The organism is Ensifer sp. 22521, from assembly GCF_052044795.1.
In the GTDB taxonomy this organism is placed as follows: Bacteria; Pseudomonadota; Alphaproteobacteria; order Rhizobiales; family Rhizobiaceae; genus Ensifer.
Window position 1 is genome coordinate 57,672 of record NZ_JBQENM010000020.1, and the last position, 56,556, is coordinate 114,227.

The following is a 56,556-nucleotide window of genomic DNA, read 5'->3' on the forward strand; positions in this document are numbered from 1 at the left end:
GGCTCGAAAACCACCCTGCCGATCTACGTCTTCGCCTCGATCCGCCGCGGCGTGACGCCCGAGATCAACGCGATCGCGACGCTGGTGCTTGTCGCCTCGCTGCTTCTGATCCTGACCGCCCGCATCCTGATGCGAGAGAAGAAAACAAAATCCGGGGAGTGAAACCATGATCCTGAAAGACCGGGTCGCGATCGTGACCGGAGCCGGCTCCGGGATCGGTCAGGCGGGTGCGGCCATCATGGCGCGCGAGGGCGCCCATGTCGTCGTCGTCGATCGCAGCCTTGTGGCAGCCAGCACCGCCGTCGAGGCGATCGCCAGCAAGGGCGGCAGCGCCGAGGCGCTGGCGATCGACGTCACCGACGACGCCGCGCTCAGCGATGGCATCGCCGATATCCTCTATCGCCACGGCCGCATCGACATCCTGCACAACCATGCCGGCGCTCAAGTGGCGGGCGATCTCGAAGAAGTCGAGATTTCGGGCTTCGACCGCTCCTGGAACCTCAACGTCCGCGCCCATTTCATGGCCGCACGCCTCGTCATGCCGTCGATGAGGGCGGCCGGCCGCGGCGTCATCGTCAATACCTCGTCCTCCTCAGGCGTGCTCTATGATCGCGAGATGATCGCCTACACCACCACCAAACACGCCGTCATCGCCATGACCAAGCAGATGGCCGGCGACTACGCACGCCACGGCATCCGGGTCAACGCGCTCTGCCCCGGCTGGGTCGACACGCCCTTCAACGAGCCCTTCATCGCCCAGATGGGCGGGCGCGGCGCGATCGAATCCTATATCCGCGAAAAGGTGCCGCTCGGCCGCTGGGCAAGTGTCGACGAGATCGCCGAGTCGATCCTCTTCCTCGTCTCCGACCGCTCCTCCTACATGACCGGCCAGATCCTGGTGGTCGACGGTGGCGAGACGGTGGTGTGAAGATGCTGACGTAGCATCCTCCCGATGTCGCGAGGTGCGGCAATCGCGCGTTCCCCTCATGCAGTTGGGCTTGGAGCGTCTCCTCCCCTCCCTCATTTCTGTGCCTGTCACAGAAATCCAGCCATGGCGCGTCCGCGCCGTGAATGACTCTTTAGAACGCCGGATCGAAGGTGCCTTTCGCACCACCGACGCGGCACCGCTGGATCTCTGTGACAAGCACAGAGATGAGGGAGGCGACCTTATCAAGCCTCCGGAACCGTCCCGCGCCACGCCTTGCACCAAGGCGTAGATAGTACGTGCCCGTCCGGTTCCTGATGATGGATGGAGGCGAGATGGCCGTTTAGTGCGGGGCTCAACGCGTCTCGCCATAAATCCGTCAGCCGGACCATTGACGGAACTAATTTTGAAGTGCTCATTAGGAACATCAAGAAAAGGGGAAATAAGCGCCTCTTAACGTCCTTTCTGATAATTGGAGCCGCCTCCATTCTCGCGATAATCATTTAAGTCGGACACGACTGTACTTCTGCAGATGGTGACTGGCGAATGGCAGGCGGTATTTCTGAGGCTCGGGCACCCCTGAAATAAAGTGAAAAAACTCGCATTATGAGCGTAGTTTCCACCTGGATGGAATATGCAGCGCACCTCAACTATCTTATTCATCAGATTTCTATGCATAATATTTGTACTATTTATGGCATTTATCATTGACGCTGGTATTGTTTATTTTTCTCAACACATGGCAATGCCAATTATATTTGGAATATTCTTGAGGTCCGCACTTCTCACCGCTTGGCTAGCGATAATATTTGCCATAGTTGAACTTATTAACAACATCTCTGGTTCAATATCTAATTATACTCTTTTTAGATCATTGATGATCTCAGACATGATATTCATAAATTCTATTATAGCATTTGTTTTCTATATATATTATTTTGGATCCGGATCGCCGGCGGTATCTATTACAGACTCTGACGGAATTCTTGTTGACAAAGGCCAGTTTACTATGCTCGGCCTTCACAAGACAGTTTCAAATATCGCTACATCTACTTTTTCCGCACTATTTCTACATTTCATGTTTTTGCTTCATGCACTCGCAATCACCAGGCGCACAGATTAAAACGGCTCGAATCAAGGATTTATTGAGGCTCCACTCGGGAAACCTCTCACGCCTCGTCTCACACCTTCACATGCCCGATGCCCTTGGCAGCAATCTCCTCGAAACTCTCGTCGTAGCCGGCATCGGCATAGCGGATGACACCGAGAGCGGTATCATTGGTGAGCGCATGGTCGAGCCGCTCGTCGGCCTCAGCCGTGCCGTCGGCAACGACGGTCACGCCGCAGCTGGTCATATAGCCGGCATAGCCGCCGCCGCCGGAATGCACGACGACGAGATCGGCCATCGACGAGCAGAGCAGCATGGCGTCGAGCAAGGGCCAGTCGGCGATCGCGTCCGATCCGTCCTTCATCCGCTCGGTCATGATGTTCGGGTGCGCCATGGCGCCGGCATCGAGATGGTCGCGCGAGAACGCGATCGGTCCCTTGAGTTCGCCGGATGCGACCAGCTCGTTGACGCGCCGCGCCAGTGCCGTGCGCTCGCCATGGCCGAGCCAGGCGATGCGGGCCGGCAGGCCCTCGAAGGGGATATGCTGACGTGCGAGCTTGATCCAGTTGGTGATGATCTTGTTGTCCGGGAACATCTCCAGCAAAAGGTCGTCGATGCGGGCGATGTCGCTCTCCTCGCCTGACAGCGCCATCCAGCGGAACGGCCCGATGGCGCGGGCAAAAAGCGGCCTGAGATAGGCTTCGGTGAAGATCGGAATGTCGAAGGCATTGGCAACGCCGCCCTCGCGGGCCTGGGTGCGGATCAGGTTGCCGTTGTCGAAGACTTCCGAGCCCTTTTTCTGGAAGTCGAGCATCGCCTTGACGTGTTCGACGATCGAGGCACGGCTTGCCGCCATCAATTGCCCCTGGCCGTCATCGCGCAGCGACTTCACCTGGTCGAGGCTCATGCCCTTCGGCACGTAGCCGTAGACGAGATCATGCGCCGAGGTCTGGTCGGTCACCACGTCGGGCACGATGCCGCGCCGTGCGATTTCCGGGTAGATTTCCGCCGCATTGCCGACGAGGCCGACGGAAAGCGCGCGCTTCTCCTTCACGGCCGCGTCGATCATCGCCAGCGCCGCATCGAGATCCGGCGCGATCTCCTGGAGATAGCCGATCTCCCGGCGCTTCTTCGCCCGCTCCGCATCAATGTCAACGCAGAGGATCGCAGCCCCCGCCATGCGGCCGGCTAGCGGCTGCGCCCCGCCCATGCCGCCGAGACCCGCCGTCAGCACGAAACGACCGAAGAGATCGCCGCCGAATCGGCGCTCGGCGATGCGCATGAAAATCTCGTAGGTGCCCTGGATCACCCCCTGGCTGCCGATATATTGCCAGGCGCCGGCCGTCAGCCCGCCCCAGCAGATCAGCCCCTTGCGCTGCAATTCGTAGAACACCTCGGCCTTCGCCCATTGGCCGACGATGTTGCAGTTGGCCATGATGACGAGCGGCGCCTTGGCATGGGTCTTCAACAGCCCCACCGGCTTGCCCGACTGGATGATGAGCGTCTGGTCTTCGTCCATCTCGGTGAGCGCCTTGACGATGGCGCGATGCGCCGGCCAGTTGCGCGCCGCCTTGCCGAGGGCGGCATAGACGACGAGATTGTCCGGATCCTCGCCGACGGAGAGCACATTTTCGAGCAGCCGCAGCAGCGCCTCCTGCCGCCAGCCCTTGGCGCGCAGCTCCGGCCCGCCGGGGATCGGGAAACCAGGGTGACGGGGGTTGGCCTTGGGCATTGTCCTGTTCCTCATTGTTGTCTCGGCGGGGTGATTGCCCCTCTCACTCATGTCGGCAGAAGGTCGCTGCCCCCATTTACGTCGGCGGGAGTCGCTGCCCCTCACCCTAGCCCTCTCCCCGCTTGCGGGGAGAGGGGATGGCGTTGCGTTTGCCTCGGTTGCCGAATGCGAACCGCGGCCGTTTCCCCTTCCACGATCGGCCGGTGAATGGCGCACCGCGTGCCACACGCACTGCGGAGAATGGCGGCCACGTCCCCTCTCCCCGCCTGCGGGGAGAGGGTTAGGGTGAGGGGCAACCCCGCCAACACTTATTGGCGGGCAGACCACCAACCTTCACTTCGGCGGCAGCGTCTCGACGAAGGCAATCGCCCCATCGAGCAGCCGCCGGCGCAAGGCATCGTCGCCATAGGCATCCGCACCCGCGCGCACCCAGCCATGCATCGCGCGTCCGTTCATCACCATCAGCTCGATATCGGGCAGCGCAAGCGCCCAGCCGTCATTGCCCTTGCCGAGCCGCACCAGCAGCGAACCCTCGCGTGCGCCAAGGAGCAGGTTGCCATGCAGCAGATAGGCCCAGCCACCGAACATCGCCTTCTCCGAGAGCCCGGCGCGATCGCCGAGCTCCTCGCGGATCAGCTCTTCCAACCCGGCATCGCGCGCCATGGCTCTCTCCCGTCAGCTCCGACCCGAAAGCGCGTAGCGGGCAAGCTCGATGCCCATCGCCTTTTCGACAGACGGATAAACCGTCGGGTCGAGCACGCTGGACGAAAGCGGGATCACCGTCTTTGCCACATGCAGCACGAAGATCCTCATGCCCACCTGAAGCTGGCCTACGCTCAAGGGCTCGCCCTCCGGTGACAGCGTGGTGATGACGTCGGGGAAGGTCGCAAGCCGCCGACCTTCCGCAGAGTCAACCGCCATATACTCGTTCATCACGTGCAGTACCGTCGAGTCAGCGCCCTTCCCCAGCGTGACCGTGCCGATATCGAAGGCTTCCTTGGTATAGACGACCGATTTGTCGGTAATCGTACCTTCGGCGAGGATCGCGCCATTGGTTGCTTTGACGATCGCGTCGATGATGGCGCTGCCGCCCCTGGCCTCCGCCGCGATGATCGCCTCACCCAGAGCCAGCGCCAGCGAAATGCCGCCGAGCGCCGCATTGGCTTTCACATAGGACGCGCGCACCGGATTGCGGCACGACGCGATGAAGCCGCCCGACATGTCCGACGCGGTGCGCAGGACCGGCGAGACCTTGGCGGTGGCGCCGCGCACCACCAGTTCGATGTAGCGATCCTCGTCGCGATTTCCGCCGACGGCCGTCTGGATCATCGGTTCGGGCGAGCCGGCAAGGCCGATCGAGCCCATGTCGCCGGTCGGATGCGCGCGGATATCGCCGACCGCGTCGACCACCTTGGTGCCGAGGATTGCCGAAGGCAGCCAACCGTTGAGCGTCGAGGACTTGCCGTTCTGGCCGATGATGAGCCCGGAGAGCTTCTCGCCGAGCGCCTCCTGCAACAGTTGCACGGCCTTGACGTAGTCGACGCCGCGCATTTCCCAGGGCGTGGTCGAGGCCGGCGCGCCGATCGCGGCTGCCGTCGCCACCCAGTCGTTGGCGTCGAGCTCGTCGATCGACACCAGCTCCGGCTTGCCGATCGAGACCGCGGCATAGCCAAGCATGCGCCCGTGGTCGGCCCAGCCGCCACCGCCCGCCGCATAGACGGAGCCGCCCTTGACCGCCGCCTCGACGTCCTTTTCCTTCAGTATCCGGCCCATCTCACACCTTCTCCTGCAATTTTTTGTCGAGCCTCTTCACCGCATCGAAGAGAACGGCGGCGCCAAGCGCGATGTCGTCATTGTCAGCCCATTCCTCAGGCGCATGCGAGCGGCCCCCGAGGCACGGAATGAAGATCATCGCCGAGCGGGTGATGCGGCCCATCCAGGCGGTGTCGTGGCCGGCACCGGACGCCATGCGCCGATGCTTCGCGCCGATCGCGTCGCAGCTTTCTTCGAGCGTTGAGAGCAGCAGCGCATCGCCGGGTGTCGGGTGGTTGTCGGAAATCACATTGGCAGGCGCGATCGTCACACCGGCAGCGTCAGTAATGCCTTGGCACAACGGTCCGAGTTCGGTCAGGAACCGCTCCATCTGCGGCCTGAGCTCGGCACGCGCGTCGATCAGCAGTCGCACGCGCGAAGGCACCACATTCGCCGCATTCGGTTCGATCGAGAACTCACCGACCGTCGCGGTGAAATGCCCCTCGCCTTGCGAGAATTCCGTCGCCAGCCGCTCGATCTCCAGCACCAGCCGCGAGGCGGCAACCAGCGCATCGCGCCGGTGCCCCATCGGCGTCGTGCCGGCGTGATCCGCCTGCCCCTCGACGATGACCTCGATGCGGGTGATGCCGGAGATGGCGGTAACGACCGCAACATCGAGCCGCCCGGTTTCCAGCACCGGCCCCTGCTCGATGTGCAGTTCCAGAAAGGCCCTGATGTCCGAGCGCTTGGAACCCGAAAGCCGCGACGGGTCGCCGCCGACTTCGACGATTCCCTGCCGCAGACTGAGTTCGCCCTGGGTACGGCTCAGCCAGCCATCCGGCAGCACGCCCGCCATGCCGCGGCTGCCGATGCAGGAGACGCCGAAGATCGACACTTCCTCGGCGAGAAAGTCAACGACCTCCAGATCATGGTCGAGCTCGATGCCATTGTCCGTCAGCGCCCGTGCCACTTCGAGCGCTGCCGCGACGCCAGCGATGCCATCGAAACGGCCGCCATCGGGCACCGTGTCGGAATGGGAGCCGAGCATGATGGTGCCGAGCGCCGATTTGCGCCCCTTGCGCCGGCCGATCAGATTTCCGGCGGCGTCGATCCGGGTTTCGAGACCGGCTGCGCGGAAGCGCCGGTCGAGAAAGGCGCGGCCTTCGAGGAACAGCGGCGTAAAGGCGCGCCGCGTATAGGGCCGATCCGGCTCGGTTATGCCGGCGAGACCGTTGATGATCCCGGCGATCCGGCCGGCATTGACCGGCAGGTTGGCCGGGACCTTGTTGTGGGCGGTCTTGCTCATCACGCCTCCTGCAGCGCCAACGTGGCCAGCGGCCGGACGAATTGCCCAACACCGGGCTCGGCCAGCACCTCGCGACCATCGAAGGCGAGCCTGCCGCGCAGATACGTGGCAGATACCCGCCAGGGCAGCCTGATACCGTTATAGGGCGACCAACCGACGACGTTGTGACCGCTTGCCGCCGCGTCATAGACATAGGGCTCGGGCGTCATGACGATGATATCGGCATCCTTGCCGGCTTCGAGCGCGCCCTTCTGATGGTCGAGGCGGAAATGCCGGGCCGGGTTCAGCGTCATCAGTTCGGCTGCTCGCGTCAACGGAATGCCCCGTTCGAGCGCGCCCTTGACGAAGAGCGGCACCATGACTTCCAGCCCCGGCACGCCGGAGGCATTGGCCAGCATGTCCGGATTGGTCTTGCGGTCCTCCGACCAGCTCACATGATCGGTCGAGACCATCGTCACCGTACCATCGGCCACATGCCGCCAGAGTTTCTCGACCTCGGCGCGCGGGCGGATCGGCGGATTGATCTTCGCCTTGCCGCCGAGGCGCCGGACGTCGTTTTCCTCGTCGAGCGTCAGATAGTGGATGCAGCACTCGATCGTCGCCGCATGTCCTTGCGCGCGGTAGGCGGCGGCAATCTCGTAGCCACGGCCGAGCGAGCAGTGCACCACATGCGCGGGGCAGCCCGTGGCAGCGCCGGTCTCATAAATCTGGTTGGTGGCAAGCAGTTCCGTCAGCGGCGGGCGCGACAGCCCGTGGGCGCGGTAGTCGGTGATGCCCGCCCCCTTGACCTTATCGATCGCGGCGCGCACCGCCTCGTCGTCCTCGTTGTGGACGCCGGCGGCAAGCCCGGTTGGCGCGATCGCGCGGAAGCAATCTTCAAGGAGCGCCGCCGGAATGCGCGGAAAGCGCTTGGGATCGGTGCCGAAGGTCGAGAACTTGAAGGCGGCGACACCCGCCTCCACCATTTCGCCGATGCGTGCCGGCCCCTCCTCTGGGTCGACGGTGCCATAAAGCGCGAAGTCGACACGCGCCTGCGGACCGGCATGGTCGATCTTGCGGCGAAGGGCTTCAGCCGAGCAGACGAGATTGCCCTCGTCATAGGGCATGTCGACGATGGTGGTGACGCCGCCGGCAGCCGCCGAACGCGTCGACCAGATGAAATCCTCCTGGTTCTTCTGCGACAGCGAATGCACCTGCGAATCCACGGCGCCGGGCAGGATCAGCGCATTCCCGAGATCATGCCGCTCGCGTGCCGCCGGTGCCGCTCCCTGGCCGACATGCACCACCTTGCCGTCGCGAACCGCCACGTGCCCGCCCTCGACGATCCGGTGAGGGAGAACAACGGTGCCTTTCAGAACGAGATCGAAATCGGACATGCTGTACTCCCGATGGGTCAGGTGTGGGTCACTTGCCGAGCGCGAAGAAGTCGTCGAACTCCGGCATCGGTGCGGTGGCGACGAAGGAGCGCAGCAGATCGTGGCAGGTGAAGGCATCCTGCAGCGCCTCGATCTCCTTCGAGAGCGGCCGGTCCTTGAGATACATAGGGCTGACGGAACGGGTCTGGTCGTAGGCGCGCTTGACGACGCCCTGCGGCTGGTCACCGACGAGATCGATCGCCTGCGACGACAGCATCGCCTCGATGGCGGCAAGCTGGCGCAGGTCCCGCACCTGCGTTTCCATGCGCTCGACGATCAGCGGCAGGAAGGTCGCTTCTTCTTCGAGACCGCCGGCAACGACGATCGATTGCGCCGAGAGCGGCACGGCCAGCGACTGCACCCGCATGTAAAGTTCGACGGCGAGCTTCATCAGCGGGCCGAGCCCGGTCGCCACCTCTCCCGGCGCCACGAGATTGACCGAGAGATTGCGACGTCCGCCGTTCGATAGAAGAATGCAGCGGTTCAGCACGTTGCGCGCCGCATGGGAAAAGGCGATCTGTGCCGCCTCGATATAGAGCGTTGTGGTCAGCGGCAGCGACGCGCCGGAAGAATGGACCTGCCCGCCAAGCACCACCGGGTTGTCGTCGGAGAGATAGGTCGCCTCCACCAGCCGCCCAGCGGCAACCATCAGCGTGTCGACTACGGCCCCGAAGACCTGGGCGGTCATGCGCAGGCTGAGCGGATCGTGGATGGCCGTCGGCACCGGCCAGTCTGCAACACCGGATTGACCGTAGAGCCAGGAGCCGACCAGCGCCTCGCCGCGGGTCGAGAGCGTTGCCGCCACCCGCCACGGATCGGCCGACGCGCCAAGCGCTAAGGATGACATAACGCCAGTGACGAGCAGCACGCGGATCGCGGCCGCCGCCTCGCGCAGCACGTTGGCCGCCGCGGCGAAGGAGATGGCATTGACGCTGAGCGCCGCCAGCGCGTCGCGCGGCTGCATGACGAATGGCTTCAGGCCCGCTTCGGCAAGCGCCGTCTCGGCCGAAACGAGGCGCCCTTGATAGTAGGCCTCGCCGACGCCTGTCAGCACCGAGGCGATCTGCCCCATCAGGCCGATATCGGCGCAGCCCATCGAGCCGTGCCGGCGCACGGCCGGAATGATGTCGGACGCAAGAAGGGACAGAAACGCCCGGATCAGATCCGGGCTGCAGCCGGTGTGGCCGCGCATGGCGGTGTTGACGCGGATGGCGATCGCCATGCGCACGATCGCCGGCGCGAAGAACTCGCCGGTGCCGAAATGGTGGGCTCTGACCAGCGAATTGTTGAATTCAGCCAGATCGTCGGCCGTCCAGAGACGGTCCTTCATCGAGCCGACGCCGGTGTTGGAACCATAGACGGGAAGCCCCATCGCGACACGCTCGGCAACCACCTTGTGGGCCGCGGCCACCCGCTCCATGCCGCCGTCATCGGCCACCGGCCGAACCCTTCCCGCCCCGATGTCCTCGAGCGTCGCGAAGTCCAGCGGTTTCCCGCAGAGAACGATGGATTTGACCTGATGCAGCATGCCGATGGATACCTTCCCGCGCAGGAGCCGCTTCGGTTTCGAAACGGTGCGCGGATGCTCTGATGTCTCGCAACCGCCGCTCGCAAGGCCTTGGTTGCTTTGTGCATGCTATGCGCTTATCGCCCGCTCGTGCTATATCCCAAATCTGGAACGGGCAATGCGTAATCATGGACATGCCATCGGCGCATGGTACCGCTCGTCTGGCAGAAGGATCGCCGAATGGACTTAGCAACGATCGTGATCGTCGATGCGGTGCTCCGCGAAGGCGGCATCCGCCGCGCCGCCACGCTCAGCGGACGCGCCCCCTCAAGTGTCAGCGCCGCCATCAAGCGCTTTGAACAGGCGATCTCCATGTCGCTGTTCCGGCGAGAAGAAACCGCACTCGTCCTGACGCTCGAAGCGCGCGCCCGCACAACTGAAATCAGGGAGGCAACGACCAAGATTGCTGCCATCATGGAGGCGGCAGGCAAGGAGGCGATCGATCCCACGCCGCCGATCGGCCTCGTCGCGCTCGACCGCTTCGTCCGGATCGCCCGCTCCGGCAGCATCCGCGCCACCGCCAAGGCGCTCGGCCTCGGCCAGCCGCAGCTGACACGGCAGATGGCCGACCTTGAACGCCATCTCGGCAGCCGCCTGTTCGAGCGCTCTCATGGCGGTGTCCTCGGCACGGCAACCGCAGAGCGGATCATTCCATTTGTCGACGCCCTGCTCGACATCTGGGCGCGGCTGACACACGCATCCGCCGATCGCTTCCGCCGCGACGCCGCCACCTGGCGCCTGGGCGCCGTCATGCCACTCGGTCCTGAAAGCGAGATCGCCCGCATGCTGGCAGCGCTGACGGCGAACTGGCAACGTACCCGCCCGCGCCAGCCGCTATACATATCCAGCACCACGGCGGATGAACTTTTGGCTGGCCTTAGAAGCAGGCGGTTCGACGCCGCCCTTCTCGATGTCGCCGAGATCCCCTTGGATTGCGACGGCAGGCTGGTGTCGCAGATGCCACTGGCGCTGGCAGGCCCCGCCTCCGTCCTTTCCGCGTTCGCAGGCGACCTGCCAAGGCTGCTCGCCGCCTGCCCGATCGCAGTGCCAAGCGTCAGGAGCGGATTGCGCCGCGAGACCGCCCGCTTCCTCGACGACACGCTTGATGAGACCGAGCGTCGCCGCATCGCCCTCGTCGAAGTCGATTCCATTCCTGTTATCATCAACCTCGTCGCTCAGCACGGCTACCTCTCGGTGCTGCCGGAATCCTCGCTCGCAAGGATGCACCGGCCTCCGGCGATGATCCGGCTTGGCCCTGCTTACCGGCAATCCCTAACGCTTGTCTGGCCGCGCGGCGCTTTCGCCGGCGAGATCGGCGAACTGATGATTTCGATGATGAAGGCGAGCCCACGGGCCTGATGGCAACGGTGCCGCCGGCGGAATCAAACTTTGATCCCCTGCGGCCAACCGCCTGAAACGACTCGGAAAACTTCCTTCTGAATCAACACATGAAGTGGGTGTTCAAGTCTTGAGCTTCAGTCGTCGCCGGGTCTCGCTCGGGCTCTCGCGATAATGCGCCCGGTAGCTTCGCGAGAAGGACGACGACGAGTTGAAGCCGGAGATCGCCGCGATGTCGGCAAATTCCAGACGTGTCTCGATCACCTTGCGCCGCGCCGCATTGAGGCGAAGCGCAAGGTAATGCTCGTGCGGCGCGACGCCCATCGTGTCGCGAAAGAGATCCTGCAGGTGGCGCGTGCTGACACCGATGCGGCGGGCAAGCCGCGCCAGCGTCAACGGCGCTTCCACGGTTTCCTCCATCAGCTTGACGGCGGCGCCGACGCGCGGATCGAGGATGCGCATGTTGCCGATCGCCGGCATCTGCAGGAGGTCGCCGCGGGTGCGCTCCTGCTCGTAGATGAAGAGGCGCGACACTTCGAGCGCCAGCGAGTAGCCGTGCGCACGGCGGATCAGTTCCAGCATCAGATCGAGCGTCGGCAGCGAGCCGCCGGTCGTGATGCGCTTGCCGTCGATGACGAAGCGCTCGCGAACCATGATCACCTGCGGATAGGTGGTGGTGAAATCCTCGAAATCCTCCCAGTGGGTGGTCGCCTTGAAATTGTCGAGCAGGCTGGTTTCGGCAAGCAGCCATGAGCCGGATTCGATGCCCGCCATCATCTCGCGGTGCCGTGCGGTCTGCGAAAGCAGCATCTTCAGTTGCGAGGTGGCGCTACGCTGCCAGTTGTAGCTCGACAGGATGAAGAGCGGCGACGTTTCACGCTGCGGCCGGAAGATGCCCGAGACGGGGATGGGTATGCCGCTCTTCGTCTCGATCGGTTCTCCATCCGGGCTGTAGATCGTCCAGTCGTAGAGCGGCCGCCCGGCGATGCGGTTGGCCGCACGCATCGGCTCGATCACCGAGGCAACGAGGATCAGATTGGTCTCCGGCAGCACCAGGATATCGACGTGCTGCACCTGCGAAACGTTCTGATCCATATCTAAACTTCTCCGCGCCATCGCCGATAATGTATAGGATGAAGCCGATTATGAAAAGCAGCGCGCCCTTTCTTGGCTCGTAATGGGGTCAATAAAAGGGAGACAGCAATGCCGCTCAGCATGAACCGCGAGGTATTCATCACCTGTGCCGTCACCGGCTCGGGAGACACCGTTTCGAAGTCCAGCCATGTTCCGATCACGCCGAAACAGATCGCCGAAGCGGCGGTCGAGGCGGCAAAGGCCGGGGCCGCCGTGATCCACTGCCATGTTCGCGATCCGGAAACCGGCGCGCCCTCCCGCAGGCTCGATCTCTACCGGGAAGTGACCGACCGCATCCGCTCCGCCGATATCGATATCGTGTTGAACCTGACGGCCGGCATGGGCGGCGACCTGGTATTCGGCAATGTCGAGAGCCCCTTGCCCGTCAATGAGAAGGGCACCGACATGGCCGGCGCCACCGAGCGCGTCGCCCACGTGGCCGAATGTCTGCCGGAAATCTGCACGCTCGACTGTGGCACCATGAACTTCTCGCTCGGCGACTACGTCATGACCAACACGCCGTCGATGCTGCGCGAAATGGCGCGGCAGATGACGGCACTTGGCGTCCGCCCCGAGATCGAGGCCTTCGACACCGGCCATCTCTGGTTCGCCAAGCAACTCGCCGAGGAAGGCCTGATCGAGGATCCGGTGCTGATCCAGCTCTGCATGGGCATTCCGTGGGGTGCGCCTGACGACCTCAACACCTTCATGGCGATGGTCAACAACGTGCCTGATAACTGGACCTTCTCGGCTTTCTCCATCGGCCGCAACGCGCTTGCCTACCCGGCAGCGGCGGTCCTTGCCGGCGGCAACGTCCGCGTCGGCCTCGAAGACAACCTTTATATCGGCAAGGGCCAGCTCGCCACCAACGGCCAGCTCGTCGAAAAGGCGGTCGGCGTCATCGAAGGCATGGGCGCCAAGATCATCGGGCCGAAGGAAGTCCGCGAGAAACTGAAGCTGACGAAGCGCTGAGCAAGGGCAGAACACCATGAGCTTTATCACCAAAGCAGCCTGTGTCGGCGGCGGCGTTATCGGCGGCGCCTGGGTTGCGCGTTTCGCGCTTGCCGGCATCGACGTGAAGATCTTCGACCCGCATCCGGAAGCCGAGCGCATCATTGGCGAAGTCATGGCCAATGCTGAGCGCGCCTACGCCATGCTGACCATGGCGCCACTGCCGCCGAAGGGGAAACTCACCTTCTGCAAGAGCATCGAGGAAGCGGTCGAAGGTGCTGACTGGATTCAGGAAAGCGTGCCGGAACGGCTGGACCTGAAGCGCGGCGTTATCACCAAGATCGATGCGGCCGCAAAGGCCGATGCGCTGATCGGCTCGTCCACCTCGGGTCTTTTGCCCTCCGATCTACAAGCCGAGATGCACCATCCCGAGCGCATGTTCGTGGCGCACCCCTATAACCCAGTCTACCTGCTGCCGCTCGTCGAACTCGTCGGCGGCAAGAAGACGTCGAAGGCGACGATCGAGCGCGCCATGCAGGGCGTCGAGCAGATCGGCATGAAGGGCGTCGTCATCGCCAAGGAGATCGAGGCTTTCGTCGGCGACCGCCTGCTCGAGGCGCTCTGGCGCGAGGCGCTCTGGCTGATCCAGGACGACATCTGCGATACCGAAACGCTCGACAACGTCATGCGCTATTCCTTCGGCATGCGCTGGGCGCAGATGGGCCTGTTCGAGACCTATCGCATCGCCGGCGGCGAAGCCGGCATGCGCCACTTCCTCGCCCAGTTCGGTCCCTGCCTGAAATGGCCCTGGACGAAGTTCACCGATGTCGTCGATCTCGACGATGCGCTCGTCGAAAAGATCGGCGCCCAGTCGGACGCACAGGCCGCCGGCCGCTCGATCCGCGAACTCGAGCGCATCCGCGACGAAAACCTCGTCGGCATCATGCATGCGCTGAAATCGGGCAATGGTGGCGAAGGCTGGGGTGCCGGCAAGCTGCTCGCCGATTTCGAGGCCAAGCTCTGGGCCAAGGCCAAGAAGCCGGAAGCAAACCTCGGCGACGTCAAGCCGCTGCGCATCGTCGACACCAAGGTCAGTGCTGCCTGGGTCGACTACAACGGCCACATGACCGAGCATCGCTATCTCCAGGTCTTCGGCGATACGACCGATGGCCTGCTGCGTCTGATCGGCGTCGATCTCGACTATGTGCGCGACGGCCACAGCTACTACACCGTCGAGACCCACATCCGGAACCTTGGCGAAGCCAAGCTCGGCGACGCGCTCTACTCGACCTGCCAGGTGCTCTCATCCGACGAGAAGCGCCTGCACATCTTCTCGACGATCTACAACGCCGAGACCAACGAAGCAGTGGCGACCGCCGAGCAGATGGCACTCCATGTCGACAGCAAGGCCGGCAAGGCGGTTCCGGCGCCGGAGCAGGTGCTGAGCAAGCTTGCCGCCATTGCCGAAGCGCATTCAAAGCTGCCGGCACCGGAAGGCGTCGGACGCTTCGTCGGCCAGAAGCGCTGAGATTGGCCCTCCGCCTTCGGAGGGATCGCGGGTAACGTCGGGTCAAGCCCCTCATCCCGCTGCCGCGACCTTCTCCCCGTACACGGGGAGAAGGGACATGCCGCAACCGCTCGCTCCTTGATGTGGAGTGCGAGCGGCAAACGCGTCCCCTCTCCCCGCAGGCGGGGAGAGGGTTAGGGTGAGGGCAGGACAAGCACGCCCGGGGTCGATGGGGAGATTGATCGCAGGGCAGGCAGACAGAATTGCGAGGGAGAACGCATGAATTTCGCACTGACCGAAGAACAGCAGATGATCGTCGATACGGTCAGGAGCTTCGTCGAAACGGAAATCTATCCGCATGAGGACGAGGTCGAGCGCACCGGCGTGGTGCCGCGCGAGCTTGGCCAGGAGATCGCCCGCAAGTGCAAGGAGATCGGTTTCTTCGGCTGCAATTTTCCGGAAGAAGTCGGCGGCGCCGGCCTCGACCACACCTCCTTCACGCTGGTCGAGCGCGAGCTTGGCCGCGGCTCCATGGGCCTGACCGTCTTCTTCGGCCGCCCCTCGGGTATCCTGATGGCCTGCAATGCCGAGCAGCGCGAGAAATACCTGCTGCCCGCGGTCAAGGGCGACAAGTTCGACGCGCTGGCCATGACCGAGCCGGACGCCGGCTCCGACGTGCGCGGCATGAAGTGTTTTGCCCGCAAGGATGGCGACGACTGGATCGTCAACGGCACCAAGCACTTCATCAGCCATGCCGACATCGCCGATTTCGTCATCGTCTTCATCGCCACCGGCGAAGAGGACACGCCGCGCGGCCCGAAGAAGAAGATCACCTGTTTCCTCGTCGACCGCAGCACGCCCGGTTTCGAGATCCGCAAGGGCTACAACTCCGTCTCCCATCGCGGCTACAACAACTGCATCCTGACCTTCGACGATTGCCGCCTGCCCTCCGCCCAGATCCTCGGCGAAGTGCACAAGGGCTTCGACGTCGCCAACGACTGGCTGTTTGCCACCCGGCTGACGGTGGCGGCGACCTCGGTCGGCCGAGCGCGCCGCGCCTTCGACTATGCGCTGAACTACGCAGCCGACCGCAAGCAGTTCGGCAAGCCGATCGGTGCCAACCAGGGCGTCTCCTTCAAGCTCGCCGACATGATCACCGAGATCGACGCTGCCGACCTCCTGACGCTGTCTGCCGCCTGGCGGCTCGACAACGGCCTGCCGTCGAACCGCGAGATCGCATCCGCCAAGGTCTTCGCCACCGAGATGCTTGCCCGCGTCACCGACGAGGCGATCCAGATCTTCGGCGGCATGGGCCTGATGGACGACCTGCCGCTCGCCCGCTTCTGGCGCGACGCCCGCGTCGAACGCATCTGGGACGGCACGTCTGAAATCCAGCGCCACATCATCAGCCGCGACCTGCTCCGGCCGCTGGGAGCGTGACGGGATGACGACCACCCTCTCTCCCTCCCTCATTCCTGTGCTTGTCACAGGAATCCAGCAGCGGCACGTCCGTGCCGCCCATGACCAAAGCAACAAGCGCATGCGCTTCGAGATGGAAAGAGTTCCTATCGGCTTGCCGACGCAAACCGGCTGGATTCCTGTGACAAGCACAGGAATGAGGGAGAGCAAGACGGCATGACCCCCGCCCCCCGCTCCCTCGACCGCCTGATCCGCCCGCGCACCATCGCCGTCTTCGGCGGCAAGGAAGCCCGGCGCGTCATCGAACAATGCGACAAGATGGGCTTTTCCGGCGAAATCTGGCCGGTGCATCCGCGCGAGGCGGAAATCCTCGGCCGCAAGTGCTACCGCTCGGTGGCGGAACTGCCTGGCGCCCCGGATGCTTCCTTCGTCGGCGTCAACCGGCAGCTGACGATCGACATCATCCGCGATCTCTCTGCGCGCGGGGCCGGCGGCGCCGTCTGCTATGCCTCGGGTTTTCGCGAGGCCGCTAGCGAACTCGATGATGGCAACGACATGCAGGAGGCGCTGGTCGCGGCTGCCGGCGCCATGCCGATCGTCGGGCCGAATTGCTACGGCTTCATCAACATGCTCGACGGCGCCCTGCTCTGGCCGGACCAGCACGGCATGCAGCGCGTCGAAAAGGGCGTTGCGATCCTGACGCAGTCCTCCAACATCGCCTGCAACATCTCGATGCAGACGCGCGGCCTGCCGCTCGCCTATATCATGACCGCCGGCAACCAGGCGCAGACGGGGCTTTCCGACATCGCCTGCGCCGTGCTCGAAGATCCGCGCGTCACTGCCGTCGGCCTGCATATCGAAGGCTTCGACAGCGTGGCAGCCCTCGAACGGCTGGCAACGCGAGCGCGCGAACTCGGCAAGCCGGTCGTGACGCTCAAGGTCGGCAAGTCGGAGGCCGCGCAGCTTGCGACCGTCTCGCACACCGCTTCACTTGCCGGCAACGACCGCGTCTCCTCCGCGCTTCTTGCCCGCCTTGGCATCGGCCGCGTCGATACGCTGCCAGCGCTTCTCGAAACGCTGAAGCTCCTGCATGTGGCCGGCCCGCTCGACAGCAACGACATCTCCTCGATGAGCTGTTCCGGCGGCGAGGCCTCGCTGATGGCGGACGCCGGCGAGCGCTACCGGGTGAACTACCGGGCACTGCGTGAAGAGCAGAAGAAACCGCTCAAGGATGCGCTCGGCGAGATGGTGACGATCGCCAACCCGCTCGACTACCACACCTTCGTCTGGGGCAACCGCGAGAAGCAGACCACCGCGTTTACCGCCATGATGAAGGGCGGCTATGCGATCAATCTCCTCGTGCTCGATTTCCCGCGGCTTGACCGCTGCGACGCGACCGACTGGGAGACGACCTGCCACGCGGTGATCGACGCGGCACGGGCGACCGGCGCCCGCGCCGGCATCGTCGCGAGCCTTGGCGAGAACATGCCGGAGGCGACGGCGCTCTTCCTGATGAAGGCGGGTGTCGTCCCCTTCTTCGGCATCGAGGAGGCGCTGGCCGCGATCGAGACGGCCGCCGACATCGGCGCCGCCTGGATGAAACCGGTCCCGCCCCGCCTGCTCGACGGCAGCGGCAGCGCCGCTGGCGAGGCGATCACGCTCAGCGAACATGAGGCGAAGGTGGAGCTTGCCGCTTCGGGCCTCAAGGTGCCTGAAGGCAGAACGGCGGCGACCGCCGAAGAGGCCGCAAACGCTGCCGAGGCCCTCGGTTTCCCCGTCGTGCTCAAGGGTCTGGGCGTCGCCCACAAGACCGAAGCGGGCGCCGTGAAGCTCAACCTTGCAAACCGCGATGACGTCTATGCCGCAGCAAAGGCAATGGCCGCCGTCGCCTCGGGTTACCTGGTCGAGAAGATGGTGGCAAAACCCGTCGCCGAACTGATCATCGGCGCCATGCGCGACCCCGTGGCAGGTCCGGTACTGACGATCGGCGCCGGCGGCATCCTGGTGGAACTGCTCGACGATTCCGCCATCCTGACGCTGCCGACGACACCGGAAGCGATAAACGAGGCAATCGCCGGCCTGAAGATCCGTAAGCTCATCGATGGCTATCGCGGCGGCCCGGCAGGCGATTTCGCGGCATTGGTCGAGGCTGTCGCCGCAGCGGCATCCTATGTCGTTTCAAACGCCTCGAAGCTCGAAGAACTCGATATCAATCCTTTGATGGTGTTGCCGAACGGCCAGGGTGCCGTTGCCGCCGACGCCCTCATCCGCCGGAGGAACTGACCCTGATGACCGGACCGATCCTCACGCGCCGCGAAGGCGGCATTCTCGAAGTCACGATCGACCGGCCGAAGGCCAATGCCATCGACCTGAAGACCAGCCGGGTGATGGGCGAGATCTTCCGTGATTTCCGCGACGACGACAGCTTACGCGTCGCGATCATCACCGGCGCCGGTGAAAAATTCTTCTGTCCGGGATGGGACCTGAAGGCGGCCGCCGATGGCGACGCGGTCGACGGCGACTATGGCGTCGGCGGTTTCGGCGGCATGCAGGAGCTGCGCGACCTCAACAAGCCGATCATCGCGGCGATCAACGGCATCTGCTGCGGTGGCGGTCTCGAAATCGCGCTGTCGACCGATCTGATCCTTGCCGCCGAACACGCGACCTTCGCGCTACCTGAAATCCGCTCCGGCACAGTTGCGGACGCCGCCTCGATCAAGCTTCCGAAGCGCATCCCCTATCACATCGCCATGGACATGCTCCTGACCGGTCGCTGGCTCGACGTGGCGGAAGCCCACCGCTGGGGCTTCGTCAACGAGATCCTGCCGGCAAACAGGCTGATGGAGCGCGCCAGGGAACTCGCCCGCCTGCTCGAAAGCGGACCGCCGCTCGTCTATGCCGCGATCAAGGAAGTGGTGCGCGCCGCCGAAGGCGAGGCCTTCCAGACGACCATGAACAAGATCACCCAACGGCAGTTCAAGACGGTCGACATTCTCTATTCTAGCGAAGACCAGCTGGAGGGCGCACGCGCCTTCGCCGAGAAGCGCGACCCCGTCTGGAAGGGCCGCTGACAGACCCCGCCATCCTTGGTGGCGCAGGGAACCGAGCCGGGCGACCGGCATTGAGACGTGACGAGACGCGCGGGCAAAGCCGCGCGCCATAAACCACGCGTCCATAAGCCAAACTTATGGAAATAAATTGTAATTTAGGGCGTTACAAGATCGGTTCCAGCGACTACGCTTATCGATCTGAAGCTAATGCGCCCGGTCGACGAAAGGAGAACGAAACCCGACGAAACAAGAAGCGGCCGCCCGGGCCGATCCGAAATGCCATCGATACAATGGCTGTACGCAGCAATCTCTAACAACCACAACGAACGGCGAATGCCGACAAAGAAGGGAACAGGGGAATGAGCGATTACAAGGATTACCTCACACAACAGGTCATGCTCGGCAAGATGAACCGGCGCGAGTTTCTCGGCCGCGCAGCCGCTGCCGGCATTCTCGCCTCGACGGCCGGCACGCTGTTTGCGACCAGCGCGGCGGCGCAGGAGCCGAAGCGCGGCGGCCATCTGAAGCTCGGCCTCGAAGGTGCCGCCGCCACCGACTCGAAGGACCCGGCCAAGGCGCTTTCGCAATTCATGTTCGTCGTCGGACGCAACTGGGGCGACATGCTGGTCGAAAGCCATCCGACGACAGGCGCACCGGTGCCGGCACTTGCCGAATCCTGGGAGCCCTCGGCCGACGCATCGACCTGGACCTTCAACATCCGCAAGGGCGTGAAGTTCCACGACGGCAAGGAGTTGACGCTCGACGACGTCATCAAGACGTTGCAGCGCCACACCGATGACAAGTCGGAATCGGGCGCACTCGGCGTGATGAAGTCGATCAAGGAAATCAAGGCCGACGGCGGCAAGCTCGTGCTGACACTCACGGAAGGCAATGCCGACCTGCCGCTGCTGCTGTCCGACTACCACCTTATCATCCAGCCGAACGGCGGTCTCGACAGTCCCGACGCGATGATCGGCACCGGCCCCTACAAGGTGACGAGCTTCGAACCCGGCGTTCGCGCCACCTTCGAAAAGAATGCCGACGACTGGCGCACGGATCGTGGCTATGTCGATTCCGTCGAACTGATCGCCATGAACGATGCGACGGCCCGCATCGCCGCCCTCTCCTCCGGCCAGGTGCACTTCATCAACCGAGTCGATCCGAAGACGGTCAACCTGTTGAAGAGGGCGCCCACTGTCGAGATCCTGAACACGTCGGGCCGCGGCCACTACGTGTTCATCATGCATTGCAACACGGCGCCGTTCGACAACAACGACCTGCGGCTGGCGCTGAAATACGCGATGGATCGCGAAACCATGGTCGAGCGCATCCTCGGCGGCTATGGCAAGGTCGGCAACGACTTCCCGATCAACGACACCTATGCCCTCTTCCCTGAGGGCATCGAGCAGCGCGCCTATGACCCGGACAAGGCGGCCTTCCACTACAAGAAGTCCGGCCATAGCGGCTCGGTGCTGCTGCGCACCTCCGACGTCGCCTTCCCAGGCGCGGTCGACGCGGCGGTGCTCTACCAGGAAAGCGCCAAGAAGGCCGGCATCGAAATCGAGGTCAAGCGCGAACCGGGCGACGGCTACTGGACAAACGTCTGGAACGTCCAGCCCTTCTCGACGTCCTACTGGGGCGGCCGCCCGACCCAGGACCAGATGTATTCCACCGCCTATCTCTCGAACGCCGACTGGAACGATACCCGCTTCCAGCGCGCCGATTTCGACAAGATCCTGCTCGAGGCCCGCTCCGAGCTGGACGAAGCGAAGCGTAAGGAGATGTACCGGACCATGGCGATGATGGTGCGTGACGAAGGCGGCCTGATCCTGCCGATGTTCAACGACTTCGTGAATGCCGCCGGCAAGCAGGTGAAGGGCTACGTGCATGACATCGGCAACGACATGTCGAACGGCTATGTCGCAACCCGGGTGTGGCTGGACGCATGATGATGGAAAGCGGACCGCTCACTGGTCCGGTTCCGACGGACGGGAGCGCGGATGGAACCCATCCGCGCCCTGCCGAACTTTCCGGAGTACCAGCAAAACCCAACCCTGCGGATGGTGAAATCGGCGGCACCTTCTGGCGCCGCTTCACCTTCCGCCGCCCGCTCGCGGCGCTGATCCTGCAGCGCCTGGGCCTGAGTGTCGGCCTGCTCTTTGCCGTGTCGCTGATGATATCAGGCGGCATCGAGGCGCTTCCCGGCGACTTCGCCACCACCTATCTCGGCCAGTCCGCAACGCCGCAGGCGGTTGAAAACATCCGCAAGGATCTCGGCCTCGACAAGCCCTGGACCGAACGCTACCTGTCCTGGCTCGGCGGTGCCGTCAAAGGCGATTTCGGCACCTCCTGGGCCAGCAAGAATTCGGTCGGCGAGCAGATCGGCAAGCGCCTCGGCAATTCGCTGTTTCTCGCCTTCTTCGCAGCGCTCGTTTCCGTGCCGCTCGCCGTCGGCCTCGGCATGCTGGCGGTTCAGTTCCGCAACAGGCTGCCGGACAAGATCATCAACGTCGTGTCGCTCGCAGCCATCTCGCTGCCCGAGTTCTTCGTCGGCTATCTCCTGATCATGTTCTTCGCCGTCAAATATGGCATCGCGACCTTCCCCGCGACCGTCTATGACAGCATGAGCTTCACTGAACGTCTCTCGGCGATAGCACTTCCGGTCGCGACGCTGGTTCTCGTCGTGCTCGCCCATATGATGCGCATGACCCGTGCGGCCATCCTCAACGTGATGTCTTCGGCCTATGTCGAGACAGCGGAGCTGAAGGGCCTCAGCATGTTCCGCATCATCGCGCGCCATGCGGCTCCCAATGCGGTGGCACCCGTCATCAACGTCATCGCCCTCAACCTCGCCTATCTCGTCGTCGGCGTCGTCGTGGTCGAGGTGGTCTTCGTCTATCCCGGCATGGGGCAATACATGGTGGATGCGGTGACCGTGCGCGACATGCCGGTCGTCCAGGCCTGTGGCCTGATCTTTGCCGCCTTCTACATCTTCCTCAACATGGCGGCCGACATTCTCGCAATCATCGCCAACCCGAGACTGAGGCATCCGCGATGAACCTGAGATCCATTCCCTTCAGCGCCTGGGTCGGCATCGCCGGCATCACCCTTGCGATCTTCTGTGCCGTCTTCGCGCCCGTCATCGCCCCCTTCGGCGAACGCGACGTCGTCGGCGACATCTGGCTTCCGGCCGGCGGCGACTTCCTGCTCGGCACCGACAATCTCGGCCGCGATCTGCTGTCGCGTCTGGTCTATGGCGCCCGCACCACCATCTTCGTGGCGCTGGCGGCAACCGTGCTCTCCTTCTCGCTGGGCATGTTCTTAAGCTTCACGGCGGCCGTCGTCGGCGGCTTCACCGACCAGTTCTTCTCCCGCTTCAACGACCTGATGATGGCGATCCCGACGCTGATCTTCGCCCTCGTCGTTCTCGCCGTCTTGCCGCAGCATCTGTGGATCCTGATCCTGGTCATGGCAGTGCTCGATTCCACCCGCGTCTTCCGCATCGGCCGCGCCGTGGCACTCGATGTCGCGGTCATGGAATTCGTCGAAGCCGCAAGGCTGCGCGGCGAAGGCTCGCTCTGGATCATCTTCCGCGAAATCCTGCCGAACACGCTGTCGCCGCTGCTCGCCGAATTCGGCCTGCGCTTCGCCTTCTCGATCCTGTTCCTCTCCACCCTCTCCTTCCTCGGCCTCGGCATCCAGCCGCCGGCCGCCGACTGGGGCGGCATGGTCAAGGACAACAAGGATGGCATCATCTTCGGCATTTCGGCGGCCCTGATCCCGGGCGCGGCAATCGCCACGCTGGCGATCTGCGTCAACCTCGTGGTCGACTGGCTGATGAAAAGAACCTCGAGCCTCAAGGGAGGACGCGGCGATGCCTGAGATGCTTTCCGTCAAGAACCTCAAGATCGAAGCGACCAGCTATCCGCCGGGCGAACCGCCCAAGGTCGTGACCCTCGTCGAGGGCGTCTCCTTCGACGTTGAGAAGGGCAAGGTGCTCGGCCTCATCGGCGAATCTGGCGCCGGCAAGTCGACCATCGGGCTTTCGGCGCTCGCCTATGGCCGCGGCGGCGTGCGCATCACCGGCGGCCAGGTCCTGCTCGATGGCAAGGACATCCTGACGCTCGACAAGAACGGTATCCGCTCGATCCGCGGCGCCCGGGTCTGCTACGTCGCGCAATCCGCGGCCGCCGCTTTCAACCCGGCCCACCGGCTTGGTGACCAGGTAATCGAGGCGTCGCTCCGCCACGGCATCATGAACCGTGAGGAGGCGAAGAAGCGGGCGCTCTATCTGTTCCGGGTGCTGGGCCTCCCCAATCCGGAAACCTTTGGCGACCGCTATCCGCACCAGGTCTCCGGCGGCCAGCTCCAGCGCGCCATGACCGCCATGGCGCTTTGCCCCAATCCGGAGTTGATCGTCTTCGACGAGCCGACGACCGCGCTCGACGTGACGACCCAGATCGACGTGCTCGCCGCGATCAAGCATGCGATCGAAGAGACGCATACGGCAGCGCTCTACATCACCCATGATCTCGCGGTTGTCGCCCAGATCTCCGACGACATCATGGTGCTGCGCCATGGCAAGACCGTGGAATACGGCACCACCAAGCAGGTGATCGAGGCACCGCGGGAGGATTACACCCGCGCACTCGTCAGCGTCCGCCAGACCAAACGCGACGAGGCGCCTGATCAGACCGGGGCGCAGTTGAAGATCGAGCATATCAGCGCCGGCTACGCCAACGGCTTCAAGGTGCTGCACGACGTCTCGATGCATCTGCCGAAGGGCCAGACGCTGGCGATCGTCGGCGAAAGCGGCTCGGGCAAATCGACGCTCGCCCGGGTCATCACCGGGCTGCTGCCGCCGACCGAGGGCCGCATCAGCTTCGAGGGCAAGGAACTGCCGCGGGCCTTGAAGGGCCGCAGCAATGACGAGCTTCGCCGCATCCAGATGATCTACCAGATGGCCGACACGGCGATGAACCCGCGCCAGACGGTGCGCGACATCGTCGGCCGGCCGCTCTCCTTCTATTTCGGCATGCACGGCCAGAAGAAGTCGGAGCGGGTCAAGGAACTCTTGGACCAGATCGAGATGGGCAGCCGCTTCCTCGATCGGTATCCGGCCGAGCTGTCCGGCGGGCAGAAACAGCGCGTGGCGATCGCACGCGCCTTGGCTGCCAAGCCGGAGCTGATCCTCTGCGACGAGCCGACCTCGGCGCTCGACCCGCTGGTGGCCGAAGGCATCCTGAATCTGCTTTTGAAGCTTCAGGAGGAAACCGCTGTTTCCTATGTCTTTATCACCCACGACATCGCCATCGTCCGGGCGATCGCCGACAGCGTCGCGGTCATGCATCGCGGCCGCCTCGTGCGCTTCGGGCCGAAATCGAAGGTGCTGTCGCCACCCTTCGACGACTATACCGACCTGCTTTTGAAATCGGTTCCGGAAATGGAGATCGGCTGGCTGGAGCGCGTGCTGAAGACGCGAAGGATGGAAAGCGCCGGAAACTAAGGCAATTCCAGGAAAAGTGTGAAACGGTTTTCCGTCCGGAATTGCGCAATTTCAAACAGTTGGAGCAATTCGCTGTTTCAATGAAACAGTGAATTGCTCTAGGGCCATCGCGGAAAATGCGCGTTGCCTGTTGTGGGACGCAATCTGAAGGGAAGCCGGCTGCACATAGGCGATCGGCTTCCCTGCCCCCAATACTCGGTTTCCGGGATCCGCCGTGTCACGACGCGACGGCGCAGTCACGGTTCGCGTGAGCTCGCGTCAATGCTCCCAGAAATGCTTCTTGACCTCGCTATCGACCTGCTTTTCGGTCAGGCCGATATCATCGATCAACTCCGGCGAATCGGCCGCCATATGGGCAAGCTGATCGCGGTAGTGCTGACGATCGTCCCACATGGCAAAGAGACGCTTCGGGTGAAACCACTTGGTGATGCGGCCATCGCCGGGCTCGGACGTCTGCTCTACGTCCTCGGATACGGAGTGGTAGAAGTCGGACATGCCTGACAGAAGCTTGCTCATGGTCGTCCTCCCGCGTGATGTTCAGCGCAAACTCTAGCCTCATAGGACTATGCGGCAATCGCACATGTGCAGTGTTTTGCTTCCAGCATTTGTAGTATTTTGCTGGAGCCGCAGCAGAACCGAACCGGTGAAACGACAAGGAGGCAGGTATGACCCGCATCCTGAGGCGTCGCTTTGTGCCTGCGATCCTGTCGGATCGCGAGCGTGCAGTCGCCGAACGCTTTGCTGCCGGCCTGACCTACCGCCAGATCGGCGAAGCGCTCTGCATCGCGCCATCGACCGTGCGCAGCCATCTCGCGACGATCTATGGCAAGCTTGGCGTTCGCAACAAGATCGCGCTGGCGTCAGAGATAGCCGGACCAAGGGAGTTAACGACCGCGGCACCGGCAGAGCAAGGGCCACCGGTCCTCGCCCTGTTCCCGATCGAAAGCCTGAACGAAGAGCAGCGCTGGCGCCGGTTTGCCGACGGCCTTTCGTCGGATATCTGCGTCGATCTCGCGCGCTACGCGGATCTGCCCGTTGTCGCCTTTCACACCATGAAACTGCTCGGCAATCGTTCGGACAGCTACGACGACCATGTCCAGGCCATCGGCGCGACCTATGCGGTGACCGGCCAAGTTCGCGCCGACGACCGGCAGGTGCGGCTGACGATCCAGCTCTCGGAAACGCGCTCCGGCATGACGCTATGGAGCGAACGCTACGACCGGCCGATCGGAGACATACTCGCGCTTCAGGACGATTTGACGGAGAGCGTCGTCAACGCGCTGGCAGGCTGCTTCGGCAAGCTGGCCGCCCTCAGGCGCAATGCCAGTCGCAAGAAGGCCCCCTCGAACCTGCATTCCTACGATTACTATCTTCTCGGCGTCGAAGAGCTCAACCGGTTCAGCGCGGAAGGAAACGCTGCGGCAATCCACCTCCTCACGCGGTCGCTCGAATTGGACCCCGCACGCGTGAGGGCCTGGACCGAACTGGCCTATGCCTACTCCGTCCAGGCGTGCAACGGCTATGGCATCGACTTTGATACGACCATCGGGAACTGGCGATCGGCTATCGAGGAGGCCTTGCGCCTCGATCCGGCAAACCCGTTCGCCCATACCTGCCTTGGCGATCTCAAGGCGTGCCTCGGCGACCTCAAAGGTGCCGCCGACGCCCAGGCGCACGCGTTCGAGCACGGCAAGCACAATGCCGATACCCTGGCGCTCTTGGCCGGCAGCAAGGCTCTGGTGGCCGGAGATCCGGACGAAGCGATATCGCTGATCGAGAAGGCGCTGTCCCTCAATCCCTTGGCTCCCCCCTGGTACTACGGCATGCTCGGTCGCGTCCTCTTCGTCATCGGCCGTCATGCGGAGAGCCTTTCGGCGCTGGGACGCAGTTCACAAGAATCGCCCAATACGCTGATGTTTCAGGCCATGGGACACGCCCGTATCGGAGAGACCGAAGAAGCGGCAAGCGCCGCATCACGGTTACGCACCGAGTTCCCGGACTTCTCCGTCGAGCGCTTCATCGCCGGTTACCCGGTCACCAACCCGCCGGCGCTCAAAGCCGTTCAGGAAGGAGCCCGGCTGGCGATGCTCGACTGACGGCGCAATCTCACTTCTGCCGGCAGTCGACGTCGCCCACGCGCTGGGCGGCTTCGCCTTCAAAAGTCACAGAAGGTTCTGCCTTCGCCGAGCAATCGCCCTTGGCACCGGTGCCGGCGCGAAAATGCACGACCGGCTGGCCCTCGATCATGATGCTCGGCACCACCTCGTAGAGTTCCGGCGGGCAATTGGCGACGTCCGAGAGCCTGAGCGCCGGCTGGCCGCCGATCATCACGCTGGAGGCACCCGAAAGCGCGCAGGATGGGATCGGCGCCCGCGCCTCCTCGGCCATTGCCGACGGAGCCGGCAAGGCGATCCAAAGGCAGGCGATGGCGGCGATGACAGATTTCATGACCCTCTCCTCCAATTGTCCCTTGCCGGCACAAGCTATCACACGGCCCCGCCCGCACCTCAATATTCGGTCAGCACGGTCAAAGGCTCGGCATCGGGCGTATCGAGGAAGGCGCGGACCGTCTGCGGCAGGTGTCGCGAACCGAAGGAAAGCACGCCGCAGCGCGAGAGCATCTGGCGCAGATCCGGCTGAGCCCCAAGAGATCGCCAGATCATCCGAGACGCATAAGGCAGGTTCTCCTTGCGCCAGGAGACCCCCATGGTGGTACCGCGCAGATAGACGCGCTGGTGCACTTCGAAGGGTAGAAGGATCGTCTGCGCCAGCATCGGCTCCCGCCCGATGCTGCGTTCGGCGATGAAGATCCGGTTTCGCCAGAAGGTGATGAGGCCGACATATTTCGAGAACTGCTGGATCTCGTTTTTCGGGTCGCGGATGCGCTCGATCGATTTGACCCGGATCGAGCCCGCCTCCTCGTAGATCCGGGCGCAGGAGCACACAACCAGCCCCGGCCAGGAGAGCGAAACATGGTAGGTCTGATAGTAGCCGATATGGCGCCTCAAGCCCGCGATGTCGCCGGGAAAGCCTTCGAGCAGCAGACTGGCATCCGAGCGATCGCGGTCCGGTCGCGTCATGCGCGCCTCGAACTGTTTTGCCGGCAGCGCGAAGTCCTCGGCCGCCAGTCCGAAGAAGCGGGCGATGCGCGCCACATTGTGCGGTGACGGCCGCGCTTCGCCACCGATGTAGCGATTGAACTGCTGCCGGTTGATGCCGATCTCGCGGCAGATCTGCGAGATCGACCGCCGCGTCGCGCAGGCAAACCGCAGATTGGCCGAGAAGATGTCGATGTCCTGCACTGCGCTACCCGCCCTCACCTTGGCGCCAGCTGCCTTGGTAGAGGCCGGCGGCGAAAGGATAGCGTAAAAGCGCGCAAAAAAGCGTCAAGTCGCGAAATTGTGCACGTTCCTGCAGCCGTTAGGTTTTCCCGATAAACATCTCACCAAAGGGAACCTGGAAATGACCGACTTCACGAAGCGACCCGACGGCCTTCTCGTCCCCGCCGGCATCAGCCGGCGCGGCTTCCTGGCGGGTACCGCAGCGCTCGGACTCGCGGCCGGCCTTGGCGGCACGCTGACCGCCAAGGACGCGCAGGCCCAGGAGCCGAAGCGCGGCGGCCATCTGAAGCTCGGTCTCAAGGGCGGTGCCACCACCGATTCGCTCGACCCCGCCGCCTATAGCGGTTCCGTTTCCTTCGTCATCGGTCACCTCTGGGGCGATACGCTGGTCGAATCCGACCCGAAGACCGGCGCGCCGCTGCCGGCCCTTGCCGAATCCTGGGAGCCTTCGGCCGATGCGTCGCAGTGGACCTTCAAGATCCGCAGCGACGTCAGTTTCCATGACGGCAGCAAGCTGACGGTCGCCGATGTCGTTGCGACCTTGAAGCGCCATGCCGACGAAGGCTCCAAGTCCGGCGCGCTCGGGCTGATGCGGTCGATCAAGACGATCGAGGAAAAGGGCGGCGCGCTGGTGCTGACCTTGACCGAAGGCAATGCCGACCTGCCGCTGCTTCTGACCGATTATCACCTGATCATCCAGCCGCGCGGCGGTGTCGACAACCCGGCCTCGCCCATCGGCACCGGCCCCTACAAGCTTGCAAGCTACGAGGCGGGCCTGCGCGCCACTTTCGAGAAGAACGCCGCTGACTGGCGCTCCGACCGCGGTTTCGTCGACTCGGTCGAGATCATCGTGATGAACGACACGACGGCGCGGATCGCAGCACTCTCGTCCGGCCAGGTCCACTTCATCAACAACATCGACCCGAAGACCGTGCCGCTTTTGAAGCGCGCGCCGCGCGTCGAGATCCTCCGGACCGCCGGCAAGGGCTTCTACAGCTTCCTGATGCATTGCGACACCGCGCCCTTCGACAACAACGACCTCCGGCTGGCGCTGAAATATGCGGTCGACCGCCAGGCGATCCTCGACCGGGTGCTCGGCGGTTTCGGCACGCTCGGCAACGACTATCCCGTCAACGGCAACTACGCGCTGGCGCCTGAGGGCATCGAGCAGCGGGCCTATGATCCGGACAAGGCCGCCTTCCACTTCAAGAAGTCCGGCCACGACCGGCCGATCCTCTTGCGCACCTCCGACGCCGCCTTCCCGGGTGCGGCGGACGCTGCCGTGCTCTTCCAGGAAAGCGCCAGGAAGGCCGGCATCGAGCTGGAAGTGCGGCGCGAGCCGGAGGATGGCTACTGGACCAATGTCTGGAACGTGCAGCCCTTCTGCGCTTCCTACTGGGGCGGTCGGCCGACGCAGGATTCGCGCTACTCGACCTCCTACCTTTCGACCGCCGAATGGAACGACACGCGCTTCAAGCGCGAGGATTTCGACAAGCTGCTGCTCCAGGCCCGCTCCGAGCTTGACGATGCCAAGCGCAAGGAGATGTACCACAGCATGGCGTTGACGGTGCGCGACGAAGGCGGCCTGATCCTGCCGGTCTTCAACGACTACGTGAACGCCGCTTCGGCCTCGCTCAAGGGCTTCGTCGACGACATCGGCAACGACCTTTCCAACGGCTATGTCGCAAGCCGTGTCTGGTTCGACAGCTAAGCAATTCCAGCGAAAGTGCAACGCGGCTTCGCGTCCGGAATTGCGAAAAGCGATGGAGCAATTCCAGCGAAAGCGGGACACTGTTTCGCGTCCCGAATTGCCCGAGAGAACAAAGAGATAGTTAGAACGACATGTCAGAACGTGAATTCACTGTGATCGAAAACGAATGGATCCGGCTGAAGGACGGTACCCGGCTTGCCGCCCGCATCTGGATGCCCACCGGCGCGGGAGCCGCGCCGGTTCCGGCCGTGCTCGAATACCTGCCCTACCGCAAGCAGGGCGGTACGAGCCTGCGTGACGAATCCACCTATCCCGTCTTTGCCGCCGCCGGCATTGCCGGCGTGCGCGTTGACATCAGAGGCTCCGGCGAAAGCGATGGCGTCATCGATGGTGAGTACACGCCGCGCGAACTTTCGGACGGGTGCGAAATCATCGAATGGATCGCGGCGCAGCCCTGGTCCAACGGCAAGGTCGGCATGATGGGCATCTCCTGGGGCGGCTTCAACTGCCTGCAGGTCGCAGCCCTGAAGCCGCCGGCGCTGAAAGCCGTCATCTCCATCGCCTCGACAGTCGACCGCTACAACGACGACATCCACTACAAGAATGGCTGCCACCTTTCCGCCCAGCTTTCCTGGGCGGCGACCATGCTCGGCTACCAGTCGCGCTCGCCCGACCCCGCAATCGTCGGCGACCGCTGGAAGGAAATGTGGATGGAGCGGCTGGAGAACGAGCCCTATTTCATGGAGGAATGGCTGAAGCACCAGCGCCGCGACGCCTTCTGGCAGCACGGCTCGATCGCGGAGGATTTCGGAAGCGTCGAGGTGCCGGCACTCGTCATCGCCGGCTGGGCCGACGGTTACCGCAACACGCCCTTGAAGGCCGTCGAAGGTCTCGGCGACAAGGCGAAGGCCCTGATCGGCCCCTGGGTGCACAAGTACCCGCATTTCGCCTTCCCGAAGCCGCGCGCCGATTTTCATGGCGAGGCGATCCGCTGGTGGAACCGCTGGCTGCGCGACGAGAAGAACGGCGCCGAAGACGGGCCGCAGGTGCGCGCCTACATTCTCGATGGCCCGCGCCCGTCGCTCCGGCGCGACAGCGATCCCGGCCGCTGGGTGGCGAAGGACGCGTGGGCATCGCCGGAGATGCAGCTTTTCGGCGTTTCCCATGACGCGCGGCTGACGCCTTCGGCCGGCGGCACCGGCATCGGCGAGATCTACTTGAAATCGCCGCTCGATACCGGAACGGCAGCCGGCGAGTATTTCACCCTGAAGCCCGACGCCGAAATGGCCGGTGATCAGCGCCTCGACGATGCAGGCTCGCTTGTGTTCGAGACGGCGCCACTGCTCGCCGCCGCCGACTATCTCGGCCAGCCGACGCTGACCGTCGATGTCAGCTGCCAGGCGGCAACGGCCAATCTCGCCGTCCGCCTCGTCGACGTGCATCCGGATGGCACCGCGACCCGCGTCGCCTTCGGCGTCCTGAACCTTGCGCATCGCGACGGCAACGCCCAGCCGCGGCCAATGGAACCGGGTCGCAAGACGCGGGTGACGCTCGTGCTCGACGCCTGTGGCTATCGCTTCCGCGCGGGCAACCGCATTCGCGTGTCGCTCTCCACCTCCTACTGGCCGCTGATCCTGCCATCACCCACGGAGCCGGGCCTCACGATCGACACATCAAGCCTGTCGCTGGCGCTTCCGCTGCTTGGCGCTCACCGCGAAATCGCCGTGCCCGCGCCGGAAAACCCCGATCCGCTGCCGAAATACCGCGAACTGACACGCGGTACATCGAGCCGCACCGTCGAGCGCGACATGACCCATGGCATGACCCACTACCGGATCTACGAGGACACCGGCCTCTCCGAACATCCTGAGACCGGCCTTGCCACCCAGGACATCCGCGACGAAACCTGGTCGATCGCGCCCGACGATCCGCTCTCGATGATCGGAACCTCGACCTGGACCTGTGTCGCCAAGCGCGACGGCTGGTCGGTGCGCACGGTGTCGACCTCGACGCTCCACTGCACCGAAAGCGAGTGGATCACCGAGGCTGAAGTCGTCGCCTATGAGGGTGACAAGCAGATCTTCGAGAAGCACTTCAAGAAGCGCATCCCTCGCGATTTCATGTGAGGTGCGCGCCAGGACCGGGCGGGCCGTTGGCCGCCGCCACACCCGGTCCGGCAGCACTCTCTTGACTTCATCGGTAAGGAGTTGTACCAATCGGTAAACACTTGACCGATTGGTACACAAATGCGCCACTTCTTTTCGCGTCACCAGCCTCCCGTTCATATCAACCGCGGCCTCATCGCCGGCATCGGTGGCCTTGTCGCCATTGCCGCCGTAGGCGCGCTCACCAATCTTGTCGGCCATCCCATGCTGATGGCGCCCTTCGGCGCCAGCTGCGTGCTGATCTTCTCGGTCGCATCAAGCCCATTGTCGCAGCCGGCCAATGTCGTCGGCGGCCATGTCGTCGCCACGCTCGTCGGCCTGATCCTGAGAGCCTTTTTCCCCAACGAATGGTGGGCGGTGGCGATCGCCGTCGGTGCAGCGATCGCGCTGATGGCGGCGCTGCGCATCACCCATCCGCCGGCGGGCGCCAATCCGCTCGTCGTCTTTGCCGCCGATCCCGGTTTCGAGTTCCTGCTCTTCCCGGTGCTGACCGGTTCGCTCATCCTCGTCGCCGTCGGCGCGCTGTTCCACCGTTTTGCCCGGGTCGAGTATCCGCTTGTGAGGAAACCGGCATGAGCCGCATCGTCGCCGAACGTCAGGACGTCATCGCCACGCTGGCGGAAATCTTCCGCGAGCATGGCTATGACGGCACCAGCCTCAGCCTGATCACCGAAAAGACCGGCCTTGGCAAAGGCAGCCTCTACCATTTCTTCCCCGGCGGTAAGGAGGAGATGGCCGAGGCCGTGCTCGGCGATATCGCCGCGTGGTTCCGCACGCACATCTTCGACGCGCTGCGCAACACGGAAAATTCTGAGCAAGCGTTAGAGACGATGTTTGCCGGCGTCGACAGCTATTTCCGCCAGGGCCGCAGACTCTGCCTGATGGGGGTGATCGCCGCAAGCGGCGCCCACGACCGTTTCGCCCGCGAACTCAACGGTTACTTCTCCGACTGGCGCGCCGATCTCGCTGCGACGCTTGAACGCGCCGGCACGCCAAAGGCGGAATGCAACGCGCTCGCCGAGGAAATCGTCGGCGGTATTCAGGGGGCATTGATCCTCGCCCGCAGCCTTGACGACCCCGGCGCCTTCGGCCGGGTGCTCGCCCGGCTGAAGACGCGGTGCCTGCCCGCATCATCGTGAAATGCGAGGGACGGCAAGGACGCCGCCGCGCTACCTGTCCCCCCCCCCCGCCAAATTGACATAAATCAGATCACCGCTTGAGCCTGCCTTGACAAGCGCCTCCGCACGCAGATATTAACCGACAAGTTAAATAACTCTACGGTTAAAGACTGGGCGCGTTGGGGCGCCGAGCGAGGAGGCTTCATGACAGCGGCGACCGCGAACGCAACGCGCAAGGATATCGAACTGGAAATCGTGCGCGACTTCGAAGCGCCGGTGAGCCTCGTCTTCAAGGTCTGGTCGACGCCCGAGCACATGCTGCGCTGGTGGGGACCGCGGGATTTCACGCCGCATTCGGTGACCATGGACTTCCGTCCGGGCGGCGCTTGGCGCGCCTGCATCCGCTCGCCCGAAGGCCAGGACTACTGGATGAGCGGCGTCTATCGCGAAGTGCGCGAGCCCGAAAAGCTCGTCTTCACCTTCGCCTGGGATGAAGACGGCGAGCCCGGCGCCGACACGCTGGTCACGGTTTCCTTTGCCGATATCGGCGGCCGGACACGGCTGACCTTCCAGCAAACACCATTCGAGACCGTCGAGGAGCGCGACTCGCACCAGGAAGGCTGGGGCGAGTGCCTCGAGCGGCTCAAGGATTACGTCGAACATGTCTGAGATCGCAAACCTGCAAAGCGCTGCTACGCCCGCCCCTAGGGCGAGCCGGCGCGAATGGATCGGGCTCGCCGTGCTGGCCCTGCCCTGCATGCTCTATTCCATGGACCTGACCGTGCTGAACCTCGCGGTCCCGCAGCTGACCGAGGAGCTGAAGCCCTCCGCCGCCCAGCTTCTCTGGATCATCGACATCTACGGCTTCATGGTCGCCGGTTCACTGATAACAATGGGAACGCTCGGCGACCGCATCGGCCGCCGGCGGCTGCTGATGATCGGTTCGATCGCCTTCGGCCTCGCCTCGATCTTCGCCGCATTTGCCTGGAACGCCGAAACCTTGATCCTCGCACGTGCCGTGCTCGGCGTCGCGGCCGCAACCCTTGCGCCCTCCACTCTCTCGCTGATCCGCAACATGTTCCTCGACGACAGGCAGCGCACCTTCGCGATCGGCGTCTGGCTTGCCAGCTTCTCGGCCGGCGGCGCCATCGGCCCGGTCGTCGGCGGCCTCATGCTGTCGCAGTTCTGGTGGGGCTCGGTCTTCCTGCTCGCTGTGCCCGTGATGGCGCTCATCCTGGTCCTCGGGCCGATCCTGCTGCCCGAGTTCCGCGATCCCGAGGCCGGCCGGATCGATCTGGTCAGCGCTGCCCAGTCGCTGATATCAGTGCTTTCGGCAATCTACGGCGTGAAGCATATCGCCGAGGCCGGGCTCGACACGACGGCGATCTTCTTCATCCTTCTCGGCATCGCCGTTGCAATCCTGTTTGCACGGCGCCAGCTCCGGCTTGCCGATCCCTTGATCGATCTGAGGCTGTTCAAGACACCCACCTTCAGCGCGGCGCTCGGCGTCAACATCCTCGGCATGTTCGTAGGCTTCGGCGCGTTCCTGTTCGTGGCGCAGTATCTGCAGCTCGTCCTCGGGCTTTCGCCTTTCGTTGCCGGGCTCTGGTCGGTGCCGACAGGCGTCGCGATGATCGTCGCCTCGATGGGGGTGCCGGTGCTTGCCACACGCGTCGCCGCCTCCAATCTGATCGCCTCTGGTTTCGTGCTGGCGGCCGTCGGTTTCGCGATCTGCACCCAGGTCGGCACATCGAGCAGCCCGCTGCTCGTCACGACAGGTCTCGTCGTCCTCTGCCTCGGCTTCGCCTCGATCGGGACGCTGACGACAGACATGATCGTCGGCTCGGCACCGCCGGAACGTGCGGGTGCGGCCTCGGCGATCTCGGAAACCAGCTTTGAATTCGGCGGCGCGCTCGGCATCGCCGTGCTCGGCAGCCTGCTGACCTCGGCCTATCGCGGCCGCATGGACGGGCTGGTGGTAACCGGCCTGCCGGAAGAGACGATCGCCGCGGCCCGGCAGACGCTCGGCGGCGCGGTGGCCGTCGCCGCCGATCTACCGTCGGCTGAAGCCGAGCGTCTATTGACGGCGGCACGTGACGTCTTCACCCAGTCCTTCGCCTTCACCGCCTCGATCTGCGTATTCCTGTCGCTCGCCACCGCGCTCATGGCCTTCCTGCTCCTGCGCAAGGCGAGCGATGACGGCGACGGCAAGGCCACGGCGCTGGTCCACGAGGCAGCGCCCTCGGGCAACGTCGGATAACACCCGCGGCGCAAGTCGCCGCGGCATCAGAACGCAATCAACGCTGCACCCAGCAACGTGGGCCATCGGCCGGCGAACGGTGACATGCGCCCGAAGGGAGGAAACCGATGAAAAAGCTCTATCGCGGTAGCTGCCACTGCCGTGCCGTCACCTTCGAATGCCAGCTCGATCTCGCCCAGGGCGTTCGCCGCTGCAACTGTTCCTTCTGCGCAAAGACACGGATGCAGAAAGCCTTTGCCCTGCGAGAAGAATTCGGGATCACCACCGGCAAGGACAAGCTCACGAGCTATCGGGCCGATAACTCGAGCTGGATCGAGGGCGACGTCGACCACTATTTCTGCAGCCGCTGCGGCGTCCGCCCCTTCTCGCGCGGCTACCACAAGGATTTTCTTGGCCACTTCTACGCAGTCAACGCCGCCTGCCTCGATGGCGTCAGCGACGCGGAACTGGGCGAAGCGCCCATTATCTATGAGAACGGCCGCGCTGACGACCATTTCAACCCACCGGAAGACACGCGCTTCATGTGAGGCGCGGTCCGCCGGGAGTTGTACCGCGTCAGGCGACGGTCAAGGCCCGCAGCGCGTCCAGCGCCCGTTCGGCATCCGCTTCCTGCACGAAGATGTGGTCGTGATAATAGGCCGCGATCACATTGGCGCTGATGCCCTCGCGCGTCAGCGCCGCCGAGACAGCCGCAGTCAGACCAACGGCTTCCAGCGCCGAATGCACGTTGAGCGTGATACGCCGAAGCAGCGGGCCATAGTCTAGCCCCGCATCGTCCGCAGCGCTGCGGCTAAGGACCAGCGTCAGCCCCTCATCCTCGCGATAGGTGGCAAGCGGCTCCAGCGCCTGGTAGCGCGCCTGATCGCGGTAGGCGGCGGTGCAGTAGACATAGGTCTGCGGAAACAGCACCGGGTTCATCGTCGCCAGCAGTTTTGCGAGATCCGTTTCGCCAGCCATGACATCTTCCCCGTTTGCGCATCTGATCGGCTGAAGTGGTAGCGGATCGTCACGTTGGCGTGAAGCACGCGAACGCGATTTGACCATTGTCATTCCCGTGAAAACATGAGGTCATCAAGCGCCCGGAGTGGAAACCGGGCGGTGGAGGAAATGATGGCGTTGAGCAGCAAGTCGGCACATGCCTCTTACACCCCCCTCGGAATGCTGACGGCTACCTTCGCCGCGCTGCTGGCGGCGGTACCGCTCGCCGCCGCCCAGGAACCGGCCGTCGTCATCCCACCGCCCTCGCTCGACGAGAAAGTGTCCGGCACGACGGAGATCGCCGTCTTTGCCGGCGGCTGCTTCTGGGGCGTTCAGGGCGTTTTCCAGCATGTCAAAGGCGTGAAAAAAGCCGTTTCGGGCTATTCCGGCGGCAGCGCCGCGACCGCCGACTACGAGACGGTCAGCGGCGGCAAGACCGGCCACGCGGAATCAGTGGAGATCATCTACGATCCGCGCGAGGTGACCTATGGAGGACTGTTGCAGGTCTTCTTCTCCGTCGCCCACAACCCGACACAGCTCAATTACCAGGGCCCTGACCATGGCACCCAATACCGGTCGGCGCTCTTTGCCGTCACGGATGAGCAGAAGCGCATCGCCGACGCCTATATCGCCGAACTCGGCAAGTCACGCGCCTTCCCCGCGGCGATCGTTACGGAAGTCTCACCCTTTAGGGGATTCTACGCCGCCGAGGACTATCATCAGGATTTCCTGACGCGAAATCCGACGCACCCCTATATCGTCTACAACGACATGCCGAAGATCGAGAACTTGCGGGCGCTCTTCCCGCAGGCCTTCCGGGCAAACCCCGTGCTGGTGTTCAAGGCGAAGAGCTAGCACTGATAGAAATAGCGTGACGCAGCTTTCCTCCCGGAACGGCAACGCACCAATTGTCAGCGGGTTCCTGCAAGTACCGCCACGCCCTCGGCCAGCCGCCGAAACCCTTCCCGCGCGCCGTCGCTCATGTGCCGCGCCCGCAGCCAGGCGTGGATCATCTGCGGCTCTTCGCGGAAGGTGACGTTGACGCCGACCGTGGCAAGGCGCGCGGCATAGAAGCGCGCGTCATCGCGCAGGGGATCGAAGAAGGCGCCGGTGATATAGGTCGGCGGCAAGCCCGAGAGATCCTTTTCCGCCAAGGGCGCTGCGAAGGGATTGTCGGCAGGCGCCTGCAGGATCTTGCGATAATAACTGGTATCGGCGGTCGTCAGCCCTGGCGCCTCGGCCATCTCCACATAGGAGCCGGACACGAGGTCGCCACCGAGACCCGGATAGATCAGCACCTGGCCGACGATGCCGGCGAGCCCCTCCGCTCGCGCCTTGAGCACGATGCCGGCCGTGAGATTGCCACCGGCGCTGTCGCCGGCAACGACGACCGGGCGACCATCGGCGAGCAACTCCTGCAGCACCGCATAACAATCCTCGAAGGCCGCTGGCCAGACATGCTCGGGCGCCAGGCGATAATCGACCGATACCAGCTCTGCCCCAGCAAAATCCGCCAGCTCGGCGCAGATCGCATCATGGCTGTTAAGCGAACCGACGACGAAGCCGCCGCCATGGATGTAGTAGATGCGGGTCTTCGTCGAAACGGTTGCCGGCCAATAGCGCCGGATCGGGATGCGGCCATCGACGAGCCTATCCTCGCGGGTGAGACCGGCCGGGCTCGGCGCATCGAATTCGGCGCAAAGCGCGTCGTACCATTGGCGCTGCTGCTCGATCGAGGCATCGACCGCATCGGCCGGATAGAACGCCTCGCAGCGGCGGTGAAAGGCGAGGATCCCCTCCTCCGTCGGCATCGGCCGCTTCGTCATCTGGTCCACATCGTCCTCCTCTCATCCCGCTTTCGCGCCAGCTTAGCATCGGCACGCCCGCTCCCTGTTCGAAAACCGACATGACAGGAAAAAATCACCGACCGATCCGCTTGCGTTTCGGCGCTTGCCAGCCCTGCCCCGCACCTATTAACTCGCGCCATGGCCTTCACATTTCGACAGTTGCAGTATTTCGTCGCCGTCGCCGAGCAGGGTTCGATCACCCGTGCGGCGCAGAACCTTTCGATCTCGCAATCCTCGATCACCGAGGCGATCAAGGAGCTCGAAGGCGATCTCGGCGTCGAGCTCTTCGACCGCCATCCGCGCGGCCTGTCGATCACCCATAACGGCCACCAGTTCCTGCGCCACGCCACCAAGATCCTCTCCAATGTCTCCGACGCCCGACGCAGCTTTTCCGACAGCCGCGAGGAAACCGGCGGCAAGCTCAATCTTGGGGTCACCTCGCTTGTTGCCGGCTACGTGCTCTCCGATCTCTTGGCCCGCTATCGCCGCGCCTGCCCCGGCGTCGAGGTCAGCGCCATCGAGGACAACGGCTCCTATCTCGAACATCTGTTGATCGGCGGCGAGCTCGACGTCGCCGTCATGGTCATCTCCAACCTGCGCGATCGCATGGCGCTGCAGGCCGAAATCCTCGAGACATCGCCCTATCGTCTCTGGCTGCCGATCGGCCACCCTCTGGTCAGCGCCGACATCATCTCCGTCAGCGATATCGCCAAGGAACCGCTGATCATGCTGACGGTGGATGAAATCGAGGAGAACACCGGCAAATTGCTGTCGGCACTCGGCGCACGCCCGCATGTCGCCTTCCGCACCCGCTCGGTGGAAGCGGTGCGCAGCCTGGTGGCGACAGGCGCCGGCATCGCGCTCCTGCCCGATCTCGTCTACCGCCCCTGGTCGCTCGAAGGTGACCGCATCGAAAGCCGCGACGTCTCGGGCGCGCTGCCCGTCGTGCAGGTCGGCATGGTCTGGCGCAAAGGCTCCGGCCTGCCGCAATCGGCACGCGATTTCGTCGGCATCGCCGAGGCGCTCAGAAGCGCCCGCCCACGTTAACCCGCTGGATTTGTTTGCTTTCAGGCCGCTTCGGAGCGTTGATATCGGAAAAACCGAAAGCGACATTCTGTTTAATGAATTTGCGAATGCGGAGAAATCAAGGCACGCTTCATTCTGGGAACGAAGCCGTAAAATGCGGCTCAAAACTGGGAGAATTCAGATGAAGCAGATGCTTAAATCCTGCACGGCATTGACCCTGTCGCTTGGCCTTGTTGCCCCGGCATTCGCGCAGGAGCCGCTGAAGGAACTCGGCAAGGGTGAAGGCGAACTCTCCATCGTTGCCTGGGCCGGCTACATCGAGCGCGGCGACACCGACAAGAACTACGACTGGGTCACGGATTTCGAAAAGCAGACCGGATGCAAGGTCTCGGTCAAGACGGCGGCGACCTCGGACGAAATGGTCGCGCTGATGAACGAAGGCGGCTTCGACCTCGTCACCGCCTCCGGCGACGCGTCGCTGCGCCTCGTTGCCGGCAAGCGCGTCCAGCCTGTTAACACCGACCTGATCCCGAGCTGGAAGACGATCGACGAGCGCATGCAGAACGCGCCGTGGTTCACGGTCAACGGCGTTCATTACGGCGTACCCTATGTCTGGGGCCCGAACGTGCTGATGTACAACAAGGATGCCTTCAAGGGCGAAGCGCCGAAGAGCTGGAGTGTCGTCTTCGAGGAAATGAACCTGCCCGACGGCAAGTCCAACAAGGGCCGCGTCCAGGCCTATGACGGCCCGATCCATGTGGCCGACGCCGCCAACTACCTGATGGCCCACAAGCCCGAGCTCGGCATCAAGAATCCCTACGAACTCAACGAAGACCAGTACAAGGCGGCCCTCGATCTGCTTCGCGGCCAGCGTAAGCTGGTCGGCCGCTACTGGCACGACGCGATGATCCAGATCGACGACTTCAAGAACGAAGGCGTCGTCGCCTCCGGCTCCTGGCCGTTCCAGGTCAACCTGATGGAAGCCGAAAAGCTGCCGATCTCTTCGACCATTCCGGAAGAAGGCGTCACCGGATGGGCGGATACGACCATGCTGCATGCCGAAAGCGCCCATCCGAACTGCGCCTATATGTGGATGGAGCACTCGCTGTCGCCGAAGGTGCAGGGCGACGTCTCCGCCTGGTTCGGCGCAAACCCGTCCGTCGGTGCCGCCTGCAAGGGCAACGACCTTTTGACCGACGCCGGCTGCAAGACCAATGGCTATGAGGACTTCGACAAGGTCAAGTTCTGGAAGACGCCGGTTACGAAGTGCGAAAGCCAGGGCGAATGCGTGCCCTATCACCGCTGGGTCTCCGACTACATCGGCGTGATCGGCGGTCGCTGAGCCGCAACCGCATAGCAAGCATTTGCCCCTCACCCTGGCCCTCTCCCCGCACGCGGGGAGAGGGAACGCCCCCGGCCAAGCCTCGGGCGTGACCTTTGAGGCAAGACGCCCGCCACGAGTCCCCTTCGCCCCGCCTGCGGGGAGAAGGTGCCCGGCAGGGCGGATGAGGGACGCTTCCCCTCACCGCGGGGATGAGGGGCCACACTTTCCGGAGTACTTCAATGACCACCGCCGTTCTCTTCGACAATGTTTCCCGCCACTTCGGCGCCGTGCGCGCCGTCGATGGCGTGAACCTCGAAATCGCCGAGGGCGAATTCTTCGCCATGCTCGGTCCCTCCGGCTCGGGCAAGACCACGTGTCTTCGCCTGATGGCCGGCTTCGAGCAGCCGACCGGCGGCCATATCGAGATCTTCGGCGAGACGGCCGAGGGCGTGCCGCCCTATCGGCGCAGCGTCAACACGGTGTTTCAGGACTACGCCCTCTTTCCGCATCTCTCGATCCTCGACAACGTCGCCTACGGGCTGATGGTCAAGGGCGTCGGCCGCGAGGAACGCCGCAAGGCTGCCGAGGACGCGCTCGCCATGGTCAAGCTGCCCGGCTACGGCACCCGCCGCCCCGGACAACTCTCCGGCGGCCAGCGCCAGCGTGTGGCGCTCGCCCGCGCGCTCGTCAACAAGCCCAAGGTGCTTTTGCTCGACGAACCGCTCGGCGCGCTTGATCTGAAGCTGCGCGAGCAGATGCAAGAGGAACTGAAGAGCCTGCAGAAATCACTCGGCATCACCTTCGTCTTCGTCACCCACGACCAGGGCGAAGCACTGTCGATGGCCGACCGCATCGCCGTCTTCAACGATGGCCGCATCCAGCAGCTCGGCAGCCCGGAAGACGTCTACAAGCAGCCGAAGACCCGCTTCGTCGCCGATTTCGTCGGTTCGTCCAACGTACTGCCGGCGAAACTCTGCCAGCGGCTCGGCCTGAAGGCGCCCGCAGCCAGCCTGCGCCCGGAGGCGATCTCCATCTCCACCCCGTGGACCGGCGCGCTCAGCCTTTCGGGCACCGTCTCGGCCCATAGTTTCCTCGGCGCCGTCAACCGCGTCGTCGTCGATGTCGACGGCGCCCGCGTCGCCGTCGCCAGCCCCGCAGCGCTCACGGTGCCTGCGGTCGGCAGCCCCGTCACCATCAGCTTCGCCGCCGACGAGCTGCACCCGATGGAGGACGCATGACCGCCTTTGCCGAACCCCTCGTCCTACCTGAGCGCCGCGGTCCCGCCGGCCGCCTGTCGGACTTTTTCTGGAAGCACCCGCATCTGCTTCTGACGGTGATGCTTGCGCCGCCGCTGCTCTGGCTCGGCGTCGTCTATCTGGGCTCGCTCTTTGCGCTGTTGCTGCAGAGCTTCTTCTCGATCGACGATTTCTCCGGCCTGATCAATTACGAGTTCACGCTGGCGACCTATCGCCAGCTTTTGAGCGAAACCAATCTCGACATCATCCTGCGCACGGTGACGATGGCGGCCACCGTCACGCTCGCTTCCGCCGTCATCGCCTTCCCGATCGCCTATTACGCGGCGCGCTACGCGCAGGGAAAATGGAAGGTGCTCTTCTATCTCGGCGTCATGCTGCCGCTCTGGTCGAGCTATCTGGTCAAGATCTACGCCTGGAAGCTGATCCTCGCCAAGGAAGGCATCCTCACCTGGATCTTCGAAAAGCTGCACCTGCTCTGGCTGCTCGACGGTTGGCTGTCGCTTCCCGTCGTCGGCGGCAACTCGCTCTCGGTCAGCTATACCGGCACCTTCATCGTCTTCGTCTATGTCTGGCTGCCCTTCATGATCCTGCCGATCCAGGCAGCGCTCGAGCGCGTACCGGGCAACCTGATTGAGGCTTCCTCGGATCTCGGCGGCACGCCGGCGCAGACCTTCCGTCACGTGCTCTTTCCCTTAGCGCTGCCGGGCATCGTCGCCGGCTCGATCTTCACCTTCTCGCTGACGCTCGGCGACTACATCATCCCGCAGATCGTCGGCTCGTCCCGGCTGTTCATCGGCCAGGCGGTCTATGCTCAGCAGGGCACCGCCGGCAACATCCCGCTCGCCGCCGCCTTCACGGTGGTGCCGATCGTCATCATGGGCGCCTACCTGTTTGTGGCCAAACGCATGGGGGCTTTCGATGCGCTCTGATCGCTTGAACCGCTCGCCAATGGGCTTGAAGATGGCGGCCGCCGCCGGCCTCGCCTTCCTGCACCTGCCGATCCTGTTGATCTTCCTCTACGCCTTCACGACGGAGGAGAAGAGCTACCAGTTCCCGCCGCCGGGGCTGACCGCGCAATGGTTCGCCGTTGCCTGGAACCGGCCCGACGTCTGGGCGGCGCTGACGCTCTCGGTCAAGGTCGCCGCGATCGCCACGTCGGTGGCGCTGGTGCTCGGCACGCTCTGTGCGGCCGCCGTCAGCCAGACGCGCTTCTTCGGCCGCGAGACGATCTCGCTGCTTGTCATCCTGCCGATCGCGCTGCCCGGCATCATCACCGGCATTGCGCTTCGCTCCGCCTTCTCGATGGCCGATATCCCCTTCTCCTTCTGGACCATCGTTCTCGGCCACGCGACGTTCTGCATCGTCGTCGTCTACAACAATGCGGTCGCCCGCTTCCGGCGGATATCGGGCTCGCTGATCGAAGCCTCGATGGATCTCGGCGCCGACGGCTTCCAGACCTTCCGCCACATCATCCTGCCGAACATCGGCACGGCGCTGCTCGCCGGCGGCATGCTCGCCTTCGCGCTGTCCTTCGACGAGGTGATCGTCACCACCTTTACCGCCGGCCAGCAATCCACCCTGCCGATCTGGATGCTCGAAGAGCTGATCCGCCCGCGCCAGCGGCCGGTGACCAACGTCGTCGCCATGGTCGTGGTGCTCGTCACCTTCCTGCCGATCCTCGGCGCCTACTACCTCACCCGCGACGGCGACCAGATCGCCGGCGCCGGCAAATAACTCGACTATCAAGGGAGAACAGACATGGACACCCAACTGCTGATCGGATCGCGCTTCGAGGCCGGCACCGAGGCCGACGAACACATCCTGAACCCGCGGACGGGCGGCAAGATCGTCGACCTGCCGGAAGCCTCGCATACCCAGGTCGAGGCGGCCGTGGACGCGGCCGAAAGCGCCTTCACCACCTGGTCGCAGACCACACCCGCCGAACGCTCCAACTATCTGCTCAAGATCGCCGACGCGATCGAGAAGGATGCCGACGGCTTTGCAGCCCTTGAGGCGCTGAACTGCGGCAAGCCGATCAATGCGGTGAAGAACGACGAACTGCCGGCGATCGTCGACTGCTGGCGCTTCTTCGCCGGCGCCGTGCGCAACCTTCATGCGCCGACGGCTGGCGAATATCTGCCCGGCCACACCTCGATGATCCGACGCGACCCAATCGGCATCGTCGGCTCGATCGCCCCCTGGAACTATCCGCTGATGATGATGGCCTGGAAGCTGGCGCCAGCGATCGCCGGCGGCAACACCGTCGTCTTCAAGCCCTCCGAGCAGACTCCGCTAACGGCGCTGAAGCTTGCCCGTGTGCTCGCCGACATCCTGCCGGAAGGCGTCGTCAACGTCATTTCCGGCCGTGGCGAAACCGTCGGCAATGCGCTGATCAACCATCCGAAGATCTCGATGGTCTCGATCACCGGCGACATTGCCACCGGCAAGAAGGTGCTGGCGGCCGCCGCCAAGACCGTCAAGCGCACGCATCTGGAGCTCGGCGGCAAGGCCCCTGTTATCGTCTATGACGACGCCGATCTCGAAGCGGTGGTCAATGGCATCCGCACCTTCGGCTACTACAATGCCGGCCAGGACTGCACCGCCGCCTGCCGCATCTATGCCGAGGCCGGCATCTACGAAAAGCTGGTCGCCGACCTCACCTCGGCCGTCTCGACCATCCGCTACAATCTTGCCGACGACACCGAAAACGAGATCGGCCCGCTGATTTCGCGCCGCCAGCGCGATCGCGTTGCAAGCTTCGTCGAGCGTGCCGCCGACCAGAAGCACATAGAGATCACCACCGGCGGCAGCGCCGGCAGCAGCGATGGCTTCTTCTTCCAGCCGACCGTGGTCGCCGGTGCCACCCAGGAGGACGAGATCGTCCGCCGCGAAGTCTTCGGCCCGGTTGTCTCGATCACCCGCTTCACCGGCAAGGACGATGCGATCGCCTGGGCCAATGACAGCGACTACGGCCTCGCCTCCTCCGTCTGGACCAAGGACATCTCCCGGGCGATGAAGGCAGCCTCGCGGCTGCAATACGGCTGCACCTGGATCAACACCCATTTCATGCTGACCAACGAGATGCCGCATGGCGGCGTCAAGCAATCGGGCTACGGCAAGGACATGTCGGTCTATGCGCTCGAGGACTACACCGCCGTTCGCCACATCATGATCAACCACGGCTGAGGCGCACACGCGCCTGAGCTCGGCTCGCATATCGCATGCAAACGAAAACAAACGGGAGAAGTTTGCCATGTACCGCCGTCAATTGCTTGTTGCTGCAGGCGCTCTGAGCCTCAGCGCCCTGGTGCTCTCGCCGGCGGCCTTCGCCGCCGACGCGGCGCCGGATGTGGTCGCGGCCTATGTCGCAGCCTGGAACGCCCATGACTCGGCCAAGGCCGCATCCTACTTCGCCGACGACGTGACCTATTACGACGCGTCCGTCGGCAAGCCGGTAACCGGGAAAGATGCCGCCAAGACCGGCGTCATCGACAACTTCCTGAACGCCGTTCCCGATGCGGTCTGGACCATGAAAGGCGACCCGATCGCTGCCGGCGACAAGGTCTCCTTCGAATGGGAATTCTCCGGCACCAATTCGGGCGCCTGGGCCGATGGCACGGCCGCAACCAACAAGAGCTTCAAGTTCACCGGCGCTTCGGTCCTCACCATCAAGGACGGCAAGATCGCCTCCCAGAACGACTATTACGACGCCCTCGGCTTCTACAAGCAGCTCGGCTTGATGTAACTGGCCTTGCACATTGGCAGCCGCAGGCTCCGGCTTGCGGCTACTCGCTTCTTTTGCCCACAAATCATGATTGCAAAACTCATAAATAACTTGCGTCGCAAATAATCTTGAGTAACACGATCACCTTATGAGTTTCTGACCGCGCTCAGAAGGTGTCGCATGCTTGCAGGACGGCGTTCTTTTACGGCTGAGTTTCCGATCGGGCTTGCCCGCGCGCGGGTGACGCCATGACGGCTGCCGTTTCCGAACCAGTCGTCGCGACAGGTGGTCCCAAGGCGCTGTCGGCCGCCTTTGCCGGCACCCATGCCTGGTGCAACGAGAAGATGGTGCTCTCGGACGGACTCTCCGACGGCGTTGCGCTACCGGACTTCTTCGCCTCTGGCGCCTTCGACCGGGCGCTCGACGTCTACACGGAAAAATCCGGAGCCAGCGATCGGCGCGCCGTCGCCTCCATGTGGTCGCTCTATTATTTCTCGAGCCTCACCATCCCCTATCTGGTGGCGCGCGTGCTCGACCATCAGGTGCTCCCCGTCACGTTCGATCAGATGAAAGTGGCGCTTGCCGAAGACGGCCTGCCCCGAACCTTCGGCGTCGCCACATCGGGCGACTGGCAGGCGGGCGATGATGCCGACGTCTTCGCGACGCTCGCGCCGCTGATGCAAGGGCACCTGCGCGAGGTCGTCGGTTACCTCAAGTCCGTCGGCGGCATCGCCCCGAAACTCGCCTGGAACAATGCGCTCGTCTACATCGACTATGCGCTGCGGGCCTCCGGCATCGAGCCGCTGAACGCCCAGGCCGATGCCCTCATCGGCAGCAAGTCCCTGCCGGACGGCACGCCCAATCCCTTCTTCGATTGCCTGCGTCACGAGGAAGAGGACGGCGCTCGCGTGTGCCGCCGCAAGATCTGCTGCCTGCGCTACCTGCTGCCCGGCGTGCCGAGTTGCGGCAGCCTCTGCGCCCTTCCCAGCCAAAGGAACCAATAGGCTTGCTTCATCGCTGCATTTTCCAGACCGCCCGGCGGTTCTTCCTCGTCATCCTTGCTGCTCTGACGCTAGCAACCGCCGCCCATGCGGAAGGCCAATGGCCGATGACCGTCACCGATGCGGTCGGCCGTGTGGTGACGATCCCGGCAAAGCCCAAGGCGATCCTTCTCGGGAGCGGCTTCAATCTCGTCGCGCTGTCGCTGATCCATCCCGATCCCGTCAGCCTGCTTGCCGGCTGGTCCGGCGACATGAAGGGCGACAATCCGGAGATCTACGAGAGCTTCCGGCGGAAGTTTCCCGCGATCGCAGACGTCCCGCAGATCGACGACGGAACCGGCCCGGGCCTTTCCTTCGAGACGCTGCTGACGCTGAAGGCCGACCTTGCCATCCTCGCCAATTGGCAGGCCGACACCGAACCCGGCAAGCGCGCCATCGACTATCTGACCGGCATCGGTGTTCCTGTCATCGTCGTCGACTTCAACAATGATCCGCTGACGAGCACGCCGCGCATGATGCGCCTGCTCGGCAAGATCCTCGAACGGGACGAACAGGCAGACGCCTTCGCTCAGTTCTACGAGGACAAGCTGGCCTTGATCCGGGCGCGCCTTGCCGCCAGGCCGGAGCCACGCCCTCTGGTGCTGATGGACGCCTTCCCCCAGGCCGACCGCTGCTGCTGGGCCTATGGCACCGGCGGCCTCGGCGAGTTCCTGACGATTGCCGGCGGCCGCAACATCGCCGAAGGCACGCTGCCGCGGCCGGGCGGCACGGTCAACGCCGAGGCGGTCATGGCCGCCAATCCCGACATCTACATCGCTACCTCCTCGCCCGGCGGCAAGTACGGCACACTCTCGATCGGCCCCGGTATCAGCGAAGACGAAGCGCAACAGACGCTCGCCCGCACGATCGAGGCGCCCGCCCTTTCGAGCATCCGCGCCGTACAGGAAAAGCGCGTCCATGGGCTTTGGAACTTCTTCAACGCCATCCCGCTCAACATCGTCGCGGCAGAGGCCTTCGCCGCCTGGATCCGGCCGGATCTCTTTTCCGATCTCGACCCGAAGAAAAGCCTTGCCGAGATCAACACCCGCTTCGCCGCGGTCCCGTTCGAAGGCACCTACTGGGTGGACCTGAAACCGGCGGACTAGCATCCGCTTTGTCCTCACCAGCAATAGAGTCCGTCCTTGGCCGAGAACCATCGGCTGCTGCTTATGGTCGCGTGTTGTCAGCCGCCGAGCACCCTATATAAGTGCGGTCACGGCCTTGCCTCTTGAGGGCAAGGACCGTCTAAAGCTTTGATCGGCTGCATGGTTTCCCTCTTGCATCGAATCCGATTCAAGGAATGATGCGGTGAGGAGGATCCGGATGCTTTGGTTGATTGCGTTACCGCTGGGTCTTGTCGTTGTGTATCTGGCAACGCGCTTCAGCCGTTTTCGCCAATGGGCGGAACCGATCCTCTCGGTTGCCGTAGCGGTCGGCCTGCTCGTCGCCTTCATCATCTGGTTCAGCGATCGCGACGGTCGCAAGCCCGCAGCACCTGAACCGGTCCAGACGACGCAGCCCGCGGGCCTGACCGCCGCCGACATTGCGCTTGATGGCCTGACCTTCGAGCAAAGCCAACCGGGACGAAGCTTCCGCCTGCGTGGCACGGTGACGAACAAGGGCCAGACGCTGCTCGAATATTTCCGCCTCTCCGTCACGCTGGAAGATTGCCCGGACGACGTCTGCCAGACGATCGGCGACGACGCGGCCCTCATTCTCGCCCGGGTGCCGGCCGGCCAGAGCCGGCCGTTCGAGACTTTCCTCACCTTTCCGAACCGCGAAGGCCAGAGCCTGACGGCGCCGAAATGGACGGCCGACATCGTCGAGGTCCGCGGCACAAACCGGTGAACAGCGGGTGCAATGCCCGGAATGCGACACAATTCCGGCGGAAACCCGCTTCAAAGTTTATCAGGAATCGCTTGTGAACAGCGCGCGCTCAGCGATTCGACAGGAGAGTGGGACACTCTAGGCGGCGTCCGGACGGCGTAGGGCTTCGACGAAGGCAACCGTCGTCGTCACCTCGGCGAACTCGGCGCGCAAGGTCGCGACATGGGCCCGGTGGACATCCCGGGCCGCGATTACCGTTCCATCTCCATCCGGCTGGTCGAAGCAATCGCACGCATCCTCGACGAGGATCATGCGGTAGCCGAGATTGGCGCCAACGCGCACCGAGGTGGAGACACACATGTCGGTCGAGATGCCGAAGGTAACGACTGTATCGACGCCGAGACGCCGAAGCCTGAGGTCGAGATCGGTACCGATGAAGGCCGCGTTGACGCTCTTGGTGACGAGTGGTTCGCCGGCCTGCGGCTCGAAGCCGGGCCGGAAGGCATTGCCGGGTGCACCGGCTCCAAGCGTCGAGCCCGGCATGACGCTGTCATGGCGGACATGGATCACCGGCCGGCCGGCCGCGCGCCAGGCGGCAAGCAGAGTGAGACCGTTCCGGTCGATATCGGCATTCCATCGGCGCGGCCAGGGGGCGCTGTCGAAAGCCTGCTGCATGTCGATCGGCAGCAGCACGGCATTATCGGGCACGACTGGTATTTTCATGGCAAAGCTCCTTCGTTGCGAGAAGGAAGCTATCTGTCCTATCGTCCGGTTTCACCGGACAAGATGGCGCCAAACCGGACAAACGTCCGGGCTTCGCGCAAAAGGAGATACAATTTGACGGAACTCGACGACAAGGATCGGCTGCTGCTGGCAGCGCTTCGCCAGGATTCACGCCAGAGCCTGGTGGCGCTCGCCCGACATGCCGGCCTCTCGCGCAGCGGCGTGCACGAGCGTCTGCGGCGCCTCGAAGCCAAGGGCGTCGTCGCCGGCTACACCATCCGTCTCGGCGTCGAGGACAAGAACCCGACGGTCAGGGCCTTGGTCGCCATCACGTTCCAGTCCAGCAAGAATTGCGACCACATCGTGCCGCACCTTTCCGCCATGTCGCCGGTCGTCACATGCTGGTCGCTCGCCGGCTCCACCGATCTGATGGTGCTCGTCGAATGCGCTACGAACGGCGACCTCGACACGATCCGCCGGCAGATTTCCCTGATCCCGGGTATCGCCACTGTGCAGACGCATGTGGCGCTCCGGACCCATTTCGATCGCAGAGATTAGGTGGGACGGCCTCGGCCGATCCCACTCGGTTGATGAGATGGATCAGACCGGTCGGCTGATCTCGTCGAGATACCAGTTGATGTAACGAAGCTCGTTATGCTCCATCGGCGCGGTCGGACCCGGCACGAAATAGTGCGAGCGCACGCCGCGCGACGTGTGCTCGATGATCGCCTTGTCCTCCTCGGTCGTCACCTTCCACAGCCAGGTCAACCTGTCGAGATCGTAGTCGCACCCTTCCTCGGCCTTGCCGTCGACCAGCCAGATCAGCTCCATCTCCGACGTCTCCGCCGTCTTCGGGATGAAACGGTAGATCATGCCATGATCGGGATAGCAGACGAGGAAAGTGGTGCCGCCCAAGTGGATCGAGGTGACGCCGCCGTCGAAATCGCTGAAACGCCCCATGAGCCGGCTCAGCGCCTGGCCGTCCTTGCTGCCGGTCTTGGCGCCGTCATAGAGCGGATAGCGGAAGGCGTGCACCGCCTCCTTCCCCGTGACAGATGTCTGCCAATGGTTGCCGGAGCCGACCTCGATGCCGAGTTCGCAGGTGCGCGCCTCCATCCGGGCGTTCAGTTCCTCGATCATGTGCAGCGGCTGTTCCAGCGCATGCGTTTCGGAATATTCCGGATGCGCCGGACCGCAGTGATAGCACTCGACATAGTTCTCGACCGCGAGCTTCCAGTTGGCATCGACCGGATAGGTCTGGCGATGGGCGATCTTGGCCGACCCCCAGCCATATTGCCCGCAGGTCGCGTGCAGGAGATGCTCGACATCGCTGAAATCGAGCGGCTGGTCGGCGAATGAGATGAAGATCAGCCCTTCGATGACACGCACATGGAGCTTCTTCAGCCCATGGTCTTCGCGCCGGAAATCCTTCGGCATCAACCGCGCCGCCTTCAGCGCGCCGTCATTGCCATAGGTCCAGGCATGGTAAGGGCAGACGAAGGCGCGGGCATTGCCCTTGTTCTTGGCGCAGACCTCGGCGCCGCGATGGCGGCAGACATTGAGCATCGCGTGGATCTCGCCACTGGCTGTGCGGGTGACGATCACCTGCTCGGAGGCCATGCGGAACACCTCGAAGTCATTGGCGTTCGGGATAGCGCTCTCATGCGCCACGCAGTGCCAGTGGCGGCGGAAAACGCGCTCCAGATCACGTTCATAGATTTCCGGGTCGAGATAGAAGGCGCGGGCAAGCCCATGGCCGGGACGATGGGCAGCAACCAGCTGATCGATGCGGTCGCCGGTGACAGTCGTAGTCTTAAGCTCCGAAACGAGCATGGGGTTGAACTCCAACAATTGGACCGGAAGGACCGCGTTCCGGCGCGCGTGTAAATTTCATCGGGCACCGGATGGCGCGCCCTCTGCCGTTGGCGCGAGATCCGCCCCGCCCAGGTCCGCGCCAGCATCGCGGCGCGTTTCCCTTCCCTCGTCTGCTCTCTTGGAGCGCGACGTCGAAAGGCGCCGCCTCCTCTCGCCTCGCCGCCTGAGGCTTGGGGCTGGCCAGGCGTCTCCTTCTCCCCGTCAGAACGGGGAGAAGGTGGCCGGCAGGCCGGATGAGGGGCGCTTCCCCCACCACGCGAACGAGGGGCAGCTTCAAGCACCTACGCCTCCGTCCCCAATGCAAACGCCATCGCTCGCGAACTTCGGCGATACCTCAGCTCGACGTAGTCCTTGCAATCTGTAGATGACGGATCGGCCAGACCTGGCCCCCGCTGCCCCCGCCCCGCGACCGGGGCGGAGAGCTAAACTCAGCAGAAGATCTGGAACCTCTCCCTGATCGCCCGATCGATATCCGGCGCGATCACCGAAGGGGCTGCTTCGGCCAGAATGCGGTTTTTCCTCTCGATCGCCCGCGCCACCAGATCGGGGCGGCCGATCTCGACCCATTCCTTCGGGCTCGTGCGATCGGCGACCGCCGGATAGATGTATTCCGTCTGCATCAGCCCAAGCGTCTGCGGATGGCCGAGATAGTGACCGGGGCCATCGAGGCAGACCGAGCGCATGGTTTCGAGCGAGACCGAATCCTCCGTCACGTCGATGCCGCGGATGCAGCGCTGCACCTGGCCAAGCAGATCGTCGCCGAGCACCAGCGACTCCAGGCAGAAGCCGAGCAGCGAGGCATGCATGCCGACGGCCTCATAGACCATGTTGAGGCCGGAAAGCCCGGCCATGACATTGGAGATCGCCTGCTCCCAGCCGGCCTGCATATCAGGCAGCTTGGCGTCGGCAATGCCGGCAGCGGCCCCACCGGGCAGGCGGTAGAACTGGTGCATCTGTGCGCAGCCGGCCGTCAGCAGCGCCTGTTCGCCGGAGCCGCCGGACATTGCCCCGGTTCTCAAGTCCGAAACGAAGGGCCAGGTGCCGAAGACCGCGGGATGGCCCGGCGACATGGCATTGACATAGACGACACCCGCCAGGCACTCGGCGACCGCCTGCACGATTGCGGTCGCAAGCGGCGCCGGCGCCGTCGCCCCCGCCTGCCCAGCCGAAAGCAGCAGGATCGGCATGCCGGCACGGACGCACTTCTCCATGGTGATGCAGCTTTCCTCGGCAAACTTCATCGGCGGCACGACGAAGCAGTTCGAGTTGGAAACGAAGGGCCGCGCCCGCCACTTGTCCTCGCCGCCGGCAATCATGTGGATGAGATCGAAGCAGCCATCGACATGCGAGGGATCGGAGAAGCTCGTGCCGACATGCTTCGTCGTGCCGGCGCAGCAGGCATAGAGCGTGTTGACGTCCATCAGGAAGTTGTCGGCCACATCCCGGCAGACCATGGCGCGCTGGAAGAAGTGCACGTTGTCGAGATGGTGGACGAGCTGTGCGGCGTTCAATAGGTCCTTGGCGGTGGATTCGCGATATTCGCGCTTCTCGACGTCGACGATATGCACGGCCGCGCCGGCGGTGCCGTAGTAAACGCGGGTGCCGGTGAGCTCGAGATCCTGCTTCGGATCGCGGGCATAAAGCGTGATGTCGCGCGCGGCGATCGAAAGCATGTCCTCGACCAGGGCGCGCGGGAAGCGGAGACGCCCGTCATCGCCGAGAATGGCGCCTGCGGCGGTCATGATCTCGATGCCCGATTTCGGCGCGTTGGCGAGCCCGATCTGTTCGAGCGCATCGAGCGCCGCCTCATGGATGCGCTTCACGCCGGCATCGGTCAGCGGCTTGTATTGCCCGCCGGAAAGGCCGGGACGCACCGGCCGGATGTTTTCGGCCAGCGGCGCCGAACGCAGCGCCACCCGCGCCGCCCGCCCGCCGGACCGTCTCGAAGCCGCAACTGCGCAATCGTCAGCCATCATCATCTCCCAATGGGCGGGTGTGTCCTCGCCCCCTCATTCGCGCGGTGAGGTTAAAGCCCCTCATCCGCCTGCCGGCACCTTCTCCCCGTTTTGACGGGGAGAAGGGACTTGCTGCTTCCGCTCGTTCCCCTCCTCACTGTTCATGAGGAAGAGGATTATCTGTCTTCTGCGCCCGCCTCGTCCGTCCCCTGCCCCTTTCCCCGCCTGCGGAGAGAGGAACGAGCCCGGTGCCACGCGTCCCTTCTCCCCGTCAGAACGGGGAGAAGGTGCCGGCAGGCGGATGAGGGGCAGTCCTCAAGCACCGAACACGATGCCCGACGCCCAAACGCCTCACCTACATCCGCACCCGCTCCGCCCGCGGGTCGTACATCGGCTTCAGCGACGCCTCCGCAGCAACCCGCGTCCCGGCGATCTCGATCTCGAAGCGCGAGCCGAGCACATCCTCACCGCTCTCGCCTTCCGACGGCACGTAGCCGAGGCCGATCGCGCCGCCGAGGTGGTGGCCGTAATTGCCTGAGGTGATCGTGCCGACGATCTTGCCGTCGCGAACGATCGCCTCGTTGTGGAAGAGCAGCGGCTCCGGATCGGCGAGACGGAACTGCACCAGCCGCCGCGACAGCCCGCGATTGTGCTTGGCGAGCACCGCCTCGCGGCCGATGAAATCGCCCTTGTCGGCTTTGACCGCAAAGCCGAGACCGGCTTCGAGCACATGGTCCTCGTCGGTGATGTCGTGGCCGAAATGCCGGAAGGCCTTCTCGATCCGGCAGCTATCGAGCGTGTGGATGCCGCAGAGCTTGAGCCCCAGATCCTGCCCCGCCGCCTCCAACGCCTCAAACACGTGCGCCGCCTGGTCGGTCGGGACATAGAGTTCCCAGCCGAGTTCGCCGACATAGGTGACGCGATGGGCGCGGGCGAGGCCCATGCCGACCTCGATCTCGCGTGCCGTGCCGAAGGGATGGGCCGCGTTGGAGAAATCGTTGGGGCTCACCTTCTGCATCAGCTCGCGCGCCTTCGGCCCCATGACGCAGAGCACGCTTTCGCCGGCGCCGACATCGGTGATGACGACAAATTCATCGGCGAGATGTTTGCGCAGCCAGGCAAGGTCGCGCTGCAGCGTGGCGCCCGGCACGACCAGCAGGAAGGCGGTTTCCGAAAGACGCGTCACCGTCAGATCGCTTTCGATGCCGCCGCGGGCGTTGAGCATCTGGGTATAGACGATGCGGCCGGGCTCGACATTCATGTCGTTGGCGCAGAGCCGCTGCAGGAAGGAAAGCGCATCTCGCCCCTCCACCCGGATCTTGCCGAACGAGGTCATGTCGAACAGGCCGACGCCGTTTCGCACGGCGAGATGCTCGGCCTTCTGGTTTTCGAACCAGTTCTGCCGCTTCCAGGAATAGCGGTATTCGCGCTCCTGGCCCTCCTTGGCGAACCAGTTGGCACGCTCCCATCCCGCGACTTCGCCGAAGACGGCGCCGCGCGCTTTCAGGTGTTCATGCAGCGGCGAACGGCGCACGCCGCGCGCCGTTGCCATCTGGCGATAGGGGAAGTGATCGGCATAGAGCAGGCCAAGCGTCTCCGAGACGCGATCCTTGAGATAGGCGCGGTTCTTCTGGAACGGCTGCGCCCGGCGGATATCCACCTCCCAGAGATCGAAGGGCGGCTCGCCGTCGTTCATCCACTCAGCCAGCGCCATGCCGGCACCGCCGGAGGAAACGATGCCGATCGAGTTGTAACCGGCCGCCACCCAATAGCCCTTCACCTCAGGCGCTTCGCCGAGATAGTAGCGGTCGTCGGGCGTAAAGCTCTCCGGACCGTTGAAGAAGGTATGAACGCCCGCCGTCTCCAGCATCGGCATGCGATTGACCGCCATTTCCAGGATCGGCGCGAAGTGGTCGAAATCGTCGGGCAGCTGGTCGAAGCAGAAATCCTCGCGAATCCCCTCCATGCCCCAGGGCTTGGCCTTGAGCTCGAAGGCGCCGATCAGCATCTTGCCGGCGTCTTCCTTGTAGTAGGTGCACTCGTCCGGCACGCGCAGCACCGGCAGGCGCTTGAGCTCCGGGATCGCCTCGGTGACGATGTAGAAGTGCTCGCAGGCGTGCAGCGGCACGGTGACGCCGGATTGTCGCGCGAACTCGCGGCCCCACATGCCGGCGCAGTTGACGACGTGGTCGGTCTCGATCGTGTAGGTCTCGCCGTTCTGCTCGCAGGTGACGCCGGTCACCCGGCCGTCCTTCTTCAGGACCGAGGTCACCTTGACGCCCTCAAAGATCGCAGCACCGTTCTGGCGGGCACCCTTGGCGAGCGCCATGGCGATGTTGGCCGGGTCGCACTGCCCGTCGAGCGGCAAGTGCACCGCCGCCTTCACATCCGAGGTGTTGAGATGCGGATACATCGCCTTGACTTCGTCCGGCGTGATCTCGCGTACATCGACATTGAAGGCGCGCGCCAGCGATGCCTGGCGATAGATCTCTTCCTTGCGCTCCTCCGTCAGCGCCACGGTGATCGAGCCGTTCTGGCGCATGCCGGTTGATATGCCGGTTTCGGCTTCGAGCTTGACGTAGAGGTCGGCCGAATATTTCGCGAGCCGCGTCATGTTCTGCGAGGCGCGCAGCTGGCCGATCAGGCCGGCTGCATGCCAGGTGGTGCCGGATGTCAACTGCTTACGCTCCAAGAGCACCACGTCGGTCCAGCCGAGCTTGGCCAGATGATAGGCGACCGAACAGCCGGAAACGCCGCCGCCGATGATGACCGCACGGGCTTTCGAGGGAATGGGCTTCGTCATGCGCGCAGTCTTTCATTGGAGGGATCCCAGAGCGGCTGGCCCGCCTCGACCGTCGCCTTGAAGCGGTCGCCGAAGATCTCGACCTCGATTTCCTTGCCGGGCACGGCGAGATCGGCGCGCAACATGCCGAGCGCGATCGACTTGCCGACGCGGTAGCCCCAGTTGCCCGAGGTCGTCTCGCCGACCACCTGGCCGTCGGACCAGAGCGTCGACATATATGGCGCGTCGCAGCCGTCGGCGGCGACCGTCAGGGTGACGAAGCGCTTGCTGACGCCCTGCTGCTTCTCCCGTTCCAGCGCCGCCTTGCCCTTGAAACCGGGCTTGGCCCAGTCGACGAAGCGCTCCAGCCCGCCCTGAAGGATGGTGTAGTCGGTCGACAGATCACCCTTCCAGGCGCGGTAGCCCTTCTCGATGCGCAGGCTGTCGAGCGCCTCCATGCCGAAAGGTTTCAACCCGTGCTTCTGGCCGGCGGCCCAGACGGCGTCGAAGATCGTGGCCGTATCCTCCACCTTGGTGTGGATCTCCCAGCCGAGTTCGCCGGCAAAGGAGACGCGCACCAGCTGGCAGTAGCGCCCGGCGATCTCAGCCGTCTGGTGTGTGAGCCAGCCCTTGGCGAGATCGGCGTCGCAGACCTCGGCGAGGATGTCGCGCGACTTCGGCCCGGTGAGGATCTGGCAGGAGAAGGACTTGGTGACGTCGTCGATGCTGAAGGCGGCATTGTCCGGCCGGTGCTTCGTCAGCCACTCGAAATCGTGCCACTGCGCCGTCGCGGCGGTGATCAGGAAGAAGAAGTCCTCGTCGATCATCATGACCGACATTTCGGTGACGATGCGGCCCTTGTCGTCGGCGAAGTAGGCAAGGCCGATACGGCCC

General features: G+C 64.0%; 50 protein-coding genes (2 of these 50 running past the window's edge). 33 read left to right on the top strand and 17 right to left on the bottom strand.

What is annotated here, in order from left to right:
* Nucleotides 1-162 carry the final stretch of an ABC transporter permease gene (locus ACTJKE_RS25930; RefSeq protein ID WP_440692890.1) on the top strand. 657 nt of this gene lie to the left of the window's left edge, so the window shows 162 of its 819 coding nt (coding positions 658-819); its start codon lies off the left edge, out of view; the stop codon is at nucleotides 160-162.
* Between the two features lie 4 nt (nucleotides 163-166).
* Nucleotides 167-928, top strand: a complete 762-nt coding sequence (locus ACTJKE_RS25935) for an SDR family NAD(P)-dependent oxidoreductase (RefSeq protein WP_093234425.1) — start codon at nucleotides 167-169, stop codon at nucleotides 926-928.
* 1,178 nt (nucleotides 929-2,106) lie between these two features.
* Here ACTJKE_RS25935 and ACTJKE_RS25940 read toward each other — a convergent pair.
* The 6 genes from ACTJKE_RS25940 to ACTJKE_RS25965 all read right to left on the bottom strand — a co-directional run bounded on the left by ACTJKE_RS25940 (nucleotide 2,107) and on the right by ACTJKE_RS25965 (nucleotide 9,766).
* The gene (locus ACTJKE_RS25940) at nucleotides 2,107-3,765 is read right to left on the bottom strand and encodes a urocanate hydratase (protein ID WP_093234420.1); all 1,659 of its coding nucleotides are present in this window, start codon (nucleotides 3,763-3,765) and stop codon (nucleotides 2,107-2,109) included.
* A 333-nt stretch (nucleotides 3,766-4,098) separates the two neighbouring features.
* On the bottom strand, nucleotides 4,099-4,428 hold the full coding sequence (locus tag ACTJKE_RS25945; protein ID WP_058321830.1) for a TfoX/Sxy family protein: 330 nt from the start codon (nucleotides 4,426-4,428) through the stop codon (nucleotides 4,099-4,101).
* A gap of 12 nt (nucleotides 4,429-4,440) precedes the next feature.
* Nucleotides 4,441-5,538: a DUF917 domain-containing protein gene (locus ACTJKE_RS25950; RefSeq protein ID WP_440692894.1), complete on the bottom strand. Its 1,098-nt coding sequence runs from the start codon at nucleotides 5,536-5,538 to the stop codon at nucleotides 4,441-4,443.
* 1 nt (nucleotide 5,539) lies between these two features.
* Nucleotides 5,540-6,823, bottom strand: a complete 1,284-nt coding sequence (locus tag ACTJKE_RS25955; RefSeq protein WP_110878438.1) for a Zn-dependent hydrolase — start codon at nucleotides 6,821-6,823, stop codon at nucleotides 5,540-5,542.
* Nucleotides 6,823-8,199, bottom strand: a complete 1,377-nt coding sequence (locus ACTJKE_RS25960) for a dihydroorotase (protein WP_440692896.1) — start codon at nucleotides 8,197-8,199, stop codon at nucleotides 6,823-6,825. Before ACTJKE_RS25960 ends, ACTJKE_RS25955 begins: the two co-directional genes overlap by 1 nt.
* A 28-nt stretch (nucleotides 8,200-8,227) precedes the next feature.
* Nucleotides 8,228-9,766 (bottom strand): aromatic amino acid lyase, encoded by a 1,539-nt coding sequence (locus ACTJKE_RS25965; protein WP_057253323.1) that lies wholly within the window; start codon nucleotides 9,764-9,766, stop codon nucleotides 8,228-8,230.
* A 219-nt stretch (nucleotides 9,767-9,985) separates the two neighbouring features.
* On the opposite strand from ACTJKE_RS25965, the gene ACTJKE_RS25970 reads away from it, so the two are divergent.
* Nucleotides 9,986-11,164, top strand: coding sequence for a LysR family transcriptional regulator (locus tag ACTJKE_RS25970; protein ID WP_176907355.1), 1,179 nt, complete (start codon nucleotides 9,986-9,988; stop codon nucleotides 11,162-11,164).
* A 102-nt stretch (nucleotides 11,165-11,266) separates the two neighbouring features.
* Here ACTJKE_RS25970 and ACTJKE_RS25975 read toward each other — a convergent pair whose 3' ends face one another.
* Entirely contained in the window at nucleotides 11,267-12,238 is a 972-nt protein-coding gene (locus ACTJKE_RS25975; RefSeq protein ID WP_057253319.1) for a GlxA family transcriptional regulator, read from the bottom strand.
* Nucleotides 12,239-12,346: 108 nt separating this feature from the next.
* On the opposite strand from ACTJKE_RS25975, the gene ACTJKE_RS25980 reads away from it, so the two are divergent.
* The 10 genes from ACTJKE_RS25980 (at nucleotide 12,347) to ACTJKE_RS26025 (ending at nucleotide 24,710) form a co-directional block, all read left to right on the top strand.
* Nucleotides 12,347-13,249, top strand: a complete 903-nt coding sequence (locus ACTJKE_RS25980; RefSeq protein WP_058321823.1) for a 3-keto-5-aminohexanoate cleavage protein — start codon at nucleotides 12,347-12,349, stop codon at nucleotides 13,247-13,249.
* Nucleotides 13,250-13,265: 16 nt separating this feature from the next.
* The gene (locus ACTJKE_RS25985; protein WP_440692899.1) at nucleotides 13,266-14,756 is read left to right on the top strand and encodes a carnitine 3-dehydrogenase; all 1,491 of its coding nucleotides are present in this window, start codon (nucleotides 13,266-13,268) and stop codon (nucleotides 14,754-14,756) included.
* A 258-nt stretch (nucleotides 14,757-15,014) separates the two neighbouring features.
* The gene (locus ACTJKE_RS25990) at nucleotides 15,015-16,175 is read left to right on the top strand and encodes an acyl-CoA dehydrogenase family protein (RefSeq protein WP_440692901.1); all 1,161 of its coding nucleotides are present in this window, start codon (nucleotides 15,015-15,017) and stop codon (nucleotides 16,173-16,175) included.
* 4 nt (nucleotides 16,176-16,179) lie between these two features.
* Nucleotides 16,180-16,374: a hypothetical protein gene (locus ACTJKE_RS25995; RefSeq protein ID WP_093234412.1), complete on the top strand. Its 195-nt coding sequence runs from the start codon at nucleotides 16,180-16,182 to the stop codon at nucleotides 16,372-16,374.
* The gene (locus ACTJKE_RS26000; protein WP_093234411.1) at nucleotides 16,371-18,437 is read left to right on the top strand and encodes an acetate--CoA ligase family protein; all 2,067 of its coding nucleotides are present in this window, start codon (nucleotides 16,371-16,373) and stop codon (nucleotides 18,435-18,437) included. The genes ACTJKE_RS25995 and ACTJKE_RS26000 overlap by 4 nt, the downstream gene beginning before the upstream one ends.
* Before the next feature lie 5 nt (nucleotides 18,438-18,442).
* On the top strand, nucleotides 18,443-19,225 hold the full coding sequence (locus ACTJKE_RS26005) for a carnitinyl-CoA dehydratase (protein WP_440692904.1): 783 nt from the start codon (nucleotides 18,443-18,445) through the stop codon (nucleotides 19,223-19,225).
* A gap of 338 nt (nucleotides 19,226-19,563) precedes the next feature.
* The gene (locus tag ACTJKE_RS26010; RefSeq protein WP_058326793.1) at nucleotides 19,564-21,153 is read left to right on the top strand and encodes an ABC transporter substrate-binding protein; all 1,590 of its coding nucleotides are present in this window, start codon (nucleotides 19,564-19,566) and stop codon (nucleotides 21,151-21,153) included.
* Nucleotides 21,153-22,262 (top strand): ABC transporter permease, encoded by a 1,110-nt coding sequence (locus ACTJKE_RS26015; RefSeq protein ID WP_058321866.1) that lies wholly within the window; start codon nucleotides 21,153-21,155, stop codon nucleotides 22,260-22,262. The genes ACTJKE_RS26010 and ACTJKE_RS26015 overlap by 1 nt, the downstream gene beginning before the upstream one ends.
* Complete coding sequence (locus ACTJKE_RS26020) at nucleotides 22,259-23,086, top strand: ABC transporter permease (RefSeq protein ID WP_058321816.1); 828 nt, start codon at nucleotides 22,259-22,261, stop codon at nucleotides 23,084-23,086. Before ACTJKE_RS26015 ends, ACTJKE_RS26020 begins: the two co-directional genes overlap by 4 nt.
* On the top strand, nucleotides 23,079-24,710 hold the full coding sequence (locus tag ACTJKE_RS26025) for an ABC transporter ATP-binding protein (protein ID WP_058321815.1): 1,632 nt from the start codon (nucleotides 23,079-23,081) through the stop codon (nucleotides 24,708-24,710). Before ACTJKE_RS26020 ends, ACTJKE_RS26025 begins: the two co-directional genes overlap by 8 nt.
* Before the next feature lie 258 nt (nucleotides 24,711-24,968).
* Here the strand turns inward: ACTJKE_RS26025 and ACTJKE_RS26030 are convergent, their stop codons facing one another.
* Nucleotides 24,969-25,226: a DUF1127 domain-containing protein gene (locus tag ACTJKE_RS26030; protein ID WP_058321814.1), complete on the bottom strand. Its 258-nt coding sequence runs from the start codon at nucleotides 25,224-25,226 to the stop codon at nucleotides 24,969-24,971.
* Between the two features lie 149 nt (nucleotides 25,227-25,375).
* Here ACTJKE_RS26030 and ACTJKE_RS26035 point away from each other — a divergent pair, with 149 nt between their 5' ends.
* On the top strand, nucleotides 25,376-26,806 hold the full coding sequence (locus tag ACTJKE_RS26035) for a LuxR C-terminal-related transcriptional regulator (RefSeq protein WP_440692906.1): 1,431 nt from the start codon (nucleotides 25,376-25,378) through the stop codon (nucleotides 26,804-26,806).
* Nucleotides 26,807-26,816: 10 nt separating this feature from the next.
* Here the strand turns inward: ACTJKE_RS26035 and ACTJKE_RS26040 are convergent, their stop codons facing one another.
* Together ACTJKE_RS26040 and ACTJKE_RS26045 are read right to left on the bottom strand one after the other, a co-directional pair.
* Entirely contained in the window at nucleotides 26,817-27,158 is a 342-nt protein-coding gene (locus tag ACTJKE_RS26040; protein WP_440692908.1) for a hypothetical protein, read from the bottom strand.
* Between the two features lie 59 nt (nucleotides 27,159-27,217).
* Complete coding sequence (locus ACTJKE_RS26045; protein WP_440692943.1) at nucleotides 27,218-28,003, bottom strand: helix-turn-helix domain-containing protein; 786 nt, start codon at nucleotides 28,001-28,003, stop codon at nucleotides 27,218-27,220.
* Between the two features lie 169 nt (nucleotides 28,004-28,172).
* Here ACTJKE_RS26045 and ACTJKE_RS26050 point away from each other — a divergent pair, with 169 nt between their 5' ends.
* From ACTJKE_RS26050 to ACTJKE_RS26080, 7 genes are all read left to right on the top strand, one after another.
* A complete protein-coding gene (locus ACTJKE_RS26050; RefSeq protein ID WP_440692910.1) occupies nucleotides 28,173-29,762 on the top strand; it encodes an ABC transporter substrate-binding protein in 1,590 nt (529 codons plus the stop codon).
* A gap of 131 nt (nucleotides 29,763-29,893) precedes the next feature.
* Nucleotides 29,894-31,888 carry a CocE/NonD family hydrolase gene (locus ACTJKE_RS26055; RefSeq protein WP_440692912.1) on the top strand — a complete coding sequence of 665 codons (1,995 nt, stop codon included), beginning with the start codon at nucleotides 29,894-29,896 and terminating at the stop codon, nucleotides 31,886-31,888.
* 120 nt (nucleotides 31,889-32,008) lie between these two features.
* Nucleotides 32,009-32,503, top strand: a complete 495-nt coding sequence (locus ACTJKE_RS26060; protein ID WP_113515172.1) for an HPP family protein — start codon at nucleotides 32,009-32,011, stop codon at nucleotides 32,501-32,503.
* Nucleotides 32,500-33,066 carry a TetR/AcrR family transcriptional regulator gene (locus ACTJKE_RS26065; protein WP_113515170.1) on the top strand — a complete coding sequence of 189 codons (567 nt, stop codon included), beginning with the start codon at nucleotides 32,500-32,502 and terminating at the stop codon, nucleotides 33,064-33,066. The genes ACTJKE_RS26060 and ACTJKE_RS26065 overlap by 4 nt, the downstream gene beginning before the upstream one ends.
* Nucleotides 33,067-33,249: 183 nt before the next feature.
* Nucleotides 33,250-33,714, top strand: coding sequence for an SRPBCC domain-containing protein (locus tag ACTJKE_RS26070; protein ID WP_440692915.1), 465 nt, complete (start codon nucleotides 33,250-33,252; stop codon nucleotides 33,712-33,714).
* Nucleotides 33,707-35,305 carry an MFS transporter gene (locus ACTJKE_RS26075; protein ID WP_440692917.1) on the top strand — a complete coding sequence of 533 codons (1,599 nt, stop codon included), beginning with the start codon at nucleotides 33,707-33,709 and terminating at the stop codon, nucleotides 35,303-35,305. The genes ACTJKE_RS26070 and ACTJKE_RS26075 overlap by 8 nt, the downstream gene beginning before the upstream one ends.
* Before the next feature lie 107 nt (nucleotides 35,306-35,412).
* Nucleotides 35,413-35,832: a GFA family protein gene (locus tag ACTJKE_RS26080; RefSeq protein WP_113133014.1), complete on the top strand. Its 420-nt coding sequence runs from the start codon at nucleotides 35,413-35,415 to the stop codon at nucleotides 35,830-35,832.
* Between the two features lie 28 nt (nucleotides 35,833-35,860).
* On the opposite strand, the gene ACTJKE_RS26085 is transcribed toward ACTJKE_RS26080, so the two are convergent.
* Complete coding sequence (locus ACTJKE_RS26085) at nucleotides 35,861-36,262, bottom strand: ACT domain-containing protein (RefSeq protein WP_440692919.1); 402 nt, start codon at nucleotides 36,260-36,262, stop codon at nucleotides 35,861-35,863.
* A 201-nt stretch (nucleotides 36,263-36,463) separates the two neighbouring features.
* Here ACTJKE_RS26085 and msrA point away from each other — a divergent pair, with 201 nt between their 5' ends.
* On the top strand, nucleotides 36,464-37,138 hold the full coding sequence (gene msrA / locus ACTJKE_RS26090; RefSeq protein ID WP_440692945.1) for a peptide-methionine (S)-S-oxide reductase MsrA: 675 nt from the start codon (nucleotides 36,464-36,466) through the stop codon (nucleotides 37,136-37,138).
* 56 nt (nucleotides 37,139-37,194) lie between these two features.
* Here msrA and ACTJKE_RS26095 read toward each other — a convergent pair whose 3' ends face one another.
* A complete protein-coding gene (locus tag ACTJKE_RS26095; protein ID WP_440692947.1) occupies nucleotides 37,195-38,109 on the bottom strand; it encodes an alpha/beta hydrolase in 915 nt (304 codons plus the stop codon).
* A gap of 159 nt (nucleotides 38,110-38,268) precedes the next feature.
* Between ACTJKE_RS26095 and ACTJKE_RS26100 the strand changes: the two genes are divergently transcribed.
* From ACTJKE_RS26100 to ACTJKE_RS26145, 10 genes are all read left to right on the top strand, one after another.
* The gene (locus ACTJKE_RS26100) at nucleotides 38,269-39,177 is read left to right on the top strand and encodes a LysR family transcriptional regulator (RefSeq protein ID WP_029742595.1); all 909 of its coding nucleotides are present in this window, start codon (nucleotides 38,269-38,271) and stop codon (nucleotides 39,175-39,177) included.
* Nucleotides 39,178-39,337: 160 nt separating this feature from the next.
* Nucleotides 39,338-40,498 carry an ABC transporter substrate-binding protein gene (locus tag ACTJKE_RS26105; protein WP_440692921.1) on the top strand — a complete coding sequence of 387 codons (1,161 nt, stop codon included), beginning with the start codon at nucleotides 39,338-39,340 and terminating at the stop codon, nucleotides 40,496-40,498.
* 221 nt (nucleotides 40,499-40,719) lie between these two features.
* Nucleotides 40,720-41,718, top strand: coding sequence for an ABC transporter ATP-binding protein (locus ACTJKE_RS26110; protein ID WP_058326802.1), 999 nt, complete (start codon nucleotides 40,720-40,722; stop codon nucleotides 41,716-41,718).
* Entirely contained in the window at nucleotides 41,715-42,665 is a 951-nt protein-coding gene (locus tag ACTJKE_RS26115) for an ABC transporter permease (RefSeq protein ID WP_057253272.1), read from the top strand. Before ACTJKE_RS26110 ends, ACTJKE_RS26115 begins: the two co-directional genes overlap by 4 nt.
* The gene (locus ACTJKE_RS26120) at nucleotides 42,655-43,470 is read left to right on the top strand and encodes an ABC transporter permease (protein ID WP_093234399.1); all 816 of its coding nucleotides are present in this window, start codon (nucleotides 42,655-42,657) and stop codon (nucleotides 43,468-43,470) included. The genes ACTJKE_RS26115 and ACTJKE_RS26120 overlap by 11 nt, the downstream gene beginning before the upstream one ends.
* A 24-nt stretch (nucleotides 43,471-43,494) precedes the next feature.
* On the top strand, nucleotides 43,495-44,922 hold the full coding sequence (locus tag ACTJKE_RS26125; RefSeq protein ID WP_440692923.1) for a gamma-aminobutyraldehyde dehydrogenase: 1,428 nt from the start codon (nucleotides 43,495-43,497) through the stop codon (nucleotides 44,920-44,922).
* A gap of 67 nt (nucleotides 44,923-44,989) precedes the next feature.
* A complete protein-coding gene (locus tag ACTJKE_RS26130) occupies nucleotides 44,990-45,481 on the top strand; it encodes an ester cyclase (RefSeq protein WP_058321561.1) in 492 nt (163 codons plus the stop codon).
* A 227-nt stretch (nucleotides 45,482-45,708) separates the two neighbouring features.
* A complete protein-coding gene (gene fhuF / locus ACTJKE_RS26135; RefSeq protein ID WP_440692925.1) occupies nucleotides 45,709-46,464 on the top strand; it encodes a siderophore-iron reductase FhuF in 756 nt (251 codons plus the stop codon).
* Nucleotides 46,465-46,481: 17 nt separating this feature from the next.
* Entirely contained in the window at nucleotides 46,482-47,606 is a 1,125-nt protein-coding gene (locus tag ACTJKE_RS26140) for an ABC transporter substrate-binding protein (protein WP_058321572.1), read from the top strand.
* 217 nt (nucleotides 47,607-47,823) lie between these two features.
* Entirely contained in the window at nucleotides 47,824-48,348 is a 525-nt protein-coding gene (locus ACTJKE_RS26145) for a DUF3426 domain-containing protein (protein ID WP_057253261.1), read from the top strand.
* Nucleotides 48,349-48,465: 117 nt separating this feature from the next.
* On the opposite strand, the gene ACTJKE_RS26150 is transcribed toward ACTJKE_RS26145, so the two are convergent.
* Entirely contained in the window at nucleotides 48,466-49,050 is a 585-nt protein-coding gene (locus tag ACTJKE_RS26150) for a cysteine hydrolase family protein (protein WP_058321558.1), read from the bottom strand.
* Nucleotides 49,051-49,164: 114 nt separating this feature from the next.
* On the opposite strand from ACTJKE_RS26150, the gene ACTJKE_RS26155 reads away from it, so the two are divergent.
* Entirely contained in the window at nucleotides 49,165-49,608 is a 444-nt protein-coding gene (locus ACTJKE_RS26155; protein ID WP_093234395.1) for an Lrp/AsnC family transcriptional regulator, read from the top strand.
* Between the two features lie 42 nt (nucleotides 49,609-49,650).
* On the opposite strand, the gene ACTJKE_RS26160 is transcribed toward ACTJKE_RS26155, so the two are convergent.
* The 4 genes from ACTJKE_RS26160 to ACTJKE_RS26175 form a co-directional block, all read right to left on the bottom strand.
* Nucleotides 49,651-50,883, bottom strand: coding sequence for an aromatic ring-hydroxylating oxygenase subunit alpha (locus tag ACTJKE_RS26160; protein WP_440692928.1), 1,233 nt, complete (start codon nucleotides 50,881-50,883; stop codon nucleotides 49,651-49,653).
* Nucleotides 50,884-51,353: 470 nt separating this feature from the next.
* The gene (locus tag ACTJKE_RS26165) at nucleotides 51,354-52,898 is read right to left on the bottom strand and encodes a trimethylamine methyltransferase family protein (RefSeq protein WP_440692930.1); all 1,545 of its coding nucleotides are present in this window, start codon (nucleotides 52,896-52,898) and stop codon (nucleotides 51,354-51,356) included.
* A gap of 337 nt (nucleotides 52,899-53,235) precedes the next feature.
* Nucleotides 53,236-55,683, bottom strand: a complete 2,448-nt coding sequence (locus ACTJKE_RS26170; protein ID WP_440692932.1) for a GcvT family protein — start codon at nucleotides 55,681-55,683, stop codon at nucleotides 53,236-53,238.
* Nucleotides 55,680-56,556: the 3' portion of a GcvT family protein gene (locus ACTJKE_RS26175; RefSeq protein ID WP_440692934.1), read on the bottom strand. It continues 1,571 nt past the right edge of the window; the window shows 877 of its 2,448 coding nt (coding positions 1,572-2,448); its start codon lies off the right edge, out of view; its stop codon occupies nucleotides 55,680-55,682. Before ACTJKE_RS26175 ends, ACTJKE_RS26170 begins: the two co-directional genes overlap by 4 nt.

What these genes read in the sequence shown, in the direction of transcription:
- ACTJKE_RS26010 (WP_058326793.1), top strand. Translation starts at nt 19,564, where the DNA reads ATGAGCGATTACAAGGATTACCTCACACAACAGGTCATGCTCGGCAAG.
- ACTJKE_RS26085 (WP_440692919.1), bottom strand. Translation starts at nt 36,262, where the DNA reads ATGGCTGGCGAAACGGATCTCGCAAAACTGCTGGCGACGATGAACCCG.
- ACTJKE_RS26015 (WP_058321866.1), top strand. Translation starts at nt 21,153, where the DNA reads ATGATGGAAAGCGGACCGCTCACTGGTCCGGTTCCGACGGACGGGAGC.
- ACTJKE_RS25970 (WP_176907355.1), top strand. Translation starts at nt 9,986, where the DNA reads ATGGACTTAGCAACGATCGTGATCGTCGATGCGGTGCTCCGCGAAGGC.
- fhuF (WP_440692925.1), top strand. Translation starts at nt 45,709, where the DNA reads ATGACGGCTGCCGTTTCCGAACCAGTCGTCGCGACAGGTGGTCCCAAG.
- ACTJKE_RS26165 (WP_440692930.1), bottom strand. Translation starts at nt 52,898, where the DNA reads ATGGCTGACGATTGCGCAGTTGCGGCTTCGAGACGGTCCGGCGGGCGG.
- ACTJKE_RS26075 (WP_440692917.1), top strand. Translation starts at nt 33,707, where the DNA reads ATGTCTGAGATCGCAAACCTGCAAAGCGCTGCTACGCCCGCCCCTAGG.
- ACTJKE_RS26065 (WP_113515170.1), top strand. Translation starts at nt 32,500, where the DNA reads ATGAGCCGCATCGTCGCCGAACGTCAGGACGTCATCGCCACGCTGGCG.
- ACTJKE_RS26040 (WP_440692908.1), bottom strand. Translation starts at nt 27,158, where the DNA reads ATGAAATCTGTCATCGCCGCCATCGCCTGCCTTTGGATCGCCTTGCCG.
- ACTJKE_RS26050 (WP_440692910.1), top strand. Translation starts at nt 28,173, where the DNA reads ATGACCGACTTCACGAAGCGACCCGACGGCCTTCTCGTCCCCGCCGGC.
- ACTJKE_RS25990 (WP_440692901.1), top strand. Translation starts at nt 15,015, where the DNA reads ATGAATTTCGCACTGACCGAAGAACAGCAGATGATCGTCGATACGGTC.
- ACTJKE_RS26025 (WP_058321815.1), top strand. Translation starts at nt 23,079, where the DNA reads ATGCCTGAGATGCTTTCCGTCAAGAACCTCAAGATCGAAGCGACCAGC.
- ACTJKE_RS25980 (WP_058321823.1), top strand. Translation starts at nt 12,347, where the DNA reads ATGCCGCTCAGCATGAACCGCGAGGTATTCATCACCTGTGCCGTCACC.
- ACTJKE_RS25965 (WP_057253323.1), bottom strand. Translation starts at nt 9,766, where the DNA reads ATGCTGCATCAGGTCAAATCCATCGTTCTCTGCGGGAAACCGCTGGAC.
- ACTJKE_RS26120 (WP_093234399.1), top strand. Translation starts at nt 42,655, where the DNA reads ATGCGCTCTGATCGCTTGAACCGCTCGCCAATGGGCTTGAAGATGGCG.
- ACTJKE_RS26145 (WP_057253261.1), top strand. Translation starts at nt 47,824, where the DNA reads ATGCTTTGGTTGATTGCGTTACCGCTGGGTCTTGTCGTTGTGTATCTG.
- ACTJKE_RS26100 (WP_029742595.1), top strand. Translation starts at nt 38,269, where the DNA reads ATGGCCTTCACATTTCGACAGTTGCAGTATTTCGTCGCCGTCGCCGAG.
- ACTJKE_RS26035 (WP_440692906.1), top strand. Translation starts at nt 25,376, where the DNA reads ATGACCCGCATCCTGAGGCGTCGCTTTGTGCCTGCGATCCTGTCGGAT.
- msrA (WP_440692945.1), top strand. Translation starts at nt 36,464, where the DNA reads ATGCTGACGGCTACCTTCGCCGCGCTGCTGGCGGCGGTACCGCTCGCC.
- ACTJKE_RS26095 (WP_440692947.1), bottom strand. Translation starts at nt 38,109, where the DNA reads ATGACGAAGCGGCCGATGCCGACGGAGGAGGGGATCCTCGCCTTTCAC.
- ACTJKE_RS26105 (WP_440692921.1), top strand. Translation starts at nt 39,338, where the DNA reads ATGAAGCAGATGCTTAAATCCTGCACGGCATTGACCCTGTCGCTTGGC.
- ACTJKE_RS26030 (WP_058321814.1), bottom strand. Translation starts at nt 25,226, where the DNA reads ATGAGCAAGCTTCTGTCAGGCATGTCCGACTTCTACCACTCCGTATCC.
- ACTJKE_RS25955 (WP_110878438.1), bottom strand. Translation starts at nt 6,823, where the DNA reads ATGAGCAAGACCGCCCACAACAAGGTCCCGGCCAACCTGCCGGTCAAT.
- ACTJKE_RS25940 (WP_093234420.1), bottom strand. Translation starts at nt 3,765, where the DNA reads ATGCCCAAGGCCAACCCCCGTCACCCTGGTTTCCCGATCCCCGGCGGG.
- ACTJKE_RS26055 (WP_440692912.1), top strand. Translation starts at nt 29,894, where the DNA reads ATGTCAGAACGTGAATTCACTGTGATCGAAAACGAATGGATCCGGCTG.
- ACTJKE_RS26080 (WP_113133014.1), top strand. Translation starts at nt 35,413, where the DNA reads ATGAAAAAGCTCTATCGCGGTAGCTGCCACTGCCGTGCCGTCACCTTC.
- ACTJKE_RS26000 (WP_093234411.1), top strand. Translation starts at nt 16,371, where the DNA reads ATGACCCCCGCCCCCCGCTCCCTCGACCGCCTGATCCGCCCGCGCACC.
- ACTJKE_RS26005 (WP_440692904.1), top strand. Translation starts at nt 18,443, where the DNA reads ATGACCGGACCGATCCTCACGCGCCGCGAAGGCGGCATTCTCGAAGTC.
- ACTJKE_RS26110 (WP_058326802.1), top strand. Translation starts at nt 40,720, where the DNA reads ATGACCACCGCCGTTCTCTTCGACAATGTTTCCCGCCACTTCGGCGCC.
- ACTJKE_RS26125 (WP_440692923.1), top strand. Translation starts at nt 43,495, where the DNA reads ATGGACACCCAACTGCTGATCGGATCGCGCTTCGAGGCCGGCACCGAG.
- ACTJKE_RS26020 (WP_058321816.1), top strand. Translation starts at nt 22,259, where the DNA reads ATGAACCTGAGATCCATTCCCTTCAGCGCCTGGGTCGGCATCGCCGGC.
- ACTJKE_RS25985 (WP_440692899.1), top strand. Translation starts at nt 13,266, where the DNA reads ATGAGCTTTATCACCAAAGCAGCCTGTGTCGGCGGCGGCGTTATCGGC.
- ACTJKE_RS25995 (WP_093234412.1), top strand. Translation starts at nt 16,180, where the DNA reads ATGACGACCACCCTCTCTCCCTCCCTCATTCCTGTGCTTGTCACAGGA.
- ACTJKE_RS25950 (WP_440692894.1), bottom strand. Translation starts at nt 5,538, where the DNA reads ATGGGCCGGATACTGAAGGAAAAGGACGTCGAGGCGGCGGTCAAGGGC.
- ACTJKE_RS25960 (WP_440692896.1), bottom strand. Translation starts at nt 8,199, where the DNA reads ATGTCCGATTTCGATCTCGTTCTGAAAGGCACCGTTGTTCTCCCTCAC.
- ACTJKE_RS25935 (WP_093234425.1), top strand. Translation starts at nt 167, where the DNA reads ATGATCCTGAAAGACCGGGTCGCGATCGTGACCGGAGCCGGCTCCGGG.
- ACTJKE_RS26160 (WP_440692928.1), bottom strand. Translation starts at nt 50,883, where the DNA reads ATGCTCGTTTCGGAGCTTAAGACTACGACTGTCACCGGCGACCGCATC.
- ACTJKE_RS26150 (WP_058321558.1), bottom strand. Translation starts at nt 49,050, where the DNA reads ATGAAAATACCAGTCGTGCCCGATAATGCCGTGCTGCTGCCGATCGAC.
- ACTJKE_RS26060 (WP_113515172.1), top strand. Translation starts at nt 32,009, where the DNA reads ATGCGCCACTTCTTTTCGCGTCACCAGCCTCCCGTTCATATCAACCGC.
- ACTJKE_RS26070 (WP_440692915.1), top strand. Translation starts at nt 33,250, where the DNA reads ATGACAGCGGCGACCGCGAACGCAACGCGCAAGGATATCGAACTGGAA.
- ACTJKE_RS25975 (WP_057253319.1), bottom strand. Translation starts at nt 12,238, where the DNA reads ATGGATCAGAACGTTTCGCAGGTGCAGCACGTCGATATCCTGGTGCTG.
- ACTJKE_RS26130 (WP_058321561.1), top strand. Translation starts at nt 44,990, where the DNA reads ATGTACCGCCGTCAATTGCTTGTTGCTGCAGGCGCTCTGAGCCTCAGC.
- ACTJKE_RS25945 (WP_058321830.1), bottom strand. Translation starts at nt 4,428, where the DNA reads ATGGCGCGCGATGCCGGGTTGGAAGAGCTGATCCGCGAGGAGCTCGGC.
- ACTJKE_RS26115 (WP_057253272.1), top strand. Translation starts at nt 41,715, where the DNA reads ATGACCGCCTTTGCCGAACCCCTCGTCCTACCTGAGCGCCGCGGTCCC.
- ACTJKE_RS26170 (WP_440692932.1), bottom strand. Translation starts at nt 55,683, where the DNA reads ATGACGAAGCCCATTCCCTCGAAAGCCCGTGCGGTCATCATCGGCGGC.